This is a genomic window from Actinoplanes sp. NPDC021490 (assembly GCF_055562135.1).
In genome coordinates, this window is the sequence record NZ_JBVHFW010000015.1 from 56695 (window position 1) to 113025 (window position 56331).

A 56331-nucleotide genomic window follows, 5' to 3' on the forward strand; every position below is an offset into this window, starting at 1 on the left:
GGCGGAGGGGACGGGCAGGCGGCGGGCGTCGGCCTGGATCAGGCACGCCGAGCGGTCCCGGCCCTTGGCGCGGGCCTCGGACAGCATGTCGGGGGTGCAGTCGAGGCCGATCACGCGGCCGGTCGGGCCCACGGCGGCGGCCAGGGCGGGCAGGGCCCGGCCGGTGCCGCAGCCGACGTCCAGGGCCAGGTCGCCCGGGGCGGGGCGGGCCGCTTCGACCGCTTTCGCGTACGCGGGCAGGTCGTCGGTGAACTTCTCGTCCCACTCGGCGGCCCGCGGGGCGAAGAACGCGCGGCTCTCGGACAGGTGCCAGCGGTCGGGGTCGGCCAGCCGGGGGTGCACGTGGCGGATCACCGGCCAGTGCGGGTCGTGGTGGTCGATCACCACCTGGGCCCGCCGTTCGCCCTCGCCGGCGGGAGCCCGGCGGCCCGCGCGCAGATAGACGATGACCCGGTCGGCCGCCGGTTCGAGCACGTTGAGAGCCGAGTCGGACACTCCCCCGGACGGCCCGCTCAGGCCCATGACGGCGTCGACGTTCCACGCCCGGGCCGAAGGCGGGAAGGCGGCAGCGAGCCGGGAGGCGAACCGCGCGGCGGCGCCGTGGTCCCCGCCGTCGACGATGACGGTGAGCGGCGCGCGGGGTGCGAGCACCTCGGCCAGGAAGGCGGTGACCTCGGCAATGCGTTCGGGCACGCCTCTCAGCATGCCGCCGGGCCGGTGAGTCGTGCAACGGTTGCGCATCTGCGAGCTCTAAAGAATGGAACGCCTCGCAATTGCGGCCCTAGAGTGGCAGTCGTGACGACGTATCGCATCGGGGAGGCGGCCGAACTGCTCGGCGTCAGCGTGGACACGGTCCGGCGCTGGGTCGACGCGGGCCGGGTCCGGGCCGGGCGCGACGACCACGGCCACCGGCACGTCGACGGGGCCGACCTGGCCGCGTTCGCCCGGTCGCTGGCCGACGAGCCCGATCCGGGCACCAGCCGCTCGTCGGCGCGCAACCGGCTCCGGGGCATCGTCACGGCGATCGTCCGCGACGGGGTGATGGCCCAGGTGGACATCCAGGCCGGCCCGTTCCGGGTGGTGTCGCTGATGAGCCGCGAAGCCGTCGACGAGATGGGCCTCGAGGTGGGTTCGACGGCGGTGGCCGTCATCAAGTCGACCACGGTGGTCGTGGAGCGAGGGGACGACAAATGACACGAATCCTGACCGGCATGGCGATACTCGCCGTTCTCGCGACCGGGGCCTGCGGCGGCAACGCCGACGACAGCAGGGGCAACTCGCCGGCCGGCGGCGGATCGGCCGGCAGCAACGGCCCCGGCGCCACCGGTGAACTGATCGTGCTGGCCGCCGCGTCGCTCACCGAGTCCTTCGACACGATCAAGGAGGACTTCCAGGCGCGGAATCCCAACGTCAAGGTCACCATCTCGTACGGGGGCAGTTCCGGCCTCGCCCAGCAGATCACCGCGGGCGCCCCGGCCGACGTGTTCGCCGCCGCCAGCCCGGCCACCATGAAGACCGTGGTCGACGCGGGCGACGCGAAGGGCGACCCGGCCGTCTTCGCGAAGAACCAGCTGGTCATCGCCACCGCCAAGGGCAACCCGAAGGGCATCAGGACCCTGGCCGACCTGACGAATCCGGATCTCAAGGTGGCGCTCTGCGCCGAGCAGGTTCCTTGCGGCTCGGCGGCGAAGAAGGCGATCGAGGCGGCCGGCGTGGACGTCAAGCCCGTGACGCTCGAGCAGGACGTGAAGGCCGCGCTGTCCAAGGTGAAGCTGGGCGAGGTCGACGCGGCGCTGGTCTACCGCACGGACGCGAAGGCGGCGAGCGCGGATGTCGACGGCGTCGAGTTTCCCGAGTCGGCCGGCGCGATCAACGACTACCCGATCGTCGTGCTGAACAACGCCCCGAACGCGACCGCGGCCACGGCGTTCGTCGCCTTCGTGCAGTCCCCGGACGAGATGTTGGTGCTCACCGACGCAGGGTTCCAGAAGCCCTGAACCGTCGCCGAGCCCCTCTGGCCCTCGCGATCCCGGCCGCGATCGGCCTGGCGTTCCTCATCCTGCCGCTGGCCGGGCTGCTGATCCGGGCGCCGTGGACGACGCTGCCGGAACGCCTGACCGAGCCGGGCATCCTGACCGCCCTGCGCCTGTCGCTGCTCACCGCGAGCCTGGCCACGCTGGTCTGCCTGGTTCTCGGCGTACCGCTGGCCTGGGTCCTGGCCCGCCTCGAGTTCCGGGGCCGCCGGTTGGTGCGCGCGCTGGTCACCGTGCCGCTCGTGCTGCCGCCGGTGGTGGGCGGGGTGGCGCTGCTGCTGGTGTTCGGGCGGCGGGGGCTGGCCGGTGAATGGCTCGACCGGACGTTCGGGGTGAGCCTGCCGTTCACCACCGCGGGCGTGGTCGTGGCCGAGGCGTTCGTGGCGATGCCGTTCCTGGTGATCGCCGTGGAGGGGGCGTTGCGCGGCGCCGACGCCCGTTACGAGGAGGCGGCGGCCACGCTCGGCGCCACCCGGTGGACCGCTTTCCGCCGGGTCACGCTGCCGCTGATCGCGCCGGGGGTGGCCGCGGGCGCCGTGCTCTGCTGGGCGCGGGCGCTGGGCGAGTTCGGCGCGACGATCACCTTTGCCGGCAACTTCCCCGGCCGTACGCAGACCATGCCCCTCGCGGTCTATCTGGCGCTGGAACAGGACGTGGACGCGGCGATCGTGCTCAGCCTCATCCTGCTCGTCGTCTCGGTCGGCATCCTGGCCGCGCTGCGCGACAAGTGGGTCGCCCCATGAGTCTCCGAGCGCACCTCGTGGTCCGGCGGGACGGGTTCACCCTGGACGTCGAGCTGACCGCCGAGCCGGGTGAGGTCGTCGCGCTGCTGGGCCCGAACGGCGCCGGCAAGACCACGACCCTGCGCGCGCTGGCCGGTCTGCTGGCGCTCGACGACGGCCGGATAACCCTTGACGACGTACGCCTCGACACCCTCGCCCCCGAGCAGCGGCGGATCGGCGTGGTCTTCCAGGACTACCTGCTCTTCCCGCATCTGAGCGCGCTCGACAACGTCGCGTTCGGCCCGCGCTGCCGCGGGGTGCCCAAGGCCGAGGCGCGGCGGTCGGCCCTGGAGTGGCTGACCCGGGTGGGCCTGGCCGAGCACGTACGCAAGAAGCCGCGGCAGCTCTCCGGCGGTCAGGCCCAGCGTGTGGCCCTGGCCCGGGCGCTGGCCTCGAAGCCGGGGATGCTGCTGCTCGACGAGCCGCTGGCCGCGCTCGACGCCCGTACGCGTCTGGACACCCGGGCCCGGCTGCGGGGGCATCTGGCCGCCTTCCCCGGCGCGACCGTGCTGGTCACCCACGACCCGCTGGACGCGCTGATGCTGGCCGACCGGCTCGTGATCATCGAGGACGGCCGGGTGGTGCAGACCGGCGACGCCGCCACGATCACCGCGCAGCCCCGCACCGACTACGTGGCCCGTCTAGTCGGCCTCAACCTGTACCGCGGCCGGGCCGACGGCGCGACGGTCGTGCTGCCCGGCGGCTTCCCGCTGGTGACGGCGGCCGACCAGCAGGGCGAGGTCTTCGTGGCCTTCCCGCCCTCGGCGGTCGCGCTCTATCCCAGCCGTCCCGACGGCAGCCCCCGCAACACCTGGCCCGCGACCGTGACCACGGTCTCACGGCAGGGTGACTCACTTCGCATCGAGCTGGGCGGGGCGCTGCCCGCGGCGGCCGACGTCACCCCGGCCGCGGCCGTTCACCTGGGCCTGGAGCCGGGGCGCGAGTTGTGGGCCAGTGTCAAGGCGTCCGAGGTACGCGCCTACCGGGCCTGATCGGCCGGGCTAGTTTGGGGGCATGGATGCACTGGAACTGACCGACTTCCGCGCGGCCGTGGCGCGGATGTATCTGGCCGACACGAGCCTGGCCGAGTTCCGGGCCGAGCGCGACAAGCTGTTCGCCACGCATCCGCAGTCGGCCATCGCCGAGGACGAGCGGGCCTCGTTCACCGGCTTGCGCTACTTCCCGCCGAACGACAAGCTGATCGTCGAGGCGACGGTGCGACCGGCCGACGGCGAGATCGACATCGACACGGGCGGGGCGGACGGCGTGGTGCACTACAACCGCGTGGGCATCATCGAGACCCCGTACGGGGAACTCTCGCTCTGGTGGATCAAGGCGTACGGCGGCGGGCTGTTCCTCCCGGTGCGCGACGCCACCTGCGGGCGCGGCGCCTACGGCGGCGGGCGCTACCTCACCGACACGGTCAAGGGCACCCACGGGCGCGGGCTGCAGACGCTCAGCGGTTCCCGGGTGCGGCTCGACTTCAACTACCTCTACAACCCGTCGTGCGCCTACAACGACGCCTGGCTGTGCCCGCTCGCCCCGCCGGAGAACACGGTGACCGCGGCCATCGAGGCGGGCGAACTCACGTACCACTGACGCGGTCGGACCACGACTGACGGCCGGCCAGGTTGACCGCGCCGCCTTCAAGCACCGCCGCGTGGGTGGCCCGGGCCAGCGGCGCACCCCATGTCGACCGCGGCCCGCCGTAGGCGGCGACCGGGCCATCTATCGGGCAGAACACGCAGACCGCGTCGGTGGCCGTCCCGGTCGCGTCGAGTCCGAGCTCGCGAAGGGCCTGCGTCTTGGCCTCGGTCACTGTGGCCACGGCGTTGACGAGGGCGCCGTCACTGAGCCGGGCCGGCACCCAGGCCACGACGTTGACGGTCCCCACCGGCCGCCGTTCGCTCACCGCTGCGGCGGCCGCCTGGATTGGTGCGCCCAGGCCGACCGTTGCCCAGAGCTGGACTCCGCCGTCGGCCGCGCTGACCATGTCGGCCACGTCGACGCCGGTCAGCAGGCCCACGCCCGGCCCCCGCAGGCCCAGGCCGGCGGCCAGAGCGGTCAGGTGGTCGGCCGGGTCGTCGCGGTCGTAGGACATCGGGACCGTGGCGTTGATCAGCCACTCGCACGGGCCGAGACCGCCGCCGAGGACGGCCGACGAGATGGCTCGTACGGGTGCGGGCAGGCGCCACACCAGCAGCGGCACGTCGTGGCCGTTCTCGGAGCGGGTGGTCAGCACAGGGCCGGGAAGCACGGTCACTCCTCGGGGCCGGGCCACTCCGGCGCCAGCACGGCCCAGATCTCGGTGTCGTAGCGCACGCCCTTCCACACGAAGTTCGCGCGCAGCGTCGCCTCGTGCTTCATGCCCAGGCGGCGGGCCACGTTCGAGCTGGCCACGTTGTCGGGCCGGCAGTGCCATTCGATCCGGTAGACCCCACGGTCGCGGATCAGCCACTCGATCAGCAGTGCGGCCGACCGGGTGATCAGCCCCCGGCCGGTGCCCGCGGGCTCGAGCCAGCAGCCGATCTCGCACACGCCGGACACGTCGTCGAAGTCGAACATCATGACCCCGCCGACCAGGACGCCGTCGAGCCAGATGCCGAGGATCCGGCCCTCGCCGCGGGACTCCAGGTCGGCGTACCGCTGCAGGGTCCGGCGGGCCGACTCGAGGTCGGTGCTGCGACCGGCCCACGGAATCCACGGGTCGACGGTCGTCCGCGCCCGGTCCATGTGGGCCAGAAACTCCCCGGCCTGCCATGGAAGCAGCTGTCGCAGTTCGGCGCCCTTGCCCAGATCGACCTTGAACACGGCCACAGCGTAGCCGCCGCCGGCACGCCATTTTCTGGTCTCCCCATGTCCACCCGGTCCACTTACATTTACGATCATCAATGCGGGACGAGGAGGGCACATGGGGATGGTTCGCAGGATCGCACTCGGCCTGGCCGGCACGCTCGTGGCGGCGGGGTCCGCGGTCACCGTCACGGCCACGCCGGCACAGGCCGCGCCCAGCCGGGCCGAGCTCGCGCTGCGCTGGGCGCCGATCCACTACCAGGACGTGGACACGACCGGCACCCACGCGCTGGGCGGCAAGAGCGACTTCATTACCCGGTACGACTTCGACGGCAATCTGAACGGACGTGACAACTGGGACAACGCCGGGCAGAACACTTCGGCGGCCGTCTACTACTCGGTGCTCGAGACGGGGACGCACTACTACCTCGCGTACTTCTTCTTCCACCCGCGCGACTGGATCGACCACCCGTTCTTCGAGACCGAGCACGAGAACGACGGCGAGGGCGTGCTCGAGATCGTGCAGAAGGACGGCTCCACGTACGGCACGCTCAAGGGCGCGGTCACGGTGGCGCACAGCGACTTCTACTCGTACATCCCGAGCGGCAGCGACTGGACCAACGGCAGCGAGACGATCGACGGCACCCTGCAGCTCAAGGCGTCGCCGCACGACTCGTTCCAGCACCCGGTGACCGCCCAGGAGCGCGGCGGGCACGGGCTCAAAGCGTGGCCGCAGTACGACATCGACGGCGACGGGATCGTCTACTACCCGTCGGCCGGCACATCGGAGGCGCCCAGCGGCCCGAACGACCGCGACGTGCGGTACGAGCTGATCGACGTCTTCGCGGGCGGCGGCCTGTGGGCCCAGCGCACCAACACGAATCTGTTCGCCAACCTGGGCACGTTCGCCGGTGACACCACGGGCGGCTGCGGCCAGGGCACGTTCAGCTGCGGCACCAACTCGGCCAACGCCCCGTGGGGCTGGGACGACGGCAACGACGCGGCGGCCCGGGGAGAGATCGCCACTGATCCGGCCAAGCTGGTTGCCGCGTACTACAAGGTGCCGGGGTCACTGGACCGCGGCTACAGCTACAACCCGTACTCCAGCGCCGCCGCGGCGCTGAAGGCGGCCCGGAACCTTCCTCCGACGGTCGACTAGGTCCCAGTCGACCGTCAAGGCGCTCCCCGCGGGCTCCCCGCGGGGAGCGCCTCGTACCTCTACCGGACCTGGAACTCGAACAGCGAGAAGCCGTACTGGTTGGACCGCTTGGTGCCGTACATCCGCACGTAGCGCGCGACCGCCCCGTCGGCGTCGACAGCGACCGTGCCGCCCCGGCCGGCGGTGGTCGAGAAGATCGGCTGCCAGGTCCGGCCGTCGAGCGAGACGTCCACTCGGTAGGCGATCGCGTGCGCGTGCTCCCAGACCAGCGTGACCTCGGTGAGCTTCCGGCGCTCGCCCAGGTCGACCCGGAGCCACTGCGGTTCGGCGAAGCCGCTCGACCAGCGCGTCGACGGGTCGCCGTCGACCGCCTTGCTCGCCGGATAGGGGCTGCCCTCGATGCTGCTGGCAGTAACCGTCCCGGCCAGCGCGAGATTGGTCCGAGACGAGTTGTCCCTCACGCTTGGTGACGGCTTCGGCACTACTTTGGACGGTGCGGCCGGGACCGCCACCGCCTGGCTGGTCAGGCCGGGCAACGGCGCCGGCGGGCTGATCGCCGGGACGATCGCCGGACCCGAGACGGCGACCGGCGCGGCCGGGACCGCCAGCGACGGCACGCTCGGCGCCGGCACGGACGCCTCGGTCGTCACCCGGTAGGCCGCGAACAGCCCGCCCAGCAGGGTCGCCACCAGGGCCCCACCCAGCAGCGCCCACCAGCCCTTACGGGATCTGCGCCGGGCCGGCGGCGGTTCTTGCGGCGGCGCACCGATCGGCGGCGCCGCCCTTGCCCGCGGCCGCACGTCCGGCATCCGCGTCAGCCTCAGACTGTCCGCCCGGGACGGTCCCTTCGGCTCCTCCACTGGTTCCCCCACACGTCACGTCGGCCGCCCCCTCGCGACCTCCGACGGGTATCTTGGCGGACTTTCGTCACGGAAAGGAGTTACGCGCGGGTAGATCGATGTCGATTTCGCGACGGTGGAGATTGTCACTGTGCGTTCAGTGAGGCTCCCCCTGCGGGCTGTACGCGGTGAGGAACTTGTCGCGGAACTCGTTCATCGGCCAGAGCGGCGCGCCGGGCGCCGGGGTGAGCCCGTCGGTCCAGCCCCAGGCGCCGATCCGGTCGAGCACCTTCGGATCCTTGGCGACGATCGAGATCGGCACGTCCTTGGTCGAGCCGGTGCCGACCACGACCGACGCCGGCTGGTGGTCGCCGAGCAGCACGAGCACCAGGTTGTCGTCGCCGTATTCCTGGACGTACGAGAGAAGGGTGTCGACGGAGTAGGCGATCGACCCGGCGTACGCCTGCTTGACCTTCTTGCCGTCGGCGAACAACTTCTGCGGGCTTTCGCCGGCGGCCACGGCAGGCCCGTAGACCGAGCCGTCGCCGATCTGGTCCCACGGCAGCATGGCCGGCACCGGGGTCCACGGCGTGTGGCTGGAGGTCAGCGTCACCTCGGCCAGCAGCGGCGGGCGCTTGGCCTTGCCGAACTCGTAGTCGTGCACCTTCTTCATCACGTACTGGTCGGGCATGGTCGACCAGCTCAGCGCCGGGCCCCGATAGCCCAGCGTGTGCGAGTCGTAGATCTGCTGGTAGCCGTAGAATTGCCCCTCGGGCCAGGCGAACGTGACGCCGGGCTCGAACCCGACCGTACGGAAGCCGGCTTTGCCGAAGGCCGAGGTCAGGGTGAGCCGGTCGGTGGCGACGAGGCTGCGGTAGCGGTTCTGGTTGTCGATCCAGAGGCCGGACAGGAACGTGGAGTGCGCGAGCCAGCTGCCGCCGCCGAACGTGGGCGAGGTCAGATAGCCGCTGCGGCCGTGGAAGCCCTTGGCCTCGAGCTTGCGCTGCCCGGTGCGCAACTGCTCGACGACGGGCTGGTTGAACTCGGGGTTCTCGACGGCGTCGCGGCCGTAGCTCTCGACGAACCCGATGATCACGTCCTTGCCGCGCAGCGCGCTCAGCAGCTGGTCCTGCGGAAGGTTCTCGAACGCGTCGTCCTGCACCTCGCGCGCGAAGTTCTTGCGGTCCTCGATGTCCTGCGGGACGGCCAGCACCGTGTCGCGGGCCAGGTCGGCCGCGGTCTGGCTGGCTACCGGGATGCCGCCGACGAGCTGGAAGCTCAGGACGGCGAGGGTGACCCAGGCGGCGGAGAGGGTGACCACGCCGCCCCGGACCAGGCGCGGGTGCGAGGGCAGCAGGCGGCTGAGACGGCGTACGGAGAAAGTGACCGCGACCAGCGTCAGGGCGGCCAGCAGGACGGCGCCCGCGGCCACCCCGATCGCGCCGCCCCGCCCGACCGAGTCGACGAGGAAGTTGAAGCCGTCCTTGAACAGCATCCAGTCGAGCACCGGGTCGAACGCGCGGGCCAGCACGGCGAAGAACGCGATGTCGATGACCTTGAGGACGGTCAGCACGCCGAGCACGACGCCGAGCACGGTGGCCGTGATGCGACGGGCCCGGGCCGGCAGCGCGAGCAGCAGGGCCGCGACCAGCAGGCCCTCGATCGGCACGCGGACCAGGGCCGTCCCCCAGAAGTTGCCGGGCGGGAGACGGGTGATCTGGTCCGGCAGCACCAGCGCGAGAAAGACGAGGAGGGCAGCAAGGGTGGTGACCACCGCGCCGCCGATCCGGCGTACGTGCTTGTTGACCGACACTGCGAACGTCCTCACCGCTCGATTACACACCTGCCACCAGATACACGCTGCGGGCGGGTGCGCGGTTCAGACTCAGCGCGAGACAGCGCTCACGCCGTTGAGCAGCGCGTGGATGTCGGCCGGGGCGGCCGGCTTGCCGAACAGGTAGCCCTGTCCGTGGTCGATGCCGATGCTGCGCAGCGTCGCCCACTGCTCGTCGGTCTCGATGCCCTCGGCCACGGTCTGCATCTTGAGCGCCTGACCGAGGCCGGCCACGGCGTCGACCAGGGCCACGTCGTCGGCGTCGATGTGCACGTCATCGACGAACGTCTTGTCGATCTTGATGACGTCGACCGGGAGCTGCTTGAGATAGCTGAGCGACGAGTAGCCGGTGCCGAAGTCGTCGATGGCCAGGCGTACGCCCAGCGCGCGCAGCGCGTTCAGGGTGCGCTTGGCGGTCTCGATGTCCTCCATCAGCATCGACTCGGTGATCTCGAGGGTGAGCGAGCCGGCGTCGATGCCGGAGTCGGCCAGCGCGTCGGCGACGTCCTGCACCAGGCCGGCGTACTGGAACTGGCGGGCCGACAGGTTGACGTTGACCTTGAGGGTGGCCGCGGCCTCGGAGTCGGCGCGCCAGCGGGCGAGCTGCTCACAGGCCTGGCGCAGCACCCAGCGGCCCAGCGGAACGATCAGGCCGTTCGCCTCGGCCGCGGCGATGAAGTGGTATGGGCCGATCAGGCCGTCGCGCGGGTGCTCCCAGCGCACCAGCGCCTCGACCGAGGTCACGCACTGCGTCTGCATGTCGACGACCGGCTGGTAGAGCACAAGGAACTCGTCGTGATCGAGCGCGTGCTCGAGGTCGCTGCGCAGCTGGGCCTCCTCGAGCACCGAGATGGTCATCGTCGGGTCGAAGATCGCGTAGCCGTTGCGGCCGGCCCGCTTGGCGGCGTACATCGCGAGGTCGGCGTTGCCCAGCAGGTGCTCGGCGCTGACCTTGTCGTCGCCGGAGTCCCCGTACGGCGTCGAGGTGGCGATGCCGATGCTCAGCGAGCAGGCGACGTCGCGGCTGGCCAGGCGGACCGGCTCGCGGATCGTGTGGAGCAGCCGCTCGGCCAGCGCGGCCGCGTCGCCCGGCTCGAGGTCGTGCATCAGGATCGCGAACTCGTCGCCGCCCAGCCGGGCCAGCACGTCGGAGGGGCGTACGTGCCGGCGCAGGCGACCGGCGATGGTGCTCAGCAGGTCGTCGCCCGCGCTGTGCCCGAGGTTGTCGTTGACCAGCTTGAAGTCGTCGAGGTCGAGCAGCAGCACGGTGACCGGGTGGCTGTCGTCGGCCGCGGCCACGGCCTGCTCGAGCCGGCGCCGGAACAGGGCGCGGTTGGGCATGCCGGTCAGCGAGTCGGTGTACGCCTGCTGGTGCAGCTGGTCCTCGAGCGCGCGCCGGGCCCGCACGTCACGCAGGCTCACCACCACGGCCTCGATGGCCGGGTCCTGAAGCCAGTTCGTGGCCAGCACGTCGACGTAGACCCACCGGCCGTCGGCGCCGCGCAGCTGCGACTCGCCGCGCAGGCTGTGCCCGTTCGGCAAGGCGATCAGCTCGGTGAGGAACGTCCCGGCCCGCTCGAGGCGGTCCTCGGGAAGCAGGGAGCTCAGGCGGTGGCCGACGAGGTTGCTCGGCGCCAGTCCGAGCAGCGGACCGACCGACTCGGTGGCGTACTTGATGAGTTTGTCCGGACCGATCGCGAGCACCGCGTCGGCCGAGGCCGCGAGCATCGTCTCGGCCCGGTGCTCGGCGGTCTGCCGGCGCTTGTCGAGCCAGCGGCGGCTCTGCGCGAAGATCGCGGTCAGGCCGACCACACAGGCCATCATCGCGACCAGCACGAACGTGGTGCCGTAATCGGTGCCGGCGTGCAGTTGCAGGAGGGCGGCGTAGCCGCCGACGGCCAGCACGCCGAGCGCGACGACGAAGCGGGGGGACCAGAGCGCGGCCGCGGTGATCAGCAGCAGCACGGCGGCCGGCAGATAGAGCAGCCAGCCGGCCGGGTCGAACCAGCCGAACAGCACCATCACCGGCATCTCGCCGAACCACCACGCCACCAGCCAGCGCTGGCTCCGCCGGTCTCGCACGATCCGGGCCCAGGGCAGAGGCAGCAAGGCCCCCTGAGCCAGCGCCGCCAGGATCACCGGAATCAGCCACCACCGGTCCAGCTCGTCCCAGCCCATCGCGATCCGCAGACCACCGATTGCGGTGACCACGGCGGCGATGCCGGCACCGATGCGCAGCTGACGCGCCCAGTACTCAGCCGTGTGATCGTCCATTTCCCCAAGCTGCACGAGCGCCTCGATCGGCTTGCGATGCGGCCACCTGAGCGAAACCCGCCTCACTCTTCCGGGCCCATGACAAATGTCAGTGGCTGAGTGAGCGCTCGCTCATTAGAGTGGGCCGACGTGGAGAACAAGCGAAGGCGGGTGCCCGCGATGGCGCCCGAGGAGCGTCGCGAGGCTCTGATCGCCGCCACCATCCCGCTGCTGCACGAGCACGGGGTCGACGTCAGCACCCGGCAGATCGCCCAGGCCGCCGGCGTCGCCGAGGGCACGATCTTCGGGGTCTTCGACACCAAGACGTCGCTGGTCGTCTGCTCGGTGATCAGGGCACTCGATCCGCAACCGACGCTCGACGCGCTGGCCGCCATCGATCGGGGGCGGCCGCTGCGCGAGCGGCTGGCCCAGGCGGCCGACTTGATTCACGCCCGGTTCGCGGAAAACGTCCAGATCATGACGGCCGCGCGCAAGCTCGTGCTGACCGGAAACGCCTCCGGCCACATGGTCTCGAACCGGGAGGCCCTCCACAACGCGCTGACCGAGGTCATCGCGCCGGGCGCGGACGAACTGCGCCGCTCCCCGGCCGCGGTGGCGTCATTGCTGCTTTCGTTCTGCGGCGCCAACACGTACGGGCCATTCGGTGACCCGGACGACTTCAGCGGCGAGGACACCGCTTCCCTGCTGCTCGACGGACTGCTCATCCGACGGGGGACCCACTAGTGCTCATCCAACTACTCAGAGGGCATCTACAGCCCTACCGGCGGGACATCACGCTCGTCGTGCTCTTCCAGTTCCTGCAGACGCTGGCCACGCTCTATCTGCCCACCCTCAACGCCGACATCATCGACAACGGCGTGGTCAAGGGCGACACCGGCTACGTGATGAAGATCGGCGGCTGGATGCTGGCCGTGACCGTGGGCCAGATCGCCACCCAGATCGTCGCGGTCTATTTCGGCGCCCGGACGGCCATGGCGGTCGGCCGGGACGTCCGCGCCTCGATCTTCGCCCGGGTGCAGCGGTTCTCGGCCCGCGAGGTCGGCCAGTTCGGCGCGCCCTCGCTGATCACCCGCACCACCAACGACGTCCAGCAGATCCAGATGCTGGTGCTGATGACCTTCACGCTGATGGTCTCGGCGCCGATCATGTGCGTGGGCGGCGTCGTGCTGGCGCTGCGGCAGGACGTGCCACTCTCGGCCCTGCTGCTGATCATCGTCCCGATCCTGGTCACCACGGTTGCCTTGATCATCGTACGGATGCGGCCGCTGTTCCGGTCGATGCAGAAGCGCATCGACCGGGTCAACCAGGTCATGCGCGAGCAGATCACGGGCATCCGGGTGATCCGCGCGTTCGTCCGCGACGAGCGCGAGCAGAACCGGTACGAGGTCTCGAACGACGAACTGACCGACGTGTCGCTCAAGGTCGGCAAGCTGATGGCACTGATGTTCCCGACCGTGATGCTGATCGTGAACCTGTCCAGCGTCGCGGTGCTGTGGTTCGGCGGCCACCGCATCGACTCCGGCGCCATGAAGGTCGGCGCGCTCACCGCGTTCCTCAGCTACCTCATGCAGATCCTCATGTCGATCATGATGGCGACCTTCATGTTCGTGATGATCCCGCGGGCCGAGGTGTGCGCCGAGCGCATCGAGGAGGTGCTCGGCACGGAGTCGAGCGTGGTGCCACCGGCCCAGCCGGTGACCGAGGTGAGCCGGCACGGCCGTCTCGACCTGCGCAACGTCGACTTCCACTACCCCGGGGCCGAGTCGCCGGTGCTGTGCGGGATCGACCTGACCGCCCGGCCACGCGAGATCACCGCGATCATCGGCAGCACCGGCAGCGGCAAGACCACGCTGCTCAACCTGGTGCCGCGGCTGTTCGACGCCACCGGCGGCCAGGTGCTCGTGGACGGCATCGACGTGCGTGAGCTCGACCCGGCCATGCTGTCGCGGCTGGTCGGCCTGGTGCCGCAGCGGCCGTACCTATTCACCGGCACGGTCGCCTCCAACCTCCGGTACGGCAATCCGGACGCCACCGACGACGAGCTGTGGCGGGCGCTCGAGGTCGCCCAGGCCCGCGACTTCGTCGAACGCATGGAGGGCGGCCTCGACGCGCCGATCGCCCAGGGCGGCACGAACGTCTCGGGCGGCCAGCGGCAGCGGCTCGCGATCGCCCGGGTGCTCGTGCACAAACCCGAGATCTACCTGTTCGACGACTCGTTCTCGGCGCTCGACTACGCCACCGACGCCGCGCTGCGGGCGGCGCTCACCGACCACATCGCCGACGCCACCGTGGTGATCGTGGCCCAGCGGGTCAGCACGATCCGCGACGCCGACCGGATCGTGGTGCTCGACGACGGCCGGGTCGCCGGCACGGGCACGCACGCCGAACTCATGGACACCAATGCGACGTACCGGGAGATCGTCTTGTCGCAGCTCACCGCCCAGGAGGCCTCAGCATGACCGGCTGCCATGGAGCGATTGCCCAGGGGGTTCAGCTATGACCGCGCCTCGTCGACCCGGACCGCCCGTAGGGGGCCCGCCCGCCATGCGCATGATGGCGGGGCCGGCCCCGACCGAGAAACTGCAGGACTTCAAGGGCTCCACCAAGCGTCTGCTGGCCCGGCTCAAGCCGCAGCGGATGCTGGTCGGCTTCGTGATGCTGGCCGGCGCGGTCAGCGTCGCCCTGTCCGTGGCCGGCCCCTACCTGCTGGGCCACGCCACCGACGTGATCTTCCGCGGCGTGATCGGGCAGATGTTCGAGACCGGCGTGACCAAGGCCGACGTGGTGTCCGGCCTGCGTGCCCGGGGCGAGAACACCCAGGCCGACCTGCTCTCGGCGGTCGACTTCACGCCCGGCCGGGGCATCGACTTCGACCAGCTGGCCCGCGTCCTCGCCTGGGTCGCGATCGTCTATGTCTTCGCGTGGCTGTTCGGCATCCTGCAGGGCCGGATCACCGCGCACGTCGTGCAGACCGCGGTCTACCAGCTGCGGCAGGAGGTCGAGGCCAAGCTGTCCCGGCTGCCGCTGTCGTATTTCGACCAGCAGCCCCGCGGCGAGGTGCTCAGCCGGGCCACCAACGACACCGACAACATCGCGCAGACCCTGCAACAGACGTTCGCGCAGCTCATCACGTCGCTGCTGATGATCATCGGCGTGCTCGGCGCGATGTTCTGGATCTCGCCCCTGCTGGCCCTGATCGCGCTGGTCACGGTGCCGGTCTCGTTCTTCATCACCACCGCGGTGGGCAAACGCTCGCAGCCCAACTTCGTCGCGCAGTGGGCCACCACCGGCCGGCTCAACGGGCACATCGAGGAGATGTTCACCGGGCACTCACTGGTCAAGGTGTTCGGGCGGCAGGACGAGGCGTCCGAGGTCTTCCGGGAGCACAACGACAAGTTGTACGCGTCGTCGTTCCGCGCGCAGTTCATCAGCGGCCTGATCCAGCCGGCCATGATGTTCGTCAGCAACGTGAACTACGTCCTGGTGGCGGTGGTCGGCGGCCTGCGGGTGGCGTCGGGTTCGCTGTCGCTGGGCGAGGTGCAGGCCTTCATCCAGTACTCGCGGCAGTTCAGCCAGCCGCTCACCCAGGTCGCGTCGATGGCCAACCTGATCCAGTCCGGGGTGGCCTCGGCCGAGCGGGTGTTCGCCCTGCTGGACGCGCCCGAGCAGTCCCCCGAGCCGCCTTCTGTCGCTCTCGACCGGGTGCGCGGGGAGATCGTCTTCGACAAGGTGTCGTTCCGCTACGTTTCCGACAAGCCGCTCATCACCGATCTGTCGCTGGACGTGCAGCCCGGCCAGACCGTGGCCATCGTCGGACCGACCGGCGCGGGCAAGACCACGCTGGTCAACCTGCTGATGCGTTTCTACGACGTCGACTCCGGGCGGATCCTGCTCGACGGCGTCGACATCGCCACGATGCCGCGCGAGCAGCTGCGCGAGGAGATCGGGATGGTGCTGCAGGACACCTGGCTGTTCGGCGGGACGATCGCCGAGAACATCGCGTACGGGGCCGACTCCTTCGACATGGCATCGGTGCAGGCGGCGGCCGAGGCGGCCCACGTCGACGCCTTCGTGCGCATGCTGCCGGACGGCTACGAGACGGTGATCGACGAGGAGGGCTCGAACGTCAGCGCCGGCCAGAAGCAGCTGATCACGATCGCCCGGGCGTTCCTGGCCGAGCCGTCGATCCTGATCCTCGACGAGGCCACGAGCTCGGTCGACACCCGTACGGAGGTGCTGATCCAGCGGGCCATGGCCACGCTGCGCGAGGGCCGCACGTCGTTCGTGATCGCGCACCGCCTGTCCACGATCCGCGACGCCGACGTCATCCTCGTGATGGAGAACGGGCAGATCGTCGAGCAGGGCACCCACGATTCGCTGATCGCGGCGCGCGGCGCGTATGCCCGGTTGTATTCGGCGCAGTTCGCGCAGGCCGTGGCCGAGGTCGACTGACGGGTTCCGCAAAGGCGACGGGGGCGGCCGAGTGGCCGCCCCCGTCTTCGTTGGATCAGGTGGTGCTAGTTACCGGACGGTGCTCCGGATCTGCTCGGTGAAGGCCGGCAGGGTGCCCTTGCCGGGCTCGCCGCCAACCCAGGCCCGCAGGACGACCGAGGTGCCCGACTTGAACTTGGGCGAGCCGCGCCAGACGCCGTCGGCGCCGGTCTTGCCGCTCCACTTGGTCACCCAGGCGCCGTTCACCCACTGCTGAACGGCGGCGGTCTGACCGGCCCAGGACGGGTTGCCCTTGACGCCCAGGTTCAGCTGGCCCCGGCTGGTGGTGGAAACCACGAACACCGGCTTCTGGGTCATCCAGACGGCGACCTCGTTCGACTTCATGTCCCGCGACATGGTGGCGAACCGGTAGCCCGAGTTGATCCGCTGCTCGAACCAGTAGTAGCCGTCCTTGTCAGCGGTGATGTTCTTGATCCACTTGAGCGCGCCACTGCCGACCGCGCCGCCCCAGACCTGAACCTGCGCGTTGGCAGAAACGGTGCCCTCGACCTCGACGGTCGACGGACCGGTCACCCGGGTCGGAGCGCTGATGGTCGGCTTGGGAGCCTCACCCGGCTCCTCGCCACCCGGCTCCTCGCCACCCGGCTCGCCCGGCACGGTGCTGCCGTCCTGCGCGGCGATCGTGATGACGCCATCAGTCACAGTGCCGATGTTGTTGCTGCCGTAGCCCGAGGCCACGATGCTCTCGGCCGGCTCCTTCGCCTGGTCGGCGACCAGCTGAACCTTGGCCACATCGAGGACCGTGCCGGGAACCGTGCCCCGGATGATCTCGATCTGCTTGGCGCCCGGGTTCACGAAGTCGCTCGCGTCGGCGGCCCGCATCCGGTCAGCGGCCTTGCCGGTGAAGATGACGGTGAGCGTGGTCTTGTCGTCCGAGACACCGGTGACGGTGGCCGTGACGTTGACCGTCTCGCCTTCCTTGCCGATGACGTTGTTGACCTCGAGGTCAGGCGCCTTGTCGTCGTTCTCGAGCGTGAGCGTCGCCGGCTTCGCCGCCACGGACGTGACCGCGAGGTTGGGCTGGCTGGCCGTCGCCGGGGTGGCCCGGAGGTTGACCGTCTCGGTCTTCTCGAAGATCTCGTCGCCGTTGACGAGCACCACGACGTAGCCCTCGGTCTGGCCGGCCTGGATCGTGACCGCGTCAGTACCACCGGTCAGCAGGGTGTAGTCGCCGGATCCGATGGTCCCGGCCGAGAACGAGTCCGAGGCCGTTCCGTCCATCAGGTCGTTGATGTCGAACGAGATGGCGCTCGCGCTGGCGTTGCTCAGCGTGATCGGAACCAGGACCGCGTTCGGCGTCTTGCCTTCCTTGACGCTCAGGTTGTTGAACGTGAAGGTCGGCGCGGCGTCGTCGTCGGTGATCGCGATGTCGGTCGCGACCGGCATGTCGATGCCCAGATCGGTGGACCACGACCTGATCCTGAACGCCTCGCCGTCACCCTCGTCGATCGTGTCGCCGATGACACCGACCGTGAAGGTCTGCGACAGGGTGTTGGCCGGGAAGGTCAGCGTGCCGTTGGTCTTGACGTAGTCCAGCGCCGCCTTGGCCGTGCTGTCGGCCGTCTCCCACTCAACCTTCACTTCCTTGGTCGACGCCTGCTTCAGCGTCGCGGTGAAGGTCGCCCACTTGGTGCCGCTGTTTCCCTCATCGACCTTGATCGGGGTGATCGTGACGGCCTGCGTGCCCTTGTCGACGATCGTGCCCTGCGCCGTCGTGTTGGTCGTGTTCAGCTCGGCGTTGCTCGACGGAGTCGTCAGCCCGATCTTGAAGTCCTCGGGGCCTTCGAAGGAGCTGTCCTCGAGGGTGGCCACGTTGAAGGTCTTGTCGGTGCCACCGGCATCGAACGTGACCAGACGGCTGCCCGCACTCGCCGGGTAGGTGAAGTCCGTGCCGGCGGTCGCGGTTCCGTGACCGCTGGCTGGGGTGGGGTCGAGCGTCTGCCAGTTGACCGTCACGGGCAGGTCTGATCCGTGATCCGCATGCACTGTGAAGGTAGCGTTGCCGCCTTCCTCGGCGCTAGCGCCCGGAGCCACGAGCGTCAGCTTCGGCGGCAGGACATCCGCCGCGTTGTCCTGGATCTTGATGGTCACCGGCACCGGCGCGCCGGCCGTCGGCCCGGTGCCGATCACGGAGAACTGCTCGACGAGCGCGCTGTCCTTCAGACCGTCACCCTTGATCGTGACCGGCAGGGAGTCGGTGATCGTGCCCTTGCCGATGGTCAGGGTGTCGCTGTTCAGCGCGGTGTAGTCGGTCGCCGACGTCGCCGTGCCGTCAAGGGTGTTGAGGCTGACGGCGAAGTCCTTCTCGGCCGTCCAGCCGTTCGTCAGCGTCGCCACGACGTTGGCGGTCGTGGTGGTGGGCGAGGCCGGCTCCGGAACGGGCGTGGCAGTCGCCGTGCTGGTCAGGCTGAAGGTCGGCGCCGAAACGTCGGTGATCGTCAGCGTCGCCACCTCGGTGTCACCGCCAAGGCCACCTTCGGTGGCAGTAAGGGTGAAGGTCTCATCACCCTCGTAGGCCATGTCGGTCAGCGCGTTGACGGTGATCGTGCCGGTGACGGGGGTGTTGAGGCCGGATCCATCCCCCAAGTTGGTCAGGGTGGAGGCGACGAATGTGTAGTCGTTGCCCACGCCTGCTACAGCGCCACCGGGGCCGCCCGGAGCGCCGACAAGGCTGTAGGACGCGCCGCTGCCCGTGTAGGTGTAGTTGATCGTGAAGCTGCCGCCCTCGGCGGCCGTCGGGTTCGCGACAGTGAACGTCAGGTCGTTCGGTGCGGCCATTGCCGGAGCGGAATAGACGAGTGCGGGCGCAACGCCGATGACGGCGGCGACCGCGGCGGACATGACTGTCCGCACGGATTTCTTGCCGAACAGCGCGAACGGAACCGAGCCGCTCGAGTCTGCATGGGCTTTGGGATAGCGCATGTGTTTGTTTCTCCTTCGGCGGCTGGGCTGCCTCCGTTTGGGAGGCCCCTGGCTTTGCGTCCCCGCCTTGCAGCGGGTTTGCCTGTTCGGGTACCGAACCGATGGGCGGGCTCGGGGAACCGGCAGAGCGCCGGCCTGAGCAGCGTTGGAAAGCCGAGAAAGATCCGGCTTCTCGCCTTCCGTAATCTAACCGGCCTATCGCCTCGTTACCGGCGGAACGCTTTTTTCGGCTTAAATCGGCCTAACGGCCCAGTGTTACCGGCCCGTAGAGCCCCCAGATGCGGCCTTGGGAGGGCTCAAGCATCGACGTCCGCGTAGAGCCGCGGCGGGCACGGTCGAGCGCGACCCGGCAGGCCGGGTCGTTACGCGGACGACGGGCGACGGCGACGCAGGGCCGCGCCGAGCAGCCAGGGGGCGACGCCCACGGCGAGGAAGAACGTCAGCAAGGGCAGGCGCCACCAGCGGGAGAGGAAGCGGCTCGCAGGCTCGGCAGCTTCGGCGGCCACCCACGGGCGGGCGGTCTTCGACCAGGCCAGGAAGGCGTCGCCGATGGGGGCCGCGCCGAAGGCGTAGCGCTTGGTCCACGGGGTGGAGACCGGCAGGCCGGCCACCTCACCGAACTGGGACAGGCCGGTGGCCAGCGAGGAGTCGCCGTGCACCTTGGCGGCGCCGATGGCTACGACCGTGGCCGACAGGCTTGTGCCGAGGACCAGCGGACCCGAGTCGACGTTCGCGGGACCGGAGACGCCGAGGGGATGTTCGCGGACTGTCGGGCCCAGGCCGAGCGGCGCGTCGAGGAACCACGTACGGAATCGGATGTATTGCTGTGAAGCGAACTCCGGGTCGATTTCCGGCAGGAAGCGGTTGATCAGGGATTGTGAGGTGCCTTGCGCACCGGAGGTGGGCGCGCCCGTGTCGAGGTCGGCCGTGTGCGGGATCAGCTGGGTCGCCGGGTCGAGCCGGGCCTGCACGTTGGCCAGCCAGCGGATCTCGGTGACGTCGTGGACCGCCCGGATCAGCTTGTCGTGCAGGGCCAGCGAGGCCATCGCGACGATCGAGTCGACCGGCCACGCCTGGCCGGGATAGGAGGCCAGGTAGGGCGTCGGGGAGGCGTCGAAGGCGGCGCCGATCTCGGCCGAGTCCTGTTCGAAGCGGGCCTGCTCGGCGGGGTCGTGGGCGAGGGCGACGATGCCGCCGCGCAGCCAGTTGACCCAGCCGCGGTAGAACACGCCGTACCGCAGCGGCATCTCACCGAGGAACGGCGCCCGGCCGGCGTCCGATTCGAGCCGCGACAGCGCCCACCGCGCGTCGTCCACCTCGCCGAGATCGACCGCGGTCAACCCGTACATGGCGTGCAGGAAGAAATAGCCCTCGGGGAAGAGCTCTTGCGCATCTTCGCCCGCGCCCGACTCGAGCTCGTGCCGCAGAAAAGCCAATTGCCGCCGTACGCCGGAATCCCCGTCGGCCGGAGTCACCAGCCGGACCACCCCGAGGACCGCGGCAGCACTGATCGCCACCGCGAGCACCAGCCGCACGACCCTGAGCACCGGCCGAGCTTAAACGCCGCGACCAAACGGGGAATCGTCTCCACTTACGAGTCGCGCCGATCTCAGGAAATTGACAGCGCATGGTTGTTGCCCGTTCATCCTCAACGTCCCATCCGGCCCGAGTTGGCCGTCCCGTCACCCGGAAGTCACCTGGTGGCCGGATACGGCTGATGGCGTGAGGCCGACGGAAGCTTCCACGCATATTGGAGTGCGCATCAATGAATGTCCTGCGTTCGAAAAAGACGCTGGCTCTGGTGGCGGCCGCGGTCGTCGCGGTGCCCTCGGCCGCGCTGGCCGGTGACGCGCACCAGGACAACACCTGGGCCGCCAAGCAGGCGATCAAGGGCGGCTCGGCCCGCAACGTCATCCTGCTCATCGGGGACGGCATGGGCGACAGCGAGATCACCATCGCCCGCAACTACCAGGTCGGCGCGGACGGCCGCCTGGCGATGGACAAGCTGCCGCTGACCGGCGCCTACACCACGTACGCGGTGCAGAAGGACGACCCGGCCAAGCCCGACTACGTGACCGACTCGGCCGCGTCGGGCAGCGGCTGGGCGACCGGCCACAAGACCTACAACGGCGCGATCTCGGTGACCCCGGACGGCAAGCCCAAGCCGACGATCCTCGAGCTGGCCAAGGCGGCCGGCTACCGGACCGGCGATGTGACCACGGCCGAGCTGCAGGACGCGACCCCGGCCGTGCCCGGCTCGCACGTCGTCAACCGCGACTGCAAGGGCCCGGACGCGATGGCCACCTGCGCCGTCAACGACAAGGTCAACGGCGGCGCCGGCTCGATCGCCGAGCAGCTCGTGCAGACCAAGCCGGACCTGCTGCTGGGCGGGGGCAAGCAGTACTTCGACCAGACCGTCAAGGCCGGTAAGTACAAGGGTCAGACCGTCGTCCAGCAGGCCCAGGCCAACGGCTATCACGTCGTCACCGACGCCGCCGGGCTGGCCGCGGCCCCGGGCGACAAGCCGATCCTGGGCGCGTTCGCCAAGAACAACATGGACCTCGAGTGGGTGGGCCCGAAGCCGACCCGCACCGGGACCGAGCCGGCCAAGTGTGCCGTGAACACCGCGCGTACGGCGTCGCAGCCGCACCTGGTCGACATGGCCTCGAAGGCGCTGGACGTGCTGGACAAGCAGACCCGGCACAGCCGCAAGGGCTTCTTCCTGCAGATCGAGGGCGCCTCGATCGACAAGCAGGACCACGCGGCCAACCCGTGCGGCCAGATCGGCGAGACCGTGGCGTTCGACGCCGCGATCAAGAAGGTGCTCGAGTATCAGAAGCGGAACCCGGACACCCTGGTCGTCGTCACCGCCGACCACGGGCACACCAGCCAGATCGTCGAGGAGGCGACCCTCGGCTACACGGCCACGCTGATCACCCACGACAACGCCAACATGACGATCAGCTACGCCACCTCGGAGATCACCGGCTCGCAGCAGCACACCGGCACCGAGGTGCGGATCGCCGCGGGCGGCCCGCAGGCAGCCAACGTGCTCGGCGTGACCAACCAGACCGACCTGTTCTTCACGATGAAGCGGGCGCTGGCCGTGCGCTGACCAGGCGCAGGGCCAGGGCCGGGCATCGGTCCACCGCTTGACGTGCCGCCGGCTCCCGGGCCGGCGGCACGGTCATGTCTCCGCGCGGAACGGGATAGCCCCAGTCGTCCTCGGCCAGCAGCTCGGGCACCAGCTCGGCGCAGAGGCCGCGGCCGTCACATGCGGTCCAGTCGATGTGCAGTTTCATCGCTGACCCTCCTCGGCCAGGCAGCGTCCCGCCAGGTGCGCGGCGACGTCCGCGTCGAAGGCGCGCATCGCGCTGGAGATCAACCGGGCCGTGCCGTCGGGGTGACGGCACGCGCCGCGGCCGGTGACCAGCCGGGCCAGCCGGTCGACCTCGGACGGCAACCCGGGACGGCGGCGCCGGTGAGCCAGGTCGGCCAGCGTGCCCGCCAGGCGCGGCAGGCCGTTGACGCAGGGCCCGCACTGACCGGCCACCTGCCCGGCCAGATAGCCCGCGATCGTGGCGGTCTCGGCCAGCCCGCAGGCCCCCGCGGGCAGCGCCACGATGACACCGGCGCCGGGACTTCCCCCGTACGGGCTCAGCCCGGCCCGGCTGATCGGCAGCGCCGGATCGGCCGGCACCCAGCCGCCGTGATACCCGCCGACCAGCACCGCGCTCAGGGGCGCCGTGGCTCCGCCCGCGGCCGCGATCAGATCACCCAGCGCCACCCCGTAGCCCGCCTCGACCACCCCGGGTGACGCGACCGCACCACTGACCGTGGCCAGGAACGTGCCCGGCTCGTCGCCGGTGCCCGCCGTCCGGAACCACCCCGGCCCGTAGCGCGCGATCAGGGCCAGATGCGCGAGCGTCTCGACGTTCTGCACCAGCGTCGGCGAGCCGTCCGGGCCGGAATCGGTGAGGCGCACCAGCTTGTCGGCCGGCACGGCGGCCCGGCCCGCGACGGCCGACGCCACCGCCGACTCCTCCCCCGACACGAACGCGTCGGGCCCGGCGACCAGCCTGACCGGCACCCGGTCGAGCCCGGCCGATCTCCGCTGGTCCAGCAGGTTCGAGAGGGCGGGATGGGCCGGCGCGGGCGCGTAGAGAACAGCGCTCCGCGCCCCGGCGGCGATCAGCTGCAGGCCGTCGAGAACCAGATTCGGCGCGTACGCGAGAAGGGTCTTGTCCTTGCCGCTGGCCGGCTCGCCCTCGGCGCCGTTCGCGATGACGACGGCCGGACGGCGGGCCGCCGCGACCGCGCCGAGCTTGCGCCACAGCGGGAAACCGGCGCCGCCACGGCCGGTCAGCCCGGCGTCGCGGGCCATGCCGATCACCTGGCTGAGGTCGGCGGTGGGCACGCGCCCGTGCCGGGACAGGTGCTGATCGAGCCGGTGACCGGCCGGGTCGGCGAGCAGCCGGAGCTGCACCGAACCGCCGGGCGGCGCCTCAATGACGCTGGTCATCGAACCTCCTGATAGGAGCCGGAACGAGCCGGCGACGGGACACCGAGCCCGGCCGGGCCGGGGAGCAGGCGCGGGTGGATGCGGCGGGTCGCGCGCTGCGGGAAGCGGGAGAAGCCGGGCGTGAGGCGCCAGACGACGGCGGCGACGACCAGGGCCGTGCAGAGGGCCGAGATCGTCCAGAGCCAGACCGTGCCGTTGTCGGAGCCGGTCCCGAGGCCGTGCATCAGGGCGACCGGCCAGCACAGATAGGCCAGCCAGTGCACGACCCGCCACGTACGGGCACCGAGGCGCTGCCGCAGCAGGCTGGTGATCACGATGGCCAGGATCAGGTCGAACGCCAGCGTGCCCAGGCCCTGCCAGACCGGGCGGTAGTTGCCCGCGAACGGCAGCACCAAGTCGAAGACGCGCAGCTGGGCGTACGGGTCGAAGAGCAGGCCGAGAACATGCCCGCCCAGCAGGACGACGGCCAGCAGGGCGGCGTTGCGATGCAGCAGGCTCACCGCGAACCGGGGCAAACCGAACGCCGTACGGCCGCTGCGGGCGCCGATGCCCAGCGCGACCACCACGGTCAGCAGCACCAGCGAGACGACTCCGCTGCCGCGCGCGAAATACCAGAGGGCGTCGGTCATGCCGGCCACCCGCCGAGCCGCAGCACGTCGAGCGCCGGGGTCACGAGCCGGCTGGGCGCGCGGCCGAGCAGGCCGGGAGCGTCGTGGCCGCGGACGATCGCGGCGGTGCTCAGGGTGTTGGCCCGCAGGCACGAGAAGGCCGCGACCGAGACCGTACGCCAGACTGGCGCGGCCGGGCGGCCGGTGCGCGGGTCCATGATGTGGTGCAGCAGCTCGCCGGGCCGCCCCCACGTGCGCGATGCGGTGCTCGACGTGGCCAGGGCCGCGCCGGCCGGGAGGCGTACGGTGCAAGCGGGGTCGTCCGGACGGTCCCGCACCAGCACCCGCCAGCCGTCGCCGGGCCCGGGACCAGCGGTGGCGATGTCCCCGCCCAGCGCGACCAGCGCGCCCACCCCCAGCTGGGCGGCGATCCGGGCGGCGGCCCGGTCGGCGGCGACCGCCTTGGCCGTGGCGCCCAGGTCCAGCAGCACCCCGTCGGGCACGGTCAGCTCGTGTCCGCGCAGCCGCACCGACCGCCAGTCCGGGGCCGCGAAGACCCGGACAGCCGGGGCCACCGCACGCCCGGTCAGCGCCGCGAAGTCCCGGTCGTAGCCGAGGCCGCACAGCGCCGCGCCCACGGTCGGGTCGACGTCGCCGCCGGTCTCGCGGGCCGCGGTCAGCGCCGCCGCGACCAGCTCGGCCAGCAGCGGACTGACGGTGACGGGCCGCCCGGTGCAGGCTCGCCGCAGCTCGGAGTCGTCGCGGAACCGGCTGCAGGCCCGGTCGACGGCGGCCAGCTCGTCGCGGACCAGGCTTTCCGCGTCACGTACGAGCGCGGGGACGGTGACCACGACGCGGGCCATCGTTCCCCACACCGTCCACTGTGTCGTACCGGCGCCGATCGGCAGGGCCTCGATGAGCGGCATGTCAGGACCCTCCGGAGGTGGCGGACTGCCCGCCGCTGTCGTTGTCACCGGACAGCGAGGGCCAGTCGCCGGTCGTCGCCGAGCCGGTGCTGCTGGTGGCCGGCTCGTCGGTCGTGGTGACCGGGGCGCCGGGCTTCTCGGACGCGTGCGCGGCCACGGCCACGGCGGCGGTCCCCACCGCACTGGCCGCCACCAGGACGCCGGTGAGCAGCGCGGCCTTTCGCCGGCCGGACTCCCGTTTCATCCCTGCCTCCGTTCGTTGCGGTCCGATGATGGACACCTCAACCACGGTGCGCGTTCCCCCTCGCCCTGCCCTGTGCGGGCCCTTGGCGGTTCCTGTGAATGATCGGTTCTCGCTATTCATTGACCGGTCGTGATACGTCTGTGGCGTGGCGGATACGCGCAGGATCGTCGGGCTCTCGCTGCGGGCGGCGGGCACCCTGGCTCTGCTCGCGGCCGCGGGCTACGCGGGGTGGTTCGGCGTATCCCTGACCGGCGACCAGATCGGCGTCATCGACGGCGGCCGGCTGACCCTGGGCCTGGCGTTGTGTGCGGGCGCGGTGGCCGCGGCGGCGATCGCTGCCCGGCTCGTGCGGGGGTCGCAAGCCTGGCTGTGGATCGCCCTGATCGCCGGAGTCGTGCTGGAGACGGGGCTGATCGTGCTCGCCGCCGCCTGGCTCAACCGCGATCACGTGCTGGCCGGATCACTCGCCGGCGGTCTTGCCCTTCTCGTGCCCGCCGCGGTGGCCGCCTTCACGGTCTGGTATCGCCTCGACTTCTCGTTCCGCGACGATCCGTGGCTGTATTCGCTGACCGCCCTGACCTTCGAGGCCGCGGCGATCACCTTCGCCGTCGTCAACGGCTTGCGCGACCGGCCGGCCGGGCTGTGGATCTTCATCGGCATTGCCGCGTTGCCGTTGGTCGTCGCTCTCGGCTTCGCCACGTTCCTGCTGCTCCGCGAACGCACCCCCGTGGGTGTTCCCCTGCCCCTGCAACTCGCCGGGCTGGTGGCGCCGGTGGCGTCGGTCCTGGTCGTCCTGTGGCCCGATGGGGCCGGCCCGGTCGCCGATCAGCCGGGCCGCTTGTTCGACGCGCTCGCCGTCCTCGCCGGGGTGTCCGTCGTCGTGGCCGGGCTGCAGCAGGTGTCGCTCATGTGGCTCGCGGTCGGCGGACCGGCCGACTCCGATCGGCTTTACCGGCCCACCGAGGACGAATACTGGCAGCAGCGCCAGCTCGAGCAGCAGTTGGATCGGCTGTCGCCGGACGAACGGTATGGGCGGGAAGAGATCACGGCCCGGCTGCGAGCCGTCCGCCGGCAACTGCGCGCGCGTGAGAGACAGTCCACCTTCCGGCACGTCGGCGTCGCCCGGCCGCTGCTGACCCGCGCCGTGGCCCGGACGGTCTCCGAACTGACCGACCGCACCGGGCTCCTCCTCGACATCGTGTGGCCGCGGATCGAGCTCGTACTGCCGCCCGAGGCGCGCCGGCGCCTGCGGCGGGCCGAGCGGTCGGTGGCTGTGTTGCGCACGGCGGTCGCGAGCGCGATCGGCACCACCGTGGCCTGGGCGGTGGTCATCCCGATCGGCCCGGCCGGTCAGGCCGGCGTCTTCGCGGTGGCCGGCCCCCTGCTGATCGCCGTCCTGCTCTTCGTCAGCCTGCGCACGCGCGTGTCCGAGCTGTACCGGCGGCGCGCGGACGCCGCGGAGATCTACCGGTTCGACCTGGCGCGATCGCTGCGGGTGCCGGTCCCCCGCGATCCACGCGCGTTCGCCGACGAGGCCGGCGTGCTCATGGGACTGGATGCGGCGCAGGAGCTGGTGCCGTCCACGGGCGACACTCACGGCGGCAGTCCGCTGCCCGCGCAGGCGATCGACGATCTGCGCGAGGGCATCGCCGGCGAGGTCAGCCGGCGGATCGCCGCCGACCTGCGCACCATCCGGACCCAGCAGGACCGTCTGGAACTACAGGTCCGCAGCCCGCAACTGAACGACCAGCAGCTGAGCGGGCTGGCCGACCGGATCGCCGAGCGCGCGGCCACGCCCGTCGCCGACCGTCTGGGCCGACGGGTCGAGGAGCTTCAGGAATCCCTCTACGAGCGGGTCGGCCACCTCGTCCAGGAGGGGCTCGAGGCCTCGGTCACCGGTCCCCCGCTGACCAATTTCACCGGTTACATGGTGATCGACGTGCGCGGCGCCGGGGAGGACGAACCGCGGCATCGGGCCGGCGAGATGATCAGCGCGGTGGCGGGCGGCGTCCTGGAGATGATGCTCTTCATCATCCGCGACGAGAAAGCCCGGGGCGCCGCTCCCCGGCTGGAGACCGACGGCGAGCTCTACATCTCGGAGCCGATCCTGATCGAGGGCGGCCGGTCCGAGCTGCTGGTCGAGTTCGAGGCGGTCGCGGACAGCCCCACCCTGCACCCCCATCCGAACCACAAGACGCTGGTCGCGGGGGCGAAGGGCGCCGAGGCGGTGTTCGTCTTCCCGATCCCGGAACGGCCGGGGCGGCATCAGATCTGGTTCCAGCTCTATCAGGGCGGTCAGCTCATCCAGGCCATCGCGGTCGACGTCGAGGCTCAGGCGGAACAGGCCCCGGTGGCCGAGTGAGCCGACAGCGTGCCGCGGTGACCATCCGCGCGGTGCGGTCGGAGACTGCCACCTACCTTCAGTTCTCCGCGGGCCGGCGGTTCCGGCGCGGGATGCGGCTGACCCTGCCCGACCCGGATCTGGTGCCCGAGGCCCGTAAGGCGCTGGACGGCTGCCTGACCGATCTGAAGGATTCGCTGCCCGGTCTGGAGGTCACCGACGCCGAGGCCGCCGACGTCTACGACCGGCTGCGCCGCACCGGCATGCTGCTCATGTTCCTGATCTTCCAGACGGCGGCGAACATCAACGCGGTCCGCGAGTTCTGGACGAGAGAGATGCGCTTCCGGGATCCGCGTACGCCGCCGCTCGTGCAGTGCGTCGGCGACATGAAGACTCTGCTGCCGGTCGAGTACCTTCCCCTGTTCGCGCCGCGCGAGCAGCGCCGGATCAAGAACCGGGCGCAGCTGATCGAGGCGTGCGGCGAGTTCGCCGGGTTCTCCACGGTGGTGCGGCGGTCGTTCGCGACGCTGCCGCTGCCCCAGGACGCGAAGCTGCGGCCGGGCGCGACGGGACGGCTTCCGGTGCGCTTCCTGCGGCATGACGGCCTGGACGGCGCCGCCCGGGAACTCGAGTGGTTCACCGGCGCCGCGCACGATCATGTCGAGGTGGCCGGGCCCTACCCGACGTGCGACGAGAACGAGCCGAGCCTCGGCGATCTGATCTGGGATCCCGGGAACCCCGACCAGATCCAGCATTTCGCCTGCCACTGCTACACCCGCTCGGACGACACCCTGGGCAACGAGATCGTGCTCAGCGGCCACGGCCGTACGGTCGTGGCCCGGCTCGACGACCTGGGCGCCCAGCTGGCTGACCGGCACTACACCAGCGGCCGGGCGATGCGCATGCCGCTGATCATGATGAACGCGTGCGGGGCGTCACGGATGTCGGCCACCAGCGCGCTCTCGTTTCCGGCCCTCTTCCTGCGCAACGAGAACCGCGGGTTCATCGGCAGCGACGTCGAAGTGCCCGACGACGTCGCGGCTGAGTTCTCCGAGGCGTTCTACACCGCGTTCATCCTCATGCGCCGGCCGCTGGGCGTGGCCGTCCACCACGCCCGCAACCACCTGCTGACCAGGTTCGGCAATCCGCTGGGCCTGGGCTATTCGGCGTACGCCGACCCCGCTCTGCACATCGAACCCCGGGAGGGCTCATGACCGACGACGTGGTCCGCATCTTCGGCCTGGACGAGGGGCAGGCCGGGCGCACCGAGCGCGGCCTGTTCCGCCGGGCCGACGAGCTGCGGCTGGGCTGGGGCGAGGTGCCGGCGGCGGTGCTGCGCGAACGTGTCGAGTCGTTCCTGGCCACGATGGGCTCGGTGCTGGACGGGGTGCCGGCCGCGATGGGCGAATACCGGCTCGAACAGGTGCAGATCAGCGCCGAGATCAGTGCCAAGGGCCAGGTGTCGCTGCTGGGCACGGGCGGCGAGCTGGCCGGCAAGTCCGGGCTGACCTTCACGTTCACCGTCCGCGACAAAGGGGCATAGGGCCTAGATCAGGCCGTGCTCCATCGCGGTCGTCACGGCCGCCGTGCGGTCGGCCACCTCGAGCTTGTTGAACGACCGCAGCAGGTGGGTCTTGACGGTGGCCTCGGAGATGAACAGCTGCTTGCCGATGTCGGCGTTCGTGAGGCCCCTCGCCACCAGGCGCAGCACCTCGGCCTCGCGCGCCGACAGGGCCGGCCGGGCGGACCTGCGGACCTGTTTGACCAGCGACGACGCCACGCTCGGGGCGAGCACCGTCTCGCCCCGGGCGGCTGCCCGGACGGCGTCGGCCAGCTCCGACGGCGACGCGTCCTTGAGCAGGTAGCCCCCGGCGCCGGCCTCGATCGCGCGCAGGATGTCGCGGTCCGACTCGTAGGTGGTCAGGACCATGACGCGTACGCCGGAGGCCCGGGCCACGATCTGCTCGGTGGCCGTCACCCCGTCGCCGCCCGGCATCCGCAGGTCCATCAGCACCACGTCGGGACGCAGCGCCACCGCCTGCTCGACGCCCTCGGGTCCCGACGACGCCTCGCCGACCACGGTCAGGTCGGGTTCGGCCTCGAGCATGCCGCGCAGCCCGTGCCGGACGACGGGGTGGTCGTCCACCAGCAGGATCCGGATCACGCCGGCACCTCCACTTCGATCGTCGTGCCGGCGCCGGGGTCGCTTCGCACCGTGACGGCCCCGCTGACCTGCTCGACCCGCGATCTCATCCCGGACAGCCCGTACCCGTCGGCCGCGCCGGGCCGGAATCCGCATCCATCGTCGCGCACCACCAGGCGGACCGACGACGGCGTGTACGCGAGCAGCACCGCGGTCTCGTGGGCGGACGCGTGCCGCCGGACGTTGGCCAGCGCCTCCTGCGCCGCTCGCAGCAGCACCACCTCGATCGCCGTGGGCAGGACCCGTCCGTCGCCGGTCACGCGCAGACCGGCCCGTACGCCCGACTCCTCCTGAAAACGATCGACCTGACGCCGTACGGCGGAAGGAAGTGACCCCGAGGCCAGGGGTGAGGGGGAAAGGGCCGCCACGAGCGACCGCGCCTCGGCCAGGTTTTCCCGGGCGGTCCGCACGGCCAGCGCCACCTTCTCGTCCCCGAGCCCCGGGTCGGCCGCCTGCAGCAGCGTGATGATGCTGGTGAAGCCCTGCGCGAGGGTGTCGTGGATCTCGGCCGCGAGCCGGGTCCGCTCGGCCGTGACCCCCGCCTCCCGGGAGAGCCGGGCGACCTCGGCCCGGCTGCTTTCCAGCTCGTCGATGAGCCGCTGCCGTTCCTGGCTCTGCTGCATCACGTGGTTGATCCAGAAGCCGAGCCAGAGGCCGGCCGCCCCGGAGATCGCCGCGATCACGAGGTTCAGGACCAGCCCGTTCCGCCCCAGGATCAGGTCCGCGACCGGCAGCACGGCGTTGGCCAGCACCACCCCGATCACGGCCGGGCGCAGCACGACCATCTGGAAGATCAGCGGGATCAGGCCGAAGAGCAGCCAGTTCGACTCCGGCACGAGCGCGACCGCCGTGGCGAACAGGACCAGGTGGACGACGAGCAGAACCCGGCTCTGCCGGTCGGCCCGGACCACCCGCCGCCCGAAGACCGCGTGCACCACGGCCATCGCGGCGATCGCCCCGGCTGCCCCGAACTTCGCGGGCCGCGGGGACTCGTCGGCGAGGACCGCGGTCACCACGCCGGCCGCGACCACCGCCATGTAGACGTCCCACAGGTGCGAGTAGGGACTGTGGTCCGCGGCCGGCTCGTTCACCGGTCGGACCGGCTCCACCGGAACGTCGCCAGGCACAGCACCAATCCGATCACACACCAGGCCCCCAGCACCAAGGCGATGCGACCCAGCTCCCACTGGCCGGCGGGCTCGTTGACGCGCATGCCGTCGGGCAGGAAGACGTACCGGAAGCCCTGGGCCATCCACTTGACCGGGAAGATCGAGGCGACCGTGATCAGCCACGACGGCAGCTGGATCACCGGGTAGATGAACACGCCGGAGATGAACTGCAGGAACACCACCGGGACGTTGAGGATCGCGCCGGCGGTGCGGCCGTGCTTGACGATCGTGCTGACCGCCATGCCGAGCAGCGACGACGAGACGACCGAGAGCAGGAAGATCCAGGCGAACGTGAGCCAGTGCGACGCGTCCGGCAGCGACATGCCGAAGACCAGCGCGCCGACCCCGATCAGCAGCACCACCTCGGCCACGGCGAGCGCCAGAACCAGAAGCAACTTCCCCAGCACGTACGCGGTGGCGCTGATCGGCGTGCCGCGCAGGCGCTTGAGGGTGCCGTCCTCGCGGTCGAGCGCCAGCCCCGAGCCCATCGTGACGAAGGCGGTGGTCAGGATCCCGTACGCGATCATGCTGGACGAGAAGACATGGGCGGCGGTCACGCCCGGCTGGTCGTACGAGTCGGAGAAGATCGTGCCGAACAGAAGCAGCAGCATGGCCGGGAAGGCGAACGTGAAGATCATCGCCGTGCGGTCCCGGAAGAACTGGAGCAGCTCCACGTGGCCGCGGCTGACCCCCATGGTGATGGTGCTCATCGCTGCGCTCCGATCAGGGTGAGGTAGGTGTCTTCGAGGGTCGGCCGGGTGACGGTCAGCGTGCTCAGGTCGGTGTCGGCCGCGATCAGTTTGCGCAGCAGCGGCGTCGGGTCGGCCACCTGCTCGCTGTGCTGCACGCCGTTCTCGTGCCAGGTGACCCGCGCGGCCGCCGACGCCCGCCCGCCCAGCGCGGCCGGGGTGCCCTCGGCGACGATCTGCCCGGCGGCCAGCACGGCCAGCCGGTCGGCCAGCGCCTCGGCCTCCTCGAGGTAGTGGGTGGTGAGCAGGATCGTGGTGCCCTCGGAGGCCAGCGCCCGGATCAGGTCCCAGAAATGGCGGCGGGCCTCGGGGTCGAACCCGGTGGTCGGCTCGTCGAGGAACAGCAGCTCGGGGCGGCCGACGATGCCGAGCGCGACGTCCAGGCGGCGGCGCTGCCCGCCGGAGAGCGTACGGATGCGGCTGCGGCTCTTCTCCTCGAGCCCGACCAGGCCGATCACCTCGGCCGCCGGTCGCGCGCCGGGATAGAACCCGGCCAGATGCCGGACCATCTCGCTCACGGTCAGGTCGGCCGCGTCGTCGGTGTCCTGCAGCACGATGCCGATCCGCGCCCGCCAGTCGCTGCCGGCCGTGCCCGGGTCGGCGCCGAGCACCCGCACCTCGCCGCCGTCACGCCGGCGGTGCCCCTCGAGGATCTCGGTCGTCGTGGTCTTGCCCGCGCCGTTCGGGCCGAGCAGAGCGAACACCTCACCGCGGGCCACGTCGAGATCGATGCCGCGGACCACCTCGTGACCCCGGTAGGCCTTGCGCAGGCCGCGCACCTCAATGGCTGTCATGCCATCGATGGTGCTCTTGTTCAGGCCCGGGGCGGGACCACCGGATGAACGTCAGCCGGTGTCCACCGATCGGTTGACACCTATTCCCAGCGGAACTTTTTGGCCGCCGCGGTCACGAAGACCACGGCCCACGCGCCCAGGCTCAGCCAGATGGCGAGCGGCACGCTCTGCCCGTGCGACAGGGTGGCCCGCAGAGCCTCGGCGTGCGCGGCCAGCGGCAGCAGGAACCAGCCGGCCGTTCCCAGGTCGGGGGCGGCGAACATGATGCCGCCGGCCGCCAGCATCAGCACGTAGATCAGCGTGGCCGCGCCCGTGGTGGCCTCCGGCCGCAGCAGGCTGGCCATCAGAAGAGCCAGGCCGCTGTACGCCGCCGTGGCGAGCACGGTGACCCCGAGCGCGGGCAGCAGCGCCTCGAAATGGGGCCGCCAGCCGACCGCGACCCCGACGGCGGCCAGCACGATCAGCTGCACGACGATCAGACTGAGCACCGCCGCCGTTTTGGCGAACAGCAGCCCGGGACGGCTCAGCGGGGACGCGCCCAGCCGCTTGAGCACGCCGTAGCTGCGTTCGTAACCCGTGGTGATCGCCTGGCCGGTGAACGCGGTCGACAGCACGGTCAGCGCGAGCACGCCGGGCACCACGAAGGCCAGCCGGTCGTCCCCGGGCACGTTGGTGACCTCGGTCAGACCGGCGCCGAGCAACACCAGCAGCGGTACGGCCAGGGCCAGCACGACGGCCTCGCCGCGGCGCGCGGTCAGAGTCAGTTCCATCCGGATCTGGCTGGCCACCACGCTGCGAACGGGGGCCCGGCCCGGGGCCGGGGCGAAGGTGCCGCTCATCGGTGGACCTTCTCCCCCTGGGTCAGTGCCAGATAGACGTCTTCGAGGGTGCGCCGGCGGGTGTTCACGGCGGTGACCTGGGCGCCCGCCCCGGCGAACCAGCCGAGCACGTCGGCGATGGCGGCCGCGTCGAGGGCGCCGGTGATCGCGTACTCCCCCGGGCCGCTCTCGGTGATCTTGAGCTCGCCGAGCCGGCCGTCGAACCGCAGGCCCGCGTCGGCCCGCACCTCGAGCAGGTCGATGCCGGCGGCCGCGGTCAGCTCGGCCGGTGATCCGGTCGCGGCGACCACGCCCGCGCGCATGATGACCACCTCGTCGGCCAGGCGCTCGGCCTCGTCCAGCAGATGGGTCGTGAGCAGCACCGACACCCCGTCGGCGCGCAGTTCCTCGATCAGCTGCCAGGTGGTGTGGCGGGCCTCGGTGTCCATGCCCGCGGTGGGCTCGTCGAGGAAGACCAGCTCGGGCCGGCCGACCAGCGCGATGGCCAGCGACAGGCGCTGCTGCTCACCCCCGGAGAGGCGGCGCCACCTCGTACGCTCGAATTTGCGCAGGCCCAGACGGTCGAGCAGCATGTCGACGTCGAGCGGGGTGGCCGCGAACGAGGCGAACAGGCGCAGAATCTCACCGGCCGTGGCCCACGGATAGACGCCGCCCGACTGCAGCATGATGCCGAGCCGGGGCATCAGCGCGTCGTGGTCGTCGATCGGGTCGAGGCCCAGCACCGAGGCGGTGCCGCCGTCGGGCCGGCGGAAGCCCTCACAGACCTGCAGCAGGCTCGTCTTGCCGGCGCCGTTGTGCCCCAGCAGCGACAGCACCCGGCCGCGCGGGACGGTCAGCGAGACACCGTCGACCGCGGTCGTGTCGCCGTAGCGCACCACGATGTCGCGTACCTCGACCGCCTCGTCCGTCACGGTCAACCACTTTACGTGCCGTGCTTTCCCGTACGGCTGTGGGCGGGGTGGCCCCGTTAGGGTGCTCACATGACCGTGGTGGAGATCTACACCGACGGGGCGTGCGTCCCCAACCCCGGCCCCGGCGGCTGGGGCGCTGTGCTGCGATACGGCGCGAAGGAGAAGGACCTGTGCGGCGGCACCGCGGAGTCGACGACGAACAACCGGATGGAGCTGATGGCCCCGATCCGGGCGCTGGAGACGCTCAACCGGGAGCCGCTGACGGTCAAGCTCTACACGGACAGCATCTATGTGCGCGACGGGATCACCAAGTGGCTGCCGCGCTGGTCGGCCAACGGGTGGCAGACATCGGCCAAGCAGCCGGTCAAGAACGTCGACCTGTGGCGGCGCCTGGACGCGGCCGTACGGCGTCATGATGTGCAGTGGCATTGGGTGAAGGGACACGCCGGCCACCCGGAGAACGAGCGGGCCGACCGGCTGGCCGCGCGGGGGCTCCAGGAGGCCGTCGCGTCGGGCAAAATTGTCGGTGGGGCCTGATAGAACGGCCCCACGACTGGGGCACGAGCATCAGCACCCAGCTGGGCCTGCGCCACCCGTCGCGGATCATCGGCCTGCATCTGGTGCCCCCGCTGGTCGCCCCCGACCCGTCGACGTTCGGCTCGCTCACCCCGCCCGAGCAGGCCGCCCTGGACGATCTCGCGGCGGCCGCCGAGGGCGACGGCTATTCGTCCGTGCAGTCCACGCGGCCGCAGACCATCGGCTACGGGCTGGTCGACTCGCCCGCCGCGCTGTGCGCCTGGATCGTCGAGAAGTTCCACGCCTGGACCGACGGCGACGTGCTCACCCGCGACCAGCTGCTCGACAACCTGATGATGTATTGGCTGCCCGGCGCGGGCGCCTCGGCCGCGCGGATGTACTGGGAGAGCTTCCCCGAGATCCAAGCGATCTTCCGCGGCGACGGCTCCGGCGCGCCGGTCGTGCCGGTGCCGGTCGGCTGCTCGATCTTCCCCCGCGAGAACCCGCGCCCGTCACGGCGCTGGGCCGAACGCCGCTTCACCGACATCCGATACTGGAACGAACCGGCCCGGGGCGGGCACTTCGCGGCCTTCGAGCAGCCGGAACTCTTTGTCGAGGAGGTGCGGGCCTGCGTGGCGGCACTGGAACCGGAGCGTTCCGCTTAATACGATCGGGGTACGTCAAACGGGCCATAGCTCCCAGTCGATTGAAGACGAAACAATTGAGCCATGACCGCGCCCGGCGACCTCGTGCTCATTTTCATCCTCCTGGCCCTGTTCGTCGCCTGTAGTGGATACGCCGCCGGCCGCATACATCAGCGCCGCCAGCTCAAACAGGACCGCGAGGAGGCGTTCCGCGACGGGTACGAGACGGCCTCCGACCGGGTCTTCAGCCTGGCCGTGCGCTCGGTCGTGCCCAAGGGCTCACCGTCTCCTGCTCCGTCCTCCGAGCCTGCTCCCGCTGCGGCCTCCGCCCCCGCGGCTGCCGGCTCGGCTGCCGCGGCCGGCTCAGCTCCGGGCTCGGCCGGCGCTGCCCGCTCGGCTGCCGCTGGCCGCTCGGCTCCGGGCTCGGCTGGCGCTGGCCGCTCGGCTCCGGGCTCGGCTGCCTCTGCCGGCTCGGCTCTTGCCCCGGGCTCGGCTCTCGCTGCCGCCTCCGCCTCGGCCTCCGCTCTTGCTGAGCCGGTCGGGGATCCTGGTCGCGCTGTCCGGCACCAGGGTGTCGCGGCGGCTGCTCGTGACTCGGCCGAGTTGGCCTTTCCCACCTCCGCCGCTACGAGCTTTCCGGTCCCGGGCCCGCGCCGGCACCAGGCTTCGGACCCGGCCCGCCCGGTGCTGGGCTTCCCCGTGCCACCGCCGCCCCCGCCCAACACGGTGATCGAGCCGCCCGCGGTCGGCGGCGTGAACTATCAGCAGTTTCCGGATCCACGGACCCCCCAGGGCCCTCAACTCGGTCGGCCCGCATGCCGGGCCGATGGTTCCGAACTTGGGCGGCCCGCCCGGCCGACCGACAGTTCCGAACTTGGGCGGCCCGCCCGGCCGACCGACGGCGCCGAACTCGGGCGCCCGGCCCGGACGGCTGATGGGCGGCCCGCTCAGGCGGCCGGCGAGACCGAACTCGGACGCCCCGCCCGGGCGGCCGAAGAACCCACTGTCGGGCTCGGGCGCCGGGCCCGGCCGGTCGGTGGCTCCAAGTCCGGGCGCCCGGCCCAGGCGACCGACAGTGCCGCGCCCGCCGCCCCGGAAGCCGACTCGGGTGGCAAGCACACCGTGCCCGACGAGCTCGTGCGGGCCGCCACCTATCGGCTGCCGCCCGACCGGGTGTTCCGCGCGAAGGTGCCCAACAGCACGGTTCTGCCCGAGGAGACCACGACGAACATCCCCGTACCGAAGCCTCGTCGTTCTTGACCGCGGTTTTCTGTCGTACCCCCGCCGTAGGGTCCTCGCATGGTCACCGTCGATGACGTGCGGCGGGTCGTCAGCGACCTTCCGCGCAGCTCAGAACACCTGATCAGCGACCGTGTGAAATTCCGCGTCGGCAAGATCGTCTACCTGGCGTTCTCGCGCGACGAGACGATCATGGGCTTCGCGTTCCCCAAGGAAGAGAGGGCCGATCTCGTCGCCTCCGACCCCGCGACCTATCAGCTCCCGCGCGAGTCCGACATGCGGTTCAACTGGGTGCAGGCCCGGCTGGCCCAGCTCGACGACGACCAGATGACCGAGCTGGTCCTCGACGCGTGGCGCATGGTCGTCCCCAAGAAGGTGTGGGATGCCTATCTGCCCCGCCTGGCCTGACCTCAGCTCCGCAGCCGCGCGACGATCTCGGCCGCCGACAGGTCCCGCTTCTCCTCCGGATCGCCCGCGGCCAATCTCGTACGGGCAATGCCGGCATAAACCTCCGCCACCGCGCCGAACAGATCCGGGCTGAGTCCGGCCGCCTCCTGAGTGGCGGCCACTTCGCGCATCTCGTCGACGTACCGATGAGCCTTGGTCGCCGACTGCGCCACGGCCGCGTTGTCGGCCAGCCCGTTCCGCTCCAGATCAGCCAGCACGGCATCGAGCACCCCGTGCTCCCCCGCCGTGCGCATGGCTTGCGTGAGAAGCGCGTTCATCCCCTTGTAGACGCTGCCCGTACACATCTTGAGCGCACTGGCCGCCCCCACCCGGTCGCCGAGCACAACGGCCTCGACCATCCCGTTCCAGGGCAGCCCCGCCACGACGCCGGCCGAGTCTCCCGACAGATAGAGCCGTGCCCCCGGCCGGACGGTAGGCGGCGGACCCGAGATGGACCCGTCCACCACAACCAGCCCCGCAAGCTCCTCCGCGACGACTTCCATGGTTCCCGGCGACACCGCATTGAGGTCGGCCACAACAAGCTCGCGCCCGGCCCGGCGTCCTGCTTCACGCGCGGCGGCCGCGATGGCCCGGGCCGTCTCCACCGCGGCGCCCGGCGGGGTCACCGAAAGCACCACATCGGCCGCCGCCACAACTTCGGTGAGCGTCGGCAGCACCTCGATCCCGGCCTCCGCCGCCAGCCGCGCCGTGCGAGCCGAACGACCGTCGAGCGTGGTGACGACCCGCGCGCCCCCCTCGATCAGGGCCCGGCCCAGGCCCGACCCCATGAACCCGGCACTGACAAGCGCCACCGTCGACATCGCCCACCCCGAACTCACGCCGCACACAAGCAGCTGACAGCTCCAACCTAGGCCGCGGTGGTTCGCTGGTTTCACGGACGCCCGTCTCCGGCTCTCCGACACACACGGGGAGGCGGGCCCGCGGCCGTGCCCCGCCCCGGCTCAATCCCTGTCCCCCGGGCGACCGGGGCACGGCCGCTCCGTCCCACGGTCGATGCCGCCCTGTCCAGGGGGATCGACATCGATGGCATACTGGGGCGTCCCGTTGCTGAGAGTGCTCGGAGCGTTATGCCCGCCGACGATGTGACCGTTCGCCGGCCTACGTTGACCCAGGTCGCCGCGCTGGCGGGGGTCAGCCTCAAGACCGCCTCCCGCGCCCTCAATCAGGAGCCCAATGTGGCTCCCTCGACCGGGCGGCGGGTGCGCGATGCGGCCGATCTGCTCGGCTATCGGCTCAACGGGATCGCGCGGGAGTTGCGGCGCGGGGCTACGTCGGCTCTGGTCGGGCTGGTCAGCGGGGATCTGACCAATCCGTTCTATTCGGCTGTGGCCAGTGGCATCGAGCGGGAGCTGCGGCAGCACGGGCTTTTGCTGATCACCGCGAACAACGACGAGGACGCGATGCTGGAGCGCAGCCTGGTCGACGCGTTCCTGGAGCGACGCGTACGGGCCCTGCTCGTCATTCCCAGCGCCGACGACCACGAGTATCTGGCCATCGAGGGCAACCGTGGCGTGCCTTTCGTGTTTCTCGACCGGCCGCCAGACGGGCTGTCCGCCGATGCCGTGCTGATCGACAATGCGGGCGGGGCGCGTTCGGCCGGTGAGCATCTGCTGGCGGCCGGGCACAAGCGGATCGCGATCGTGGCCGACCTGGCCCGGATGGCGCCGCAGCGGGCCCGGATCGACGGATTCGTGGGAGCGATGCGCGCCGCCGGCAACCGGGCGTGGGAGCCCTATTTGCGGACCGACGTGCACGACGTACGCCATGCCGAGCGCACTGTGCGCGAGTTGCTGGCGCTCGACCCGGCGCCGTCCGCGATCTTCACGACCAACAACCGGCTGACGACCGGCGCGTTGCGGGGCATGCGCGGTCCGGGCGAGCCGCCGGCGCTGGTCGGCTTCGACGACTTCGACCTGGCCGACGTGCTCGGCACGACCGTTGTCGCGCATGACATGACCGCGCTCGGCCGGGAGGCGGCGCGGCTCGCGTACGAGCGGATCAGCGGACATTCCGGCCCGGCCCGGACCATCGTGATATCTACCTCTATCATTGCCCGCGGTTCGGGAGAACGACCCCCGCGCTGAGAACTGAACAGCACCACACCGGAGAGCCGGGCCGGACAGCGCCCACGCCGGGAGCGCGCGCAGCACAGGCCCAGCGGAAAGCCCACCCTGACAGCACCGGGCGGGCCGGCCTGGACGGCGCCCCCATGCGAGCCGGCCGACCGGCGGTAGCGCACAGCGACGGCAGCGCAACCCATCACAACCGAACACAAGCGACAGAGCGATCGACTTGCGACGTACGGGAGGTGACCGGTTTGCCCACCACCCAGGTCGACCACGTCACTTCGAAGATGGCCGAAGCAATGACGTTCGCCGATGAACGTGCAGGTCAACGATTTTCCGCTCAGGTAACGACACGGGGCGCACGTAACGACACGGAAACAGGCGTTGACACATGTTCGGTTGAGACGGCACGGTACTCCCCAATCGCGTGACAACGATGTCAATACTTCGATGGGAGATAACTATGCGCTTCACTCGACGGGCTGCGGTTGCGGCTGTCGGTGTCGCCGCGCTCTTGACCGCCACGGCCTGTGGGTCCAGTGACGACAGCAGCGGCGGCGGCTCGGGTTCGACCAAGGTGGAGGTCTTCACCTGGTGGGCCGACGGCGGCGAGAAGGCCGGCCTCGACGGGCTGGTCAAGCAGTTCGGCACCGACTGCGCCGGGCAGACCTTCGAGAACGGCGCGGTGGCCGGTGGCGCCGGTGCGAACGCGAAGTCGGTGCTCGCGTCGCGTCTGCAGCAGAGCGACCCGCCGGACACGTTCCAGGCGCACGCCGGCGCGGAGCTTCTGGACTACATCAACGCCGGGCAGATCGAGGACCTCAGCGGCGACTACGACAGCTGGGGCCTCAAGCAGGCCTTCCCGCAGGGTCTGATCGACAACCTGACGGTCGAGGGCAAGATCTACTCGGTGCCGGCGAACATCCACCGGGCCAACGTGGTGTGGACCAACAAGAAGGTCCTGGCCTCGGCCGGCATCACCAAGGACCCGACCGACCTGGCCGGCTTCATCGCCGACCTCGACAAGGTCAAGGCCAAGGGCATCCAGGCCCCGCTGGCGGTCGGCAAGGACTGGACCCAGCTCATGCTGTTCGAGTCGGTTCTGATCACCGACCTGGGCCCGGACAAGTTCACCGGCCTGTGGACCGGCACGACCGACTGGAACGACCCGACGGTCACCAAGGCCATCAACGACTTCAAGCAGCTGCTCACGTACACCAACAAGGACCGTGACGCGCTCGACTGGACCGACGCCGAGAAGCTCGTCATGGACGGCAAGGCGGCCTACCAGCTGATGGGTGACTGGGAGGCGGCCGACCTGGACGCCAAGAAGTTCACCGACTACGGCTGGTTCACGTTCCCGGGCAACGGCGAGACGTTCCAGTGGCTGGCCGACTCGTTCGTGCTGCCGAAGGGGGCCAAGAACCCCGAGGGCACCAAGTGCTGGCTGAAGACGGTCGGCTCGGCCGCCGGCCAGAAGGCCTTCAACACCACCAAGGGCTCGATCCCGGCCCGTACGGACGCCACGCCGGGCGACTACCCGAAGTACCAGCAGGCCGCGATGGCTGACTGGAAGTCGGCCAAGCAGGTGCCGTCCTGCGCCCACGGCTCGGCCTGCTCGCAGGGCTGGCAGGGCGCCGCCAACTCGGCCCTCGGCAAGTTCTCCACCAACCAGGACGTCGCCGGGCTGCAGAAGGCCATGGCCACCGCCGCGTCCGAGTTCGTCAAGAAGTAAGCGCCGGCGTTGATGGGGGCGGGCACGTGGCCGCCCCCATCAACGCATTTGATATAGAGGAGCCCTGATGCGCCGACTCCGGCACTGGGGACCGGGCCTGCTGCTGCTCTCCCCCTCGCTGATTCTGCTCGCCGTCTTCGTCTACGGCCTCATCGCCTGGACGACCAAGGTCTCGGTGTCCGACGAGCACAACGCTCTGGGGTCGAAGGGCTTCGTCGGTCTCGACAACTACACCAAACTGTTCACCAACGACATCAACGACCGGTTCACCCACTCGCTGAAGAACCTGCTGGTCTTCACGGTCGTGTTCCTGGTCGGGGCCATGTTCTTCGGCCTGCTCTGGGCCTTCATCCTGGAACGCGGCATCAAGGCCGAAGGCTTCTTCCGTACGATCTACCTGTTCCCGATGGCGGTGTCGTTCGTCGCCTCCGGTGTGGTGTGGCGCTGGCTGATGAACCCGAACAAGGGCGACAGCGCGGGCGGCCTCAACTCCGTACTGGGCGGGCTGGGTCTCGATTTCGCGCAGAACACCTGGTGGACCAACCCGGACTGGGGCATGGCGGCGATGGCGATCCCGGCCATCTGGCAGCTCTCGGGTTACGTGATGGCGCTGTTCCTGGCCGGCTTCCGGGGCATCCCGCAGGAGCTGCGTGAGGCCGCGGCCATGGACGGCGCGAGCACCTACCGGCTGTACCGCAACGTGATCTTCCCGCAGCTGACGCCGGTCGCGCTGTCCGCCCTGATCATCCTCGGCCACATGTCGATGAAGATGTTCGACCTGATCATGAGCGTCTCGGGTCCGCAGTGGCTCACCGAGGTCCCCGCGATCTACGTCTGGCAGACGCTGCTGACCAGCGACTACGCCAAGGCCGCGGCCATCTCGATTATCCTGCTGCTGCTCGTGGCCGTCGTCATCGTGCCCTATTTGATCTACACGAATCGGCAGGAGAAGAACGCGTGACGTCTACTTCTGTTGCGGCTCCGCCGCCGGCGAGCATCGAGACTCTGGCGCCGAAGTCGAAGCCCAAGCCCCGCGGCGGGCCGGGCGCGATCATCAAGTACGCCCTCGCGCTGATCTTCCTGATCATCGTGCTGATGCCCATGTACGTGCTGATCGTGACCAGCTTCAAGTCGGGCTCGGACATCGGCGTGGCCAGCCAGTGGAGCCTGCCCGAGACCTGGACCCTGGCATCGTGGGACAAGGCCTGGACCGCGCTGCGGCCCGCCTTCTTCCGCACGTTCGAGCTCGCCATCCCGGTCGCGATCATCTCGTCGCTGATCGGGGCGGCCAACGGCTTCGTGCTCTCCCGCTGGCGCTTCCCCGGCGCCGACGTGGTGTTCACGATGATCCTGTTCGGCATGTTCATCCCGTACCAGGCCGTCATGATCCCGCTCCGCGAGATCGTCACCACCCTGGGCATCCCGCCCGGCATCACCACGCTGGTGTTCGTGCACTGCGTCTACGGCATCCCGATCTGCACGCTGATCTTCCGGAACTACTACGCGACCACCGTTCCCGAAGAGCTGATCGAGGCCGCGCGGGTCGACGGCGCCGGCCTGCTGCGCACGTTCGCCCGGATCATCCTGCCGATCTCCATCCCCGGCTTCGTAGTCACGGTCATCTGGCAGTTCACCTCGGCCTGGAACGACTACCTGTTCGCCATCTTCCTGTCGAACACCCGCAACGGCCCGATCACGATCGCGCTCAACGCCCTGGCCGGCGCCCAGTCACCCGACTACGCCGCGTCAATGGCGGGCGCGCTGATCACGTCGCTGCCGACGCTGGTCGTCTACGTGCTCCTGGGCCGCTGGTTCATCGGCGGTCTGATGGCGGGCTCGGTCAAGAGCTGAGGCGTGGCAAGGTCCCTGGCATGCCCGGCGGCGTGCCGGGGACCGGGTCACCATTGGGTCAATTCACCCCTGGCGGTGGAGACGCGGGTCCTTGATCACCACTAGGCTCGACGGCGTGAGCTTCACCGAGCGTATGGCGTACGCCCTGGAAAAAGACCTGTCCGACGACGAGCGCCACGCCCGGGTCGGCCTGCGCGTCACCGCCATCACGGCGGGCTGGGCGGTCATCGTTCCCATTCTCATCGGGTACGGGGTGACCGGCCGCGAACGCGAGACCGAGGTGCTCTCGGTCGCCGCCTCCCTGACCGTCCTGCTGCCCTTCCTCGCCGCCGTGATCGCCACCCACGGCCGCCGCTTCGGCATCGGGGCGGCGTACGTGGTCCTCACGCTCTTGATGGTTCTGCCCGCCGTGTGGGTCGCCCAGGCGGGATGATTCCGGCACGATGGCCCCTATGGCAGAGAAGGCCGAGGAACGTGACGGGGTCAAACTGACCAACCTCGATCAGGAACTGTTCGAGGATGCGGGGGCGACCAAGCGGGATCTGGTCGACTATCTGGACGCGGTGAGCGAGCGGATCCTGCCGGTGCTGCGCGACCGGCCGCTGTCGGTGATCCGGCTCCTGCGCGGCCAGGACAAGTTCATGCAGAAGAACCTGCCCAAATACACGCCCGACTGGGTTCCGCGTACGACGATGTGGGCCGACTCGTCACACCGCGAGGTCACGTACGGGCTCTGCAATGATCGCCGGACGCTGCTGTGGTTCGGCAACCAGCGCGCCATCGAGTACCACCCCGCGCTGATGCTCGCCGACAGCCACCAGCCCACCCACCTGATCATGGACCTGGACCCGCCCGAGGGCGGCGCTTTCCACCTGGCCGTGCAAGCCGCCCGGCTCGTACGCGAGGCGCTGGCCGGCGCGGGCATGTCGGGCGCGGTCAAGACGAGCGGGGCCAAGGGCGTGCACGTGTTCGTGCCGCTCGACGGCCAGTCCGGCCCCGAAGAGGTGGCCGCCGCGACCCGGGCCGTGGCCGCGCGGGCCGAACGCCTCGACCCGGAACTGGCGACGACCGCGTTCATCCGCGACGACCGCCACGGCAAGGTGTTCCTCGACGCGACCCGCTCGGGCGGCGCGACGGTGGTGGCCGCATACAGCCCGCGGGTCCGGCCGGGGGTGCCGGTGTCGTTCCCGGTGTCGTGGGACGAACTCGACGACGTGACGCCCGGCGACTTCACCGTGCACACGGCGCCGGCCCTGCTGGACCGGGATCCGTGGGCGTCCGAGATGCCGAAGCCGCAGGCGCTCGACCCCGGCCTGATCGAGGAGGGCCGCACAATCCCCGTAGCCCGCGTGCAGGCCATGCACGAGGGCAAACGCCGAGCCAAGGCCCGCCGCGAGGCCAACTAGCCCTACCGGGGCGGGGAGACAGCGGCGGTGAGGCGGGCGGCCACGTCGGCCACGGCCTCGCGCAGTTCGGCGCACTCCTCGACGGTGAAGGGGAACGGGACCTGCGGCAGCCACTCCTGGGCGTACATCCGGGTGTTGGTGGTGCTGCCGATCAGCACGCACCCGTCGCCGTCCGGCTCGAGGCGGCCCATGGGCGGCCGGATCCACGGTGCCACCTGGTCGTGCGGGGCGTGGAAGACGACGCGGGTCGGATACTTCCAGCCGGAGGCCAGGTTCTGCTCCAGCGCGGCGACCGGGTCGAGGTCGGCGGGCGGGGTGAAGCGCTGCGGGAGCCGGCGGACGGCGCGGACACGATCGATCCGGTACGTGCGGATGGCGTCGGCGCGGTGCGAATGGCACAGCAGGTACCACCGGCCGAAGCGGACCACGACCGCCCACGGGTCGACCTCGGCCTCCCACTCGTCGCCGCTTTCGTTGGCGTACGTGACCGCCACGCGCCGGTGATCGGCGGTCGCGGCGACCAGCGCGCTCGTGGTGGCCGGGTCGGGCCGGGCGCTGCGGCGGTCGGGGGCGGCCGACGCGTACGCCCGCAGCGCCGCCGCCTGCCGTCCCACGCTCTCGGGCAGCGCCCGGATCACCTTGCTCAGCGCCGCCCCGACCAGGTCGTCGGCGTCGATCGCGGCCGGCTGCCCGTCGAGCACGGCCATCACCAGTCCGAGGGCCTGCTCCTCGGTGAACACGACGGGTGGCAGCCGGGTGCCGCGGCCCAGGCGATATCCCCCGTACGGGCCCCGGATCGACTCGACGGTGATGCCCGCCTCGCGGAGGATCCCCACGTAGCGGCGCGCGGCCCGTTCGGTCACGCCGAGCTGGCCGGCGAGCTGTTCGGCGGTCGTGCCCGGGCGGGCCTGCAGGATCTCGAGCGTGCGCAGGGCGCGGGAGGTCGGACTGGAAGTCTCCACCTCCCGGACGCTACCGGAAGCCGAACGTCCGGAACGGGTCCTAAGTTGTGGGCATGACTGACGAACAGATCGTGCTTCTCGGTGGCCTGTGGCTCGAAGCCTCGTCGTGGGACGGGGTCGTCGCCGAGCTGACCGGCATGGGCCGCCGCTCGGTGGCGGTCGACCTGGGCGGCGCGACGCTCGACGACCAGGTCGGCGCGGCCCTGGCCGCGGTCGACGCGGACAGCGGCGCGTCGGTGGTGGTCGGGCATTCGGCCGCCTGCACCCTGGCCTGGCTGGTCGCCGACGCACGGCCGGCCAAGGTGGCCAAGGTGGTGCTGATCGGCGGGTTCCCCAACGAGGACGGCGAGCTCTACGCCGACTTCTTCCCGATCGAGAACGGCGTGATGCCGTTCCCCGGATGGGAGAAGTTCGAGGGACCCGACTCGGCCGACCTCTCCCCCGAGGCCCGCGACGAGTTCTCGGCCCGGGCTGTCCCGGTGCCCGAGGGCGTGGCCAGGGCGACCGTGCACCTGACCGACGAGCGGCGCTACGACATCCCCGTCGTCATGGTCTGCCCCGAATACAGCCCCGCCCAGGCCCGCGAGTGGATCGACGGCGGCGACCTGCCCGAGCTGGCCCGGGCCAAGCACATCGAGCTGGTCGACATCGACTCCGGCCACTGGCCCCAGCTGACGAAGCCCACCGAACTGGCCCGGCTCCTGGCCACCGACTAGGTCACGCCGACGACGCCGGAACTGTCGGCCCCAAGGGGATACTTCCATTGGTGTAGCCGGTAGTCGGGAGGCGTCGATGGAAGTGTCCGCGGCGGGACGACGTGCCGGGGCCGGGGCCGGCCATAGCGTCCCGGCCATGAACAGATTTCTCGCTCCGGCATTGACCCTCGTCGGCGTTCCGGCCGGGCTCGCGATCACCGGTGGCAACGTCGACACGATCATGACGGTCTCGACGGCGGCCTGGCTCGCGGTTTTCGCCTGCTTCGTGAGCCGGTTTCCCCGTACGGTCCTCGTCCTCTCGCTTTTGACAGTTGTCGCCATGCGCGGCGCCGGGCTGGTCGGATCGGGCTGGGTGTGGCCGGCCACCGCCGCGTTCGTGGCCGTCGTGCTCGCCGGTGGCCTGCGGTTCGCGGCGATCGCGGGCGGGCTGACCCTGCTCTACGGCATCGGCTGGGACGGCTTCGTCAACCAGGACCACGGCGGCAACTGGGCGCTCGCCCACGTCGGCGGGGACGCCCTGTGGCTGGCCGCCGCCCTGGCCGCAGCCAACGCCTTCCTCAGCACCCGCCGCTGGCAGCAGGAGATGGGCCTGCGGCTCGAACAGGAACAGCAGCAGCGCGAGCTCGACGTGCGGCGGCGCCGGGCCGAGGAGCGGGTCGGCATCGCCCGCGACCTGCACGACGTCGTGTCACACACCCTGGCCGTGGTCGGCGTCCACCTCAACGTCGCGCTGGACGCCTTCGACACCGACCCCGACGAGGCCCGCTCGTCACTCCGGCTGGCTCAGGACGTACGGGGGAAGGCCATGTCTGATCTGAAGTCGCTGGTCGACGTGTTGCGCGAAGGCCAGCCGGCCGAACCGGTCGAAGGCCTGGACTCACTCGAGCGGCTGGCCGACCAGGTGCGCGGGGCCGGGCTGACGGTGTCGCTGAACGAGTTCGGGAAGCGGGCCGACGTGCCGGCCGCAGTGGCCACGGCCGTCTACCGCGTGGTGCAGGAGGCGCTGACCAACACCGTGCGGCACGCGTCGGCCCAGCGGGTTGTGATCACTCTGCGGTACGCGCCGACCGGCGTCGTCGTGGACGTGCAGGATGACGGCCGGGCCCCCGAGGTGGTGGTCGACGGCAACGGGATCGCCGGCATGCGCGAGCGGGTGGCCGCGCTGGGCGGGGCCCTCACGGCGGGCCGTTCCGCGGGCGGTTTCACCGTACGGGCGACGATCCCCTTCGGCGGGCGCGGATGATTTCAGTGCTTCTCGCCGACGACCAGCACCTCGTACGGGCCGGGTTCCGCAGTCTGCTCCGGCGCGACAAGGAGATCCAGGTCGTCGGCGAGGCGTCGAGCGGGGACGAGGCCGTGCGTACGGCGTCCGCTCTGCGCCCCGACGTGATCCTGATGGACATCCGCATGCCCGGGATGGACGGGATCGCGGCCACGCGCGAGATCCTGTCCCGGGGCGTGCCGACCCGCGTGATCATCCTGACGACGTTCGAGACGGACGAGTACGTGTTCGCGGCGCTCGCCGCCGGGGCGAGCGGATTCCTGACCAAGGAGATCGGGCCGGACGGACTGCGGCAGGCGGTGCGGGTGGTGGCGGCCGGCGACGCGCTGCTCTCCCCCAGCGTCACCCGGCGGGTCGTGGGCCAGTTCGCGCACCGGCCGGCGGCCGCGCCACCCGGGCAGAACCGGCTGGCCGTGCTGACCGAACGCGAACGCGAAGTGGTACGTCTCGTGGCGGCCGGACTGTCCAACGAAGAGATCGCGCGCGAGCTGGTGATCAGCCCGCTGACGGCCAAGACCCACATCACCCGGGCGATCGCGAAATTGGGCGTACGGGATCGGGTGCAGCTGGTGATCGTCGCGTTCGAGGACGGGCTGGCCGGGCCGCTATCGTGACGTTCCATGCGACGGATCCTGGTCTACGGGGTGACCGGCTCCGGCAAGTCGACGCTGGCCGCCCGGGTCGGCGAGCGACTGGGCCTGCCCTACCACTCGATCGACGACCTGATGTGGCGGCCGGGCTGGGCGCCGGTGCCCGAGGCGGAACAGCGCACCATCATCCGTGATCTGCTGGCCGCGGACGAGTGGGTGATCGACGCGGCGTACGGCCAGTGGCACGACCTGGCGCTGGAACGAGCCGACCTGATCGTCGGCCTGGACATGCCGCGCTGGCGCTCGGCGGGCCGCCTGCTGCGCCGCACGGTCACCCGCATCGTGCGCCGCACCCCCGCCTGCAACGGCAACTACGAGACGTGGCGAAAAGCCTTCTTCGACCGCGAGTCGCTCCTGCTGTTCCACGTGAAGTCGTTCCGCCGGAAACAGCGCCGCATGCGCTTGTGGCAGTCGAGCCCGTCCCACCCGGAAACAGTGCTGCTGCACTCCCCGGCCGAGGTCGAACGCTGGCTGGCGAAGCTGCCGCAGTCGCAGCCTTAGGGCGTGTTGCCTCGATCAGGTCAGGTGGACGGTCTTGGTGATGACGGCCTCGCCGCCGACCTCGACCAGGCCGTCGGGGCGGGCCGAGGCCAGGATGGTGGCCGGGGCGCCTAGGGAGTCGCCCATGTCGACGGCGATGGTGCGGCCGGACATGGCGGCCGCGAGGCAGGCGGTGCTGTTGGCGTTGGCCACGTCCTCGGGGATTCCGATGGCCGGGGCGAACATGCGGGCGGCCAGCCGGCCCTGGGCGTCCGGGGGTGAGTGCACGTAACAGCCGAGCAGGTCCAGGCGTTCGCAGACCGCGCGCAGTTTGTCGGGGTCGGGCGCGAGGGTGGCGAGCGCGGCCCGCGACTCGATCGGCACGAGCAGCCGCCAGCGCCCGGTCGAGGCAGCCAGCACCCCCACCGGGAATCCTGTTCCGGGGCCGGGGAAGCCCAGCACCGGCAGCACTTCGGCGAGTTCGGGCGCGGTCGGCAGACGCAGGGCGACTCGGCTCTCCAGGAAGGTGGCCATGGTGCCGCCGGTGACGTAGCCCTTCAGAATCCGGCCGCCGACGCGGAGCGGCACGGCCAGGTCGCGCTTTCCGGCCCGTTCGGCCATGTAGGCCAGGGCCGCCACCGTGCCGTGGCCGCAAGCCGGCAGCTCGCCGGCGGCGGTGAAGAACCTGAGGTCGACCGGGCCCTCGTGCGAGCCGGAAACGACCACGGCGTGGGAGGCGCCGACCCGGGCGGGCAGGCGGCACAGCGAAGCCAGATCGGCCGGGGCGGCGGATCGGCTGAGAACAGCGGTGGGGCTGCCGCCGCGACCGTCGCGCCGGCAGGAATGGACCACGGCGACGTCCGTCGGCTTCTCCCATGAATCGAACACGATTGAACATGGTGGCCGGCTGACCCGGTCGCCCGAAGTGACCATATCGACCGGCAGAACCGGACACAAGGGGGGCATTGACATCGATGTCAGTCGCTGCGCGATTGTGTTCGATCCGCTCTTGCCCATCGATTGATTTACGAGTAACGATGTGTCGCGCACGTTACGTGAGTTGATCGGAGGAGGGCGGATGCGCCGACCACGGTGGATAGTCGCGACAGTGCCCCTGGCCATGGCAGGAACGATGCTGATGGGGGCGCCGGCACACGCGGCGGCGCCGGAGTTCGCGTCCTCGTTCGAGGCGGGGCAGCCGCAGCCCGACTGGGCCGACACGACGGATCGAGCGAGCGGGGTCGACGGCAGCGTGACCGTCGGCATGCCGGGCAGCCTGCGCGGCAACGTCACCGCGGTCGCGGTCAACGCCGAGCCGAACGGGAACGAGGGCGGCGGCAACCTCAATGACGGCGATGCCGCGACCAAGTGGCTGGTCGACACCCCGGCGAGCTGGGCCCAGTACACGCTGGACGCGCCCAAGGAGGTCGTCAAGTATGCGCTGACCAGCGCCAACGACGCCCCGGAGCGGGATCCGAAGGACTGGACGCTCGAGGGCTCGGCCGACGGTCAGAGCTGGACGACGGTCGACACCCGGCAGGGGCAGACCTTCACCGAGCGGTTCCAGACCAAGACGTACGAGGTGGGCAGCCCGGCGAGCTTCAAGATCTATCGCCTGAGCATCAGCGCGCACGGCAGCGGCAATCTGACCCAGCTCGCCGACCTGGAGCTGGCTGACGCCAACACCACGCCGCCGCCGACCGGGCCGATGCAGAGCCGGATCGGCAACGGCCCGGCCAGTTCTCCGACGGCCAAGGCGAACGCGGGCTACACGGGCCTCAAAGCGTTCCAGATCGCGGGCCGGCACACCGCCGAGGGCCGGGCGTACGCGTACAACAAGGTCTTCGACGTGAACATCGCGGTGACCGGCGAATCCGAGTTGTCGTACCTGGTGTTCCCCGAGTTCAACCGGACCGATCTGAGCAACCCGGCCACGTATGCCGCGGTCGATCTGGCCTTCACGGACGGGACCTATCTGTCCGGCCTGAAGGCCAAGGACCAGCACGGCGCCGAGCTGAGCCCCACCGGGCAGGGTAAGAGCAAGACCCTTTACACCAGCCAGTGGAACTTCAAGAAGGCCCGGATCGGTCAGGTCGCCCAGGGCAAGACCATCGACCGCATCCTCGTCGGTTACGACAAGCCGAGCGGCCCCACCAGCTTCCGCACCTGGTTCGACGACATCTCGATCGGCCAGGCCACCCCGGCCGGGCCGAGAGCACACCTTTCCGAGTACGCCGACACGCGCCGCGGCACGCAGTCGTCGGGTGACTTCTCGCGGGGCAACAACTTCCCCGCCACCGCCGTGCCGCACGGCTTCAACTTCTGGACGCCGGTGACCGACGCCGGCTCGACCAGCTGGCTCTACCAGTGGTCGCGGCAGAACAACGCCGACAACAAGCCGACGATCCAGGCGTTCTCGGCCAGCCACGAGCCCAGCCCGTGGATGGGTGACCGGCAGACGTTCCAGGTGATGCCGTCGACCGGGCTCGACCCGGCCCGCGCCGCCCGGGCGCTGCCGTTCAGCCACGACAACGAGGTGGCCAAGCCGTACTACTACGGCGTCACCTTCGACAACGGGCTCAAGACCGAGTTCGCGCCCTCCGATCACGCGGCGCTGTTCAAGTTCACCTTCCCCCAGGACGCGGGCAACCTGATCCTGGACAACGTCAACAACAACGCCGGCCTGACCATCGACGCGGCCAACAACGCGATCAGCGGCTGGTCCGATGTCAACAGCGGTGGCCTGTCGGCCGGCTGGACCCGGATGTTCGTGTACGCCACGTTCGACTCGGACGTGACCGGCAGCGGCTCGCTGGCCTCGGGCAACCGGCCGGCCACCGGCTATGTCAGCTTCGGCGACAAGACCGTGCACATGCGGATCGCCACCTCGCTGATCAGCGTGGCCCAGGCCAAGCACAACCTGGACCTGGAGATCGGGGCGGGCGCGACGCTGGAGTCGGTGCGTGACAACGCCCGCAAGCTGTGGGACGCCAAGATGAAGACGATCGAGGTCGAGGGCGCGTCCGAGGACCAGCTCGTCACGCTCTACTCGAACCTGTACCGGCTGTTCCTCTATCCGAACTCGGCCTTCGAGAACACGGGCACCGCCGAGGCGCCGGCCTACAAGCACACCGTGCAGTCGGCGGTGACGAGCCCGGCGAGCACGCCGACCGAGACCGGGGCACCGGTCAAGGACGGCAAGGTGTACGTCAACAACGGGTTCTGGGACACGTACCGCACCACCTGGCCGGCGTACTCGCTGCTGACGCCGAAGATGGCGGGCGAGATGGTCGACGGGTTCGTCCAGCAGTACCGGGACGGCGGGTGGATCTCCCGCTGGTCGTCGCCGGGCTACGCGAACCTGATGGTCGGCACCAGCTCGGATGTCGCGTTCGCCGACGCGTACCGCAAGGGTGTGAAGGGTTTTGACGTCGAGGAGGCCTATGCCGCGGCGGTGAAGAACGCCACGGTGACGCCGCCCAACCAGAACGTGGGCCGCAAGGGGCTGGCAACGTCGATCTTCAAGGGCTACACGCCCAGCGACGTCACCGGCGAGGCCATGAGCTGGGCCATGGACGGTTACATCAACGACTTCGGCATCGCCAACATGGCTTCGGCGCTGGCCGAGAAGACCGGGCAGAAGCGGTACGCCGAGGAGGCCGAGTACTTCCGCAACCGGGCGCTCAACTACGTCAGCATGTTCGACAAGTCGGTCGGCTTCTTCCAGGGCAAGAACTCGGCCGGGGTGTGGCGGCAGACGCCGGAGAACTACGACCCGCGCGTCTGGGGCTACGACTACACCGAGACGAACGGCTGGAACATGGCGTTCCACGTGCCGCAGGACGGGCAGGGGCTGGCCAACCTGTACGGCGGGAAGAAGGGGCTGGCCGACAAGCTCGACGAGTTCTTCGCGACGCCCGAGACGGCCACCTTCCCCGGCTCGTACGGGGGAACGATCCACGAGATGCTCGAGGCGCGCGACGTCCGGATGGGCCAGTACGGCCACAGCAACCAGCCGTCGCACCACATCATCTACATGTACGACTACGCCGGTCAGCCCGCGAAGACCCAGAAGCTCGCCCGCGAGGCGCTGTCCCGGCTCTATCTGGGCAGCGAGATCGGGCAGGGCTACCCCGGCGACGAGGACAACGGCGAGATGTCGGCGTGGCAGGTGTTCTCGGCGCTCGGCTTCTACCCGCTGCAGATGGGCTCACCGGCGTACGCGGTCGGGTCTCCGCTCTTCAAGAAGGCGACCGTCAACCTGGAGAACGGCAAGAAGATCGTCATCAACGCCCCGGCCAACTCGGACGCCAACGTCTACGTGCAGAACCTGAAGATCAACGGCAAGACGGCCGGTACGTCGATCCCGCACTCGGTGCTGGCCGACGGCGCGGTGCTCGACTTCAAGATGGGTCCGGAGCCGTCGTCGTGGGGCGCCGGCTCGCCGCCGCCGTCGATCACCAAGGGCAGCGCGCCTCCCAGCCCGCTGCGCGACCTGACCGGGCCCGGCCAGGGCACCGCCTCGGCGCCCACGCTGGTCGACGACACCAGCACGACGCAGGGCACCGGGCCCTTCACCTATGAGTTCGCGAGCGCCGGCGAGCAGGCCACGTACTACACGCTGACGTCCGGGGCCACGGCCGGCGCCGACCCGTCGTCGTGGACCGTGCGCGGCTCGTACGACGGCACGACGTGGACGACGATCGACACGCGTTCCGGGCAGAAGTTCGACTGGCGGCAGCAGACCCGGCCGTTCAAGATCGCGTCGCCGGGCCGCTACAAGCACTACTCGATCGTCCTCGAGGGCGGCCTGGCCGAGATCGAGCTGCTCGGCCGACCGGCTCCGGCCTGCACGACGACCATCTCGGACCAGGTGTCGGGGGCGCTCACGGTCAGCTCCGGCGTCACCTGCCTGGCTCCTGGTTCGAGCGTCAAGGGCCTGGTCGCCGTACGGAACGGGGCGTCGCTGTATGCCACCGGGGCGACCCTGAAGGCGGCGCTGACGGCGACCGGCGCGGGAACGATCTCGCTGCTCGGCAGCAACGTGACCGGGGCCGTCACGGCCACCGGCTCCGGTCCGGTGGCGATCGAGAATTCGACCGTCCGCGGGTTCGTCACGCTGACCGCCGGCCAGTCCTCGACGGTCGTCGCCGGCAACACCATCAACGGCGCGTTGACCTGCGTGGGCAACAAGCCGGCGCCGGTCGACAACGGTCTGCGCAATGCGGGCACGGGCCTGCGACTGGGGCAGTGCTCGAAGCTCTGACCGGAAGGGGCGGCAGGGTCACCTGCCGCCCCTTCGCTGAGTACCGTGGTGACCATGTCGGACGTGACCCTCACGCTGACCCGGGAGCAGGCGCGGCGAATCGCCGTACAGGCACAGCTTCTGGCTCTTCCCCGCCCCTCCTCGGCCGACGACGTGATCGAACGGCTGACGTTCCTGCAGTACGACCAGACCGCGGCCGTCGCCTGCAGTCATGACCTGATCCTGTGGAGCCGGTTGGGCTCGGCGTACCAGCCCTCTTCGCTCGCCGCCGGCCTGGCCGACCGCACATACGTCGGGTTGCGCGGCCTGATCCGCCCCAGCTCCGACATCCCGTTGTTCCGAGCCGAGATGGCGGCCCACCTGGCGCCCGACTCGCAGTTCGGCACGGCCGGCGCCCAGCACTGGGTCGACGCCAACGACCGCTTCCGGCGGGACGTGCTAGACCTGCTCGACCGCGACGGCCCCCTCCCTCAGTCGCACATCCCGGACACCGCGCAGGTGCCGTGGGGCTCGTCGGGCTGGAACAACAACCGCAACGTCGGGATGATGCTGGAGTGCCTGGTCGTGCGGGGTGAGATCGCCCTGGCCGACCGCGACGGCCGCGACCGCATGTGGGATCTGGCCCATCGCGTCTACCCGTCCGAGGTGGTGCCCCTGGAGGAGGCGCTGCGCCTGCGGGCCGCCCGGTTGCTGCGGTCGCTGGGCATCGCCCGCAAAATCGATGCCGGGGTGGAAGCCAGGATCGAGGGCGTACGCGGGGTGTGGCGGGTCGATCCCGACCGGCTGAACCGCCCGTTCGAGGGCCGCACGGCGCTGCTGTCCCCGCTGGACCGCCTGATCTTCGACCGCAAGCGGATGCTCGAACTGTTCGAGTTCGACTACAACCTGGAAATGTACAAGCCGCCGGCCGCGCGACGCTGGGGCTACTGGGCCATGCCGATCCTGCACCACGACCGCCTGATCGGAAAACTGGACGCCACCGCCGACCGCAAACAGGGCGTCCTGCATGTCGACGCCATCCACGAGGACGCGCCGTTCACCCGCGCGATCAGCCGGGCCGTCCACGCCGAGATCCAGGACCTGGCCCGCTGGCTGGGCCTGGGCCTCGACCTGCCCGCCTGAGGCGTCCTCCTGCTCAGTGCGCACACGGCCCATCATGCGGGCGGTAGGCCCCATCTGACATGTATCGATGCCTGTCTATCTAGAGCTACGGTGTGGCCGGGCAACCGGCCCAGCGTCATCCCTCCGGCCAGACAGGACGATCCTCATGCGCCTTGCTCGGACACTGCTCACCGCCGCGAGTGTGCTCGCCGCGGGTCTGCTCTCCCCGGCGGCCGCGGTCGCCGCGCCCGCCGGCGATCCCGGCCCCTCGGTGGTCGGCGGTCAGCAGGCCACGGAGAACTACCCGTTCATGGTCTACACGTCGGGCTGCACCGGCTCGCTGATCAAGGCGAACTGGGTGGTCACGGCCAAGCACTGCCCCACCCCTTCCTCCGTACGGGTGGGGAGCATCAACCGCAGCAGCGGCGGGACCGTGGTGTCGGTGCGGCGGGCGGTCAGCCATCCGCGCATCGATGTGAAGCTGTTCGAGCTGGCCTCGTCGGTGAGTTACGCGCCGGCGCCAATTCCCACCGCGTCGGGCGCGGTCGGCACGGCCACCCGGATCATCGGGTGGGGTCAGACCTGCGCGCCGCGCGGGTGTGGATCGTCGCCGACCGTCGCGCACCAGCTGGACACTTCGATCGTTGCCGACAGCCGGTGCGGCGGCATCGACGCGGCCTACGAGATCTGCACCAACAACACCGGCGGCGTGGCCGGGGCCTGCTACGGCGACTCGGGCGGGCCGCAGGTGCGGTCGGTCAGCGGGCGCTGGAACCTGATCGGCGTGACCAGCCGGGCCGGCAACAACAGCTCGACCTGCGCCACGGCGCCGTCCATCTATGGCGACCTGCCGTCGATCCGCGCCTGGGTGAACACGCAGGTCGGCGGTCTTCCGGCCTGACGCACGCGGCACCGCGGCCCGGCGCACCTCTCGAGCCGGGCCGCCACGCCACGCATCCTGTCGCGCCCCCGAGCCGGGCCGCCACGCCACGCCACGCATCCTGTCCCGCCCCCGAGCCGGGCCGCCACGCCGCGTATCCCGCCCGGCGCGGCCGGCGGCACCGCCGCGCTTTCGCGGACGCCGTGAGGGCGGCTGGCGGCCACGAACTCGGTCACGCAGCGCGCAGCGCCTGCCGGATGGTGCGGCCGATGGGCCCGTCGTTGTTCTCGTACGGCCGCTGCATGTGCTCGTCGGTGGGCGAGATGCACGGCTGGGCCAGGAATCGGGGCCGCGTGCCGTGATGCGGCTGGGCCGCGTGCACCAGGAACGGATGGCAGATGAACACGTCACCGGCCCGGCCCGTGGCCAGGGCGACCGGCCGGTGCGTCGACGCGGCGTCCACCTCGGGCGACAGCACGTCGCCGGAGGCGCCCCGGTCGCCGTGGCGGCGCAGCACCGGGGGCACGTCCATGTGGGAGCCGACCCGGATGCGGGTCGGCGCGCTGTCCTCGTCGACGTCGGTGAACAGGAACAGCATCAGCAAGGCCCGGCAGC

The 56331-nt window shown here is 70.6% G+C and carries 53 protein-coding genes and 1 riboswitch (2 of these 54 cut by a window edge); of the genes, 30 read left to right on the forward strand and 23 right to left on the reverse strand.

Annotation, left to right across the window (positions count from 1 at the left end; translation table 11 throughout):
* Positions 1-693, reverse strand: the 5' portion of a protein-coding gene (locus tag ACZ3I4_RS32860; RefSeq protein ID WP_465385944.1) for a class I SAM-dependent methyltransferase. It extends 285 nt beyond the left edge of the window; the window shows 693 of its 978 coding nt (coding positions 1-693); its start codon is at positions 691-693; the stop codon falls past the left edge of the window.
* A 102-nt stretch (positions 694-795) separates the two neighbouring features.
* Between ACZ3I4_RS32860 and ACZ3I4_RS32865 the strand changes: the two genes are divergently transcribed.
* Genes ACZ3I4_RS32865 through ACZ3I4_RS32885 form a run of 5 tightly spaced genes read left to right on the forward strand, consistent with a single transcriptional unit; the run spans position 796 to position 4414 of the window.
* A complete protein-coding gene (locus ACZ3I4_RS32865; protein ID WP_465385945.1) occupies positions 796-1194 on the forward strand; it encodes a TOBE domain-containing protein in 399 nt (132 codons plus the stop codon).
* Positions 1191-1997: a molybdate ABC transporter substrate-binding protein gene (gene modA / locus ACZ3I4_RS32870; protein ID WP_465385946.1), complete on the forward strand. Its 807-nt coding sequence runs from the start codon at positions 1191-1193 to the stop codon at positions 1995-1997. Before ACZ3I4_RS32865 ends, modA begins: the two co-directional genes overlap by 4 nt.
* Positions 1994-2776 (forward strand): ABC transporter permease, encoded by a 783-nt coding sequence (locus tag ACZ3I4_RS32875; protein WP_465386137.1) that lies wholly within the window; start codon positions 1994-1996, stop codon positions 2774-2776. The genes modA and ACZ3I4_RS32875 overlap by 4 nt, the downstream gene beginning before the upstream one ends.
* The gene (locus ACZ3I4_RS32880; RefSeq protein ID WP_465385947.1) at positions 2773-3807 is read left to right on the forward strand and encodes an ABC transporter ATP-binding protein; all 1035 of its coding nucleotides are present in this window, start codon (positions 2773-2775) and stop codon (positions 3805-3807) included. Before ACZ3I4_RS32875 ends, ACZ3I4_RS32880 begins: the two co-directional genes overlap by 4 nt.
* 22 nt (positions 3808-3829) lie before the next feature.
* Positions 3830-4414 (forward strand): DUF1684 domain-containing protein, encoded by a 585-nt coding sequence (locus tag ACZ3I4_RS32885; protein ID WP_465385948.1) that lies wholly within the window; start codon positions 3830-3832, stop codon positions 4412-4414.
* On the opposite strand, the gene ACZ3I4_RS32890 is transcribed toward ACZ3I4_RS32885, so the two are convergent.
* Both ACZ3I4_RS32890 and ACZ3I4_RS32895 read right to left on the reverse strand, forming a co-directional pair.
* Entirely contained in the window at positions 4401-5072 is a 672-nt protein-coding gene (locus ACZ3I4_RS32890) for an adenosylcobinamide amidohydrolase (RefSeq protein WP_465385949.1), read from the reverse strand. The genes ACZ3I4_RS32885 and ACZ3I4_RS32890 overlap by 14 nt on opposite strands.
* A 2-nt stretch (positions 5073-5074) precedes the next feature.
* On the reverse strand, positions 5075-5626 hold the full coding sequence (locus ACZ3I4_RS32895; RefSeq protein WP_465385950.1) for a GNAT family N-acetyltransferase: 552 nt from the start codon (positions 5624-5626) through the stop codon (positions 5075-5077).
* Positions 5627-5726: 100 nt separating this feature from the next.
* On the opposite strand from ACZ3I4_RS32895, the gene ACZ3I4_RS32900 reads away from it, so the two are divergent.
* Complete coding sequence (locus tag ACZ3I4_RS32900) at positions 5727-6767, forward strand: hypothetical protein (protein ID WP_465385951.1); 1041 nt, start codon at positions 5727-5729, stop codon at positions 6765-6767.
* A 59-nt stretch (positions 6768-6826) separates the two neighbouring features.
* On the opposite strand, the gene ACZ3I4_RS32905 is transcribed toward ACZ3I4_RS32900, so the two are convergent.
* From ACZ3I4_RS32905 to ACZ3I4_RS32915, 3 genes are all read right to left on the reverse strand, one after another.
* Entirely contained in the window at positions 6827-7576 is a 750-nt protein-coding gene (locus ACZ3I4_RS32905) for a discoidin domain-containing protein (RefSeq protein WP_465385952.1), read from the reverse strand.
* Positions 7577-7763: 187 nt separating this feature from the next.
* Positions 7764-9434 (reverse strand): alkaline phosphatase family protein, encoded by a 1671-nt coding sequence (locus tag ACZ3I4_RS32910; RefSeq protein ID WP_465385953.1) that lies wholly within the window; start codon positions 9432-9434, stop codon positions 7764-7766.
* 57 nt (positions 9435-9491) lie between these two features.
* A complete protein-coding gene (locus tag ACZ3I4_RS32915) occupies positions 9492-11714 on the reverse strand; it encodes a putative bifunctional diguanylate cyclase/phosphodiesterase (RefSeq protein WP_465385954.1) in 2223 nt (740 codons plus the stop codon).
* Between the two features lie 129 nt (positions 11715-11843).
* Here ACZ3I4_RS32915 and ACZ3I4_RS32920 point away from each other — a divergent pair, with 129 nt between their 5' ends.
* The 3 genes from ACZ3I4_RS32920 to ACZ3I4_RS32930 are packed head-to-tail and all read left to right on the forward strand — an operon-like array spanning position 11844 to position 16166.
* Complete coding sequence (locus ACZ3I4_RS32920) at positions 11844-12437, forward strand: TetR/AcrR family transcriptional regulator (protein ID WP_465385955.1); 594 nt, start codon at positions 11844-11846, stop codon at positions 12435-12437.
* The gene (locus ACZ3I4_RS32925; protein WP_465385956.1) at positions 12437-14173 is read left to right on the forward strand and encodes an ABC transporter ATP-binding protein; all 1737 of its coding nucleotides are present in this window, start codon (positions 12437-12439) and stop codon (positions 14171-14173) included. Before ACZ3I4_RS32920 ends, ACZ3I4_RS32925 begins: the two co-directional genes overlap by 1 nt.
* A gap of 37 nt (positions 14174-14210) precedes the next feature.
* Positions 14211-16166 (forward strand): ABC transporter ATP-binding protein, encoded by a 1956-nt coding sequence (locus ACZ3I4_RS32930; RefSeq protein ID WP_465385957.1) that lies wholly within the window; start codon positions 14211-14213, stop codon positions 16164-16166.
* Between the two features lie 69 nt (positions 16167-16235).
* On the opposite strand, the gene ACZ3I4_RS32935 is transcribed toward ACZ3I4_RS32930, so the two are convergent.
* A complete protein-coding gene (locus tag ACZ3I4_RS32935; protein WP_465385958.1) occupies positions 16236-19148 on the reverse strand; it encodes a Calx-beta domain-containing protein in 2913 nt (970 codons plus the stop codon).
* A gap of 14 nt (positions 19149-19162) precedes the next feature.
* Positions 19163-19241: riboswitch (cyclic di-GMP riboswitch) on the reverse strand.
* Positions 19242-19510: 269 nt separating this feature from the next.
* Complete coding sequence (locus ACZ3I4_RS32940; RefSeq protein ID WP_465385959.1) at positions 19511-20695, reverse strand: hypothetical protein; 1185 nt, start codon at positions 20693-20695, stop codon at positions 19511-19513.
* Positions 20696-20913: 218 nt separating this feature from the next.
* Here ACZ3I4_RS32940 and phoA point away from each other — a divergent pair, with 218 nt between their 5' ends.
* Positions 20914-22263 carry an alkaline phosphatase gene (gene phoA, locus ACZ3I4_RS32945; protein ID WP_465385960.1) on the forward strand — a complete coding sequence of 450 codons (1350 nt, stop codon included), beginning with the start codon at positions 20914-20916 and terminating at the stop codon, positions 22261-22263.
* Here the strand turns inward: phoA and ACZ3I4_RS32950 are convergent.
* Genes ACZ3I4_RS32950 through ACZ3I4_RS32970 form a run of 5 tightly spaced genes read right to left on the reverse strand, consistent with a single transcriptional unit; the run spans position 22232 to position 25448 of the window.
* The gene (locus tag ACZ3I4_RS32950) at positions 22232-22450 is read right to left on the reverse strand and encodes a ferredoxin (protein WP_465385961.1); all 219 of its coding nucleotides are present in this window, start codon (positions 22448-22450) and stop codon (positions 22232-22234) included. The genes phoA and ACZ3I4_RS32950 overlap by 32 nt on opposite strands.
* Complete coding sequence (locus tag ACZ3I4_RS32955; RefSeq protein WP_465385962.1) at positions 22447-23670, reverse strand: NADH-ubiquinone oxidoreductase-F iron-sulfur binding region domain-containing protein; 1224 nt, start codon at positions 23668-23670, stop codon at positions 22447-22449. The genes ACZ3I4_RS32950 and ACZ3I4_RS32955 overlap by 4 nt, the downstream gene beginning before the upstream one ends.
* Positions 23667-24299: a ferric reductase-like transmembrane domain-containing protein gene (locus tag ACZ3I4_RS32960; protein WP_465385963.1), complete on the reverse strand. Its 633-nt coding sequence runs from the start codon at positions 24297-24299 to the stop codon at positions 23667-23669. Before ACZ3I4_RS32960 ends, ACZ3I4_RS32955 begins: the two co-directional genes overlap by 4 nt.
* Complete coding sequence (locus ACZ3I4_RS32965) at positions 24296-25204, reverse strand: FAD:protein FMN transferase (RefSeq protein WP_465385964.1); 909 nt, start codon at positions 25202-25204, stop codon at positions 24296-24298. Before ACZ3I4_RS32965 ends, ACZ3I4_RS32960 begins: the two co-directional genes overlap by 4 nt.
* 1 nt (position 25205) lies before the next feature.
* Positions 25206-25448 carry a hypothetical protein gene (locus ACZ3I4_RS32970; protein WP_465385965.1) on the reverse strand — a complete coding sequence of 81 codons (243 nt, stop codon included), beginning with the start codon at positions 25446-25448 and terminating at the stop codon, positions 25206-25208.
* 145 nt (positions 25449-25593) lie between these two features.
* On the opposite strand from ACZ3I4_RS32970, the gene ACZ3I4_RS32975 reads away from it, so the two are divergent.
* From ACZ3I4_RS32975 to ACZ3I4_RS32985, 3 genes are read left to right on the forward strand one after another with little or no spacing between them, the layout of a single operon-like run.
* Complete coding sequence (locus ACZ3I4_RS32975) at positions 25594-27810, forward strand: hypothetical protein (protein ID WP_465385966.1); 2217 nt, start codon at positions 25594-25596, stop codon at positions 27808-27810.
* A complete protein-coding gene (locus ACZ3I4_RS32980) occupies positions 27807-29003 on the forward strand; it encodes a CHAT domain-containing protein (protein ID WP_465385967.1) in 1197 nt (398 codons plus the stop codon). The genes ACZ3I4_RS32975 and ACZ3I4_RS32980 overlap by 4 nt, the downstream gene beginning before the upstream one ends.
* Positions 29000-29332, forward strand: coding sequence for a Pepco domain-containing protein (locus ACZ3I4_RS32985; RefSeq protein WP_465385968.1), 333 nt, complete (start codon positions 29000-29002; stop codon positions 29330-29332). Before ACZ3I4_RS32980 ends, ACZ3I4_RS32985 begins: the two co-directional genes overlap by 4 nt.
* A gap of 3 nt (positions 29333-29335) precedes the next feature.
* Here the strand turns inward: ACZ3I4_RS32985 and ACZ3I4_RS32990 are convergent, their stop codons facing one another.
* From ACZ3I4_RS32990 to ACZ3I4_RS33015, 6 genes are all read right to left on the reverse strand, one after another.
* Positions 29336-29953 carry a response regulator gene (locus tag ACZ3I4_RS32990; protein WP_465385969.1) on the reverse strand — a complete coding sequence of 206 codons (618 nt, stop codon included), beginning with the start codon at positions 29951-29953 and terminating at the stop codon, positions 29336-29338.
* Positions 29950-31083 (reverse strand): sensor histidine kinase, encoded by a 1134-nt coding sequence (locus tag ACZ3I4_RS32995; RefSeq protein ID WP_465385970.1) that lies wholly within the window; start codon positions 31081-31083, stop codon positions 29950-29952. Before ACZ3I4_RS32995 ends, ACZ3I4_RS32990 begins: the two co-directional genes overlap by 4 nt.
* Entirely contained in the window at positions 31080-31871 is a 792-nt protein-coding gene (locus tag ACZ3I4_RS33000; RefSeq protein WP_465385971.1) for an ABC transporter permease, read from the reverse strand. The genes ACZ3I4_RS32995 and ACZ3I4_RS33000 overlap by 4 nt, the downstream gene beginning before the upstream one ends.
* Positions 31868-32704, reverse strand: coding sequence for an ABC transporter ATP-binding protein (locus ACZ3I4_RS33005; protein WP_465385972.1), 837 nt, complete (start codon positions 32702-32704; stop codon positions 31868-31870). The genes ACZ3I4_RS33000 and ACZ3I4_RS33005 overlap by 4 nt, the downstream gene beginning before the upstream one ends.
* 80 nt (positions 32705-32784) lie before the next feature.
* Positions 32785-33543 carry an ABC transporter permease gene (locus ACZ3I4_RS33010; RefSeq protein WP_465385973.1) on the reverse strand — a complete coding sequence of 253 codons (759 nt, stop codon included), beginning with the start codon at positions 33541-33543 and terminating at the stop codon, positions 32785-32787.
* The gene (locus ACZ3I4_RS33015; protein WP_465385974.1) at positions 33540-34454 is read right to left on the reverse strand and encodes an ABC transporter ATP-binding protein; all 915 of its coding nucleotides are present in this window, start codon (positions 34452-34454) and stop codon (positions 33540-33542) included. The genes ACZ3I4_RS33010 and ACZ3I4_RS33015 overlap by 4 nt, the downstream gene beginning before the upstream one ends.
* A gap of 69 nt (positions 34455-34523) precedes the next feature.
* On the opposite strand from ACZ3I4_RS33015, the gene rnhA reads away from it, so the two are divergent.
* From rnhA to ACZ3I4_RS33035, 4 genes are all read left to right on the forward strand, one after another.
* Positions 34524-34991, forward strand: a complete 468-nt coding sequence (gene rnhA, locus ACZ3I4_RS33020) for a ribonuclease HI (RefSeq protein WP_465385975.1) — start codon at positions 34524-34526, stop codon at positions 34989-34991.
* A gap of 83 nt (positions 34992-35074) precedes the next feature.
* Positions 35075-35635: a hypothetical protein gene (locus ACZ3I4_RS33025; protein WP_465385976.1), complete on the forward strand. Its 561-nt coding sequence runs from the start codon at positions 35075-35077 to the stop codon at positions 35633-35635.
* A 63-nt stretch (positions 35636-35698) separates the two neighbouring features.
* Positions 35699-36874: a hypothetical protein gene (locus ACZ3I4_RS33030; protein WP_465385977.1), complete on the forward strand. Its 1176-nt coding sequence runs from the start codon at positions 35699-35701 to the stop codon at positions 36872-36874.
* Positions 36875-36913: 39 nt separating this feature from the next.
* Positions 36914-37261: an MmcQ/YjbR family DNA-binding protein gene (locus tag ACZ3I4_RS33035; RefSeq protein ID WP_465385978.1), complete on the forward strand. Its 348-nt coding sequence runs from the start codon at positions 36914-36916 to the stop codon at positions 37259-37261.
* 2 nt (positions 37262-37263) lie between these two features.
* Here the strand turns inward: ACZ3I4_RS33035 and ACZ3I4_RS33040 are convergent, their stop codons facing one another.
* Positions 37264-38121 (reverse strand): NAD(P)-dependent oxidoreductase, encoded by an 858-nt coding sequence (locus tag ACZ3I4_RS33040; RefSeq protein ID WP_465385979.1) that lies wholly within the window; start codon positions 38119-38121, stop codon positions 37264-37266.
* Between the two features lie 267 nt (positions 38122-38388).
* On the opposite strand from ACZ3I4_RS33040, the gene ACZ3I4_RS33045 reads away from it, so the two are divergent.
* From ACZ3I4_RS33045 to ligD, 6 genes are all read left to right on the forward strand, one after another.
* Positions 38389-39405 (forward strand): LacI family DNA-binding transcriptional regulator, encoded by a 1017-nt coding sequence (locus tag ACZ3I4_RS33045; protein WP_465385980.1) that lies wholly within the window; start codon positions 38389-38391, stop codon positions 39403-39405.
* A 445-nt stretch (positions 39406-39850) separates the two neighbouring features.
* Positions 39851-41122, forward strand: a complete 1272-nt coding sequence (locus ACZ3I4_RS33050; protein ID WP_465385981.1) for an ABC transporter substrate-binding protein — start codon at positions 39851-39853, stop codon at positions 41120-41122.
* A gap of 67 nt (positions 41123-41189) precedes the next feature.
* Positions 41190-42083 carry a carbohydrate ABC transporter permease gene (locus ACZ3I4_RS33055; RefSeq protein WP_465385982.1) on the forward strand — a complete coding sequence of 298 codons (894 nt, stop codon included), beginning with the start codon at positions 41190-41192 and terminating at the stop codon, positions 42081-42083.
* Between the two features lie 134 nt (positions 42084-42217).
* Positions 42218-42973, forward strand: coding sequence for a carbohydrate ABC transporter permease (locus ACZ3I4_RS33060; protein WP_465386138.1), 756 nt, complete (start codon positions 42218-42220; stop codon positions 42971-42973).
* A gap of 115 nt (positions 42974-43088) precedes the next feature.
* Complete coding sequence (locus tag ACZ3I4_RS33065) at positions 43089-43406, forward strand: hypothetical protein (RefSeq protein WP_465385983.1); 318 nt, start codon at positions 43089-43091, stop codon at positions 43404-43406.
* A 19-nt stretch (positions 43407-43425) separates the two neighbouring features.
* Entirely contained in the window at positions 43426-44379 is a 954-nt protein-coding gene (ligD, locus tag ACZ3I4_RS33070) for a non-homologous end-joining DNA ligase (RefSeq protein WP_465385984.1), read from the forward strand.
* 2 nt (positions 44380-44381) lie between these two features.
* Here the strand turns inward: ligD and ACZ3I4_RS33075 are convergent, their stop codons facing one another.
* Positions 44382-45341 carry a helix-turn-helix transcriptional regulator gene (locus ACZ3I4_RS33075; RefSeq protein WP_465385985.1) on the reverse strand — a complete coding sequence of 320 codons (960 nt, stop codon included), beginning with the start codon at positions 45339-45341 and terminating at the stop codon, positions 44382-44384.
* Between the two features lie 53 nt (positions 45342-45394).
* On the opposite strand from ACZ3I4_RS33075, the gene ACZ3I4_RS33080 reads away from it, so the two are divergent.
* The 4 genes from ACZ3I4_RS33080 to ACZ3I4_RS33095 all read left to right on the forward strand — a co-directional run bounded on the left by ACZ3I4_RS33080 (position 45395) and on the right by ACZ3I4_RS33095 (position 48490).
* On the forward strand, positions 45395-46057 hold the full coding sequence (locus ACZ3I4_RS33080) for an alpha/beta fold hydrolase (protein WP_465385986.1): 663 nt from the start codon (positions 45395-45397) through the stop codon (positions 46055-46057).
* Positions 46058-46193: 136 nt separating this feature from the next.
* Positions 46194-47300 carry a sensor histidine kinase gene (locus tag ACZ3I4_RS33085; protein ID WP_465385987.1) on the forward strand — a complete coding sequence of 369 codons (1107 nt, stop codon included), beginning with the start codon at positions 46194-46196 and terminating at the stop codon, positions 47298-47300.
* Positions 47297-47953 carry a response regulator gene (locus tag ACZ3I4_RS33090; RefSeq protein ID WP_465385988.1) on the forward strand — a complete coding sequence of 219 codons (657 nt, stop codon included), beginning with the start codon at positions 47297-47299 and terminating at the stop codon, positions 47951-47953. The genes ACZ3I4_RS33085 and ACZ3I4_RS33090 overlap by 4 nt, the downstream gene beginning before the upstream one ends.
* A gap of 6 nt (positions 47954-47959) precedes the next feature.
* The gene (locus ACZ3I4_RS33095; RefSeq protein WP_465385989.1) at positions 47960-48490 is read left to right on the forward strand and encodes a P-loop NTPase family protein; all 531 of its coding nucleotides are present in this window, start codon (positions 47960-47962) and stop codon (positions 48488-48490) included.
* A gap of 15 nt (positions 48491-48505) precedes the next feature.
* On the opposite strand, the gene ACZ3I4_RS33100 is transcribed toward ACZ3I4_RS33095, so the two are convergent.
* Complete coding sequence (locus tag ACZ3I4_RS33100; RefSeq protein ID WP_465385990.1) at positions 48506-49357, reverse strand: PhzF family phenazine biosynthesis protein; 852 nt, start codon at positions 49355-49357, stop codon at positions 48506-48508.
* A 190-nt stretch (positions 49358-49547) separates the two neighbouring features.
* On the opposite strand from ACZ3I4_RS33100, the gene ACZ3I4_RS33105 reads away from it, so the two are divergent.
* The 3 genes from ACZ3I4_RS33105 (at position 49548) to ACZ3I4_RS33115 (ending at position 55737) form a co-directional block, all read left to right on the forward strand.
* Positions 49548-53735, forward strand: coding sequence for a GH92 family glycosyl hydrolase (locus ACZ3I4_RS33105; RefSeq protein WP_465385991.1), 4188 nt, complete (start codon positions 49548-49550; stop codon positions 53733-53735).
* 54 nt (positions 53736-53789) lie between these two features.
* Positions 53790-54857 carry a DNA glycosylase AlkZ-like family protein gene (locus tag ACZ3I4_RS33110; protein WP_465385992.1) on the forward strand — a complete coding sequence of 356 codons (1068 nt, stop codon included), beginning with the start codon at positions 53790-53792 and terminating at the stop codon, positions 54855-54857.
* Positions 54858-55002: 145 nt separating this feature from the next.
* A complete protein-coding gene (locus ACZ3I4_RS33115; protein WP_465385993.1) occupies positions 55003-55737 on the forward strand; it encodes a S1 family peptidase in 735 nt (244 codons plus the stop codon).
* Between the two features lie 211 nt (positions 55738-55948).
* Here ACZ3I4_RS33115 and ACZ3I4_RS33120 read toward each other — a convergent pair whose 3' ends face one another.
* Positions 55949-56331, reverse strand: partial view of a phytanoyl-CoA dioxygenase family protein gene (locus tag ACZ3I4_RS33120; RefSeq protein WP_465385994.1) — the 3' portion only. It continues 376 nt past the right edge of the window; 383 of the gene's 759 nt are visible here — the last part of the coding sequence; its start codon lies off the right edge, out of view; the stop codon is at positions 55949-55951.

Coding starts and splice junctions, on each gene's coding strand:
- ACZ3I4_RS32965 (WP_465385964.1), bottom strand. CDS start 25,204: ATGCCGCTCATCGAGGCCCTGCCGATCGGCGCCGGTACGACACAGTGG.
- ACZ3I4_RS33105 (WP_465385991.1), top strand. CDS start 49,548: ATGCGCCGACCACGGTGGATAGTCGCGACAGTGCCCCTGGCCATGGCA.
- ACZ3I4_RS33090 (WP_465385988.1), top strand. CDS start 47,297: ATGATTTCAGTGCTTCTCGCCGACGACCAGCACCTCGTACGGGCCGGG.
- ACZ3I4_RS33055 (WP_465385982.1), top strand. CDS start 41,190: ATGCGCCGACTCCGGCACTGGGGACCGGGCCTGCTGCTGCTCTCCCCC.
- ACZ3I4_RS33005 (WP_465385972.1), bottom strand. CDS start 32,704: ATGACAGCCATTGAGGTGCGCGGCCTGCGCAAGGCCTACCGGGGTCAC.
- ACZ3I4_RS33050 (WP_465385981.1), top strand. CDS start 39,851: ATGCGCTTCACTCGACGGGCTGCGGTTGCGGCTGTCGGTGTCGCCGCG.
- ACZ3I4_RS32960 (WP_465385963.1), bottom strand. CDS start 24,299: ATGACCGACGCCCTCTGGTATTTCGCGCGCGGCAGCGGAGTCGTCTCG.
- ACZ3I4_RS33045 (WP_465385980.1), top strand. CDS start 38,389: ATGCCCGCCGACGATGTGACCGTTCGCCGGCCTACGTTGACCCAGGTC.
- ACZ3I4_RS33115 (WP_465385993.1), top strand. CDS start 55,003: ATGCGCCTTGCTCGGACACTGCTCACCGCCGCGAGTGTGCTCGCCGCG.
- phoA (WP_465385960.1), top strand. CDS start 20,914: ATGAATGTCCTGCGTTCGAAAAAGACGCTGGCTCTGGTGGCGGCCGCG.
- modA (WP_465385946.1), top strand. CDS start 1,191: ATGACACGAATCCTGACCGGCATGGCGATACTCGCCGTTCTCGCGACC.
- ACZ3I4_RS33110 (WP_465385992.1), top strand. CDS start 53,790: ATGTCGGACGTGACCCTCACGCTGACCCGGGAGCAGGCGCGGCGAATC.
- ACZ3I4_RS33035 (WP_465385978.1), top strand. CDS start 36,914: ATGGTCACCGTCGATGACGTGCGGCGGGTCGTCAGCGACCTTCCGCGC.
- ACZ3I4_RS32955 (WP_465385962.1), bottom strand. CDS start 23,670: ATGACCAGCGTCATTGAGGCGCCGCCCGGCGGTTCGGTGCAGCTCCGG.
- ACZ3I4_RS32885 (WP_465385948.1), top strand. CDS start 3,830: ATGGATGCACTGGAACTGACCGACTTCCGCGCGGCCGTGGCGCGGATG.
- ACZ3I4_RS32900 (WP_465385951.1), top strand. CDS start 5,727: ATGGGGATGGTTCGCAGGATCGCACTCGGCCTGGCCGGCACGCTCGTG.
- ligD (WP_465385984.1), top strand. CDS start 43,426: ATGGCAGAGAAGGCCGAGGAACGTGACGGGGTCAAACTGACCAACCTC.
- rnhA (WP_465385975.1), top strand. CDS start 34,524: ATGACCGTGGTGGAGATCTACACCGACGGGGCGTGCGTCCCCAACCCC.
- ACZ3I4_RS33085 (WP_465385987.1), top strand. CDS start 46,194: ATGAACAGATTTCTCGCTCCGGCATTGACCCTCGTCGGCGTTCCGGCC.
- ACZ3I4_RS33000 (WP_465385971.1), bottom strand. CDS start 31,871: ATGAGCACCATCACCATGGGGGTCAGCCGCGGCCACGTGGAGCTGCTC.
- ACZ3I4_RS32915 (WP_465385954.1), bottom strand. CDS start 11,714: ATGGACGATCACACGGCTGAGTACTGGGCGCGTCAGCTGCGCATCGGT.
- ACZ3I4_RS32880 (WP_465385947.1), top strand. CDS start 2,773: ATGAGTCTCCGAGCGCACCTCGTGGTCCGGCGGGACGGGTTCACCCTG.
- ACZ3I4_RS33095 (WP_465385989.1), top strand. CDS start 47,960: ATGCGACGGATCCTGGTCTACGGGGTGACCGGCTCCGGCAAGTCGACG.
- ACZ3I4_RS32970 (WP_465385965.1), bottom strand. CDS start 25,448: ATGAAACGGGAGTCCGGCCGGCGAAAGGCCGCGCTGCTCACCGGCGTC.
- ACZ3I4_RS33010 (WP_465385973.1), bottom strand. CDS start 33,543: ATGAGCGGCACCTTCGCCCCGGCCCCGGGCCGGGCCCCCGTTCGCAGC.
- ACZ3I4_RS33060 (WP_465386138.1), top strand. CDS start 42,218: ATGCCCATGTACGTGCTGATCGTGACCAGCTTCAAGTCGGGCTCGGAC.
- ACZ3I4_RS32985 (WP_465385968.1), top strand. CDS start 29,000: ATGACCGACGACGTGGTCCGCATCTTCGGCCTGGACGAGGGGCAGGCC.
- ACZ3I4_RS33040 (WP_465385979.1), bottom strand. CDS start 38,121: ATGTCGACGGTGGCGCTTGTCAGTGCCGGGTTCATGGGGTCGGGCCTG.
- ACZ3I4_RS33030 (WP_465385977.1), top strand. CDS start 35,699: ATGACCGCGCCCGGCGACCTCGTGCTCATTTTCATCCTCCTGGCCCTG.
- ACZ3I4_RS32935 (WP_465385958.1), bottom strand. CDS start 19,148: ATGCGCTATCCCAAAGCCCATGCAGACTCGAGCGGCTCGGTTCCGTTC.
- ACZ3I4_RS32905 (WP_465385952.1), bottom strand. CDS start 7,576: ATGCCGGACGTGCGGCCGCGGGCAAGGGCGGCGCCGCCGATCGGTGCG.
- ACZ3I4_RS32950 (WP_465385961.1), bottom strand. CDS start 22,450: ATGAAACTGCACATCGACTGGACCGCATGTGACGGCCGCGGCCTCTGC.
- ACZ3I4_RS32930 (WP_465385957.1), top strand. CDS start 14,211: ATGACCGCGCCTCGTCGACCCGGACCGCCCGTAGGGGGCCCGCCCGCC.
- ACZ3I4_RS33080 (WP_465385986.1), top strand. CDS start 45,395: ATGACTGACGAACAGATCGTGCTTCTCGGTGGCCTGTGGCTCGAAGCC.